54 protein-coding genes and 2 pseudogenes (2 of these 56 running past the window's edge) are annotated in these 56,311 nt (G+C 71.2%); 24 read left to right on the top strand and 32 right to left on the bottom strand.

The features are described 5' to 3' along the window. Positions 1-859, bottom strand: partial view of a tetratricopeptide repeat protein gene (locus tag ACZ619_RS18020; protein WP_469599662.1) — the start only. It extends 2,396 nt beyond the left edge of the window; the window shows 859 of its 3,255 coding nt (coding positions 1-859); it begins with the start codon at positions 857-859; its stop codon lies beyond the left edge, outside the window. Positions 860-869: 10 nt separating this feature from the next. Then, the gene (locus ACZ619_RS18015) at positions 870-1,439 is read right to left on the bottom strand and encodes a hypothetical protein (protein WP_469599660.1); all 570 of its coding nucleotides are present in this window, start codon (positions 1,437-1,439) and stop codon (positions 870-872) included. Between the two features lie 85 nt (positions 1,440-1,524). Between ACZ619_RS18015 and ACZ619_RS18010 the strand changes: the two genes are divergently transcribed. From ACZ619_RS18010 to ACZ619_RS18000, 3 genes are all read left to right on the top strand, one after another. Next, entirely contained in the window at positions 1,525-2,433 is a 909-nt protein-coding gene (locus ACZ619_RS18010; RefSeq protein ID WP_469599659.1) for a 5'-methylthioadenosine/S-adenosylhomocysteine nucleosidase family protein, read from the top strand. A gap of 33 nt (positions 2,434-2,466) precedes the next feature. After that, positions 2,467-2,925: a TIGR03618 family F420-dependent PPOX class oxidoreductase gene (locus tag ACZ619_RS18005; protein WP_469599657.1), complete on the top strand. Its 459-nt coding sequence runs from the start codon at positions 2,467-2,469 to the stop codon at positions 2,923-2,925. Positions 2,926-3,088: 163 nt separating this feature from the next. Further along, on the top strand, positions 3,089-3,802 hold the full coding sequence (locus ACZ619_RS18000; protein WP_469599655.1) for an XRE family transcriptional regulator: 714 nt from the start codon (positions 3,089-3,091) through the stop codon (positions 3,800-3,802). Positions 3,803-3,836: 34 nt separating this feature from the next. On the opposite strand, the gene ACZ619_RS17995 is transcribed toward ACZ619_RS18000, so the two are convergent. Further along, the gene (locus tag ACZ619_RS17995; RefSeq protein WP_469599653.1) at positions 3,837-4,862 is read right to left on the bottom strand and encodes an ATP-dependent 6-phosphofructokinase; all 1,026 of its coding nucleotides are present in this window, start codon (positions 4,860-4,862) and stop codon (positions 3,837-3,839) included. 178 nt (positions 4,863-5,040) lie between these two features. Between ACZ619_RS17995 and pta the strand changes: the two genes are divergently transcribed. The 3 genes from pta (at position 5,041) to pyk (ending at position 9,868) form a co-directional block, all read left to right on the top strand. Continuing rightward, positions 5,041-7,155 (top strand): phosphate acetyltransferase, encoded by a 2,115-nt coding sequence (gene pta / locus ACZ619_RS17990; RefSeq protein WP_469599651.1) that lies wholly within the window; start codon positions 5,041-5,043, stop codon positions 7,153-7,155. Further along, positions 7,152-8,363 carry an acetate kinase gene (locus ACZ619_RS17985; RefSeq protein ID WP_469599649.1) on the top strand — a complete coding sequence of 404 codons (1,212 nt, stop codon included), beginning with the start codon at positions 7,152-7,154 and terminating at the stop codon, positions 8,361-8,363. The genes pta and ACZ619_RS17985 overlap by 4 nt, the downstream gene beginning before the upstream one ends. An 80-nt stretch (positions 8,364-8,443) precedes the next feature. Beyond that, the gene (pyk, locus tag ACZ619_RS17980) at positions 8,444-9,868 is read left to right on the top strand and encodes a pyruvate kinase (protein ID WP_469599647.1); all 1,425 of its coding nucleotides are present in this window, start codon (positions 8,444-8,446) and stop codon (positions 9,866-9,868) included. Positions 9,869-9,966: 98 nt separating this feature from the next. On the opposite strand, the gene ACZ619_RS17975 is transcribed toward pyk, so the two are convergent. The 4 genes from ACZ619_RS17975 to ACZ619_RS17960 form a co-directional block, all read right to left on the bottom strand. Beyond that, a complete protein-coding gene (locus ACZ619_RS17975) occupies positions 9,967-11,310 on the bottom strand; it encodes a hypothetical protein (RefSeq protein ID WP_469599645.1) in 1,344 nt (447 codons plus the stop codon). Then, entirely contained in the window at positions 11,300-11,848 is a 549-nt protein-coding gene (locus ACZ619_RS17970; RefSeq protein WP_469599644.1) for a DUF6114 domain-containing protein, read from the bottom strand. The genes ACZ619_RS17975 and ACZ619_RS17970 overlap by 11 nt, the downstream gene beginning before the upstream one ends. Before the next feature lie 137 nt (positions 11,849-11,985). Continuing rightward, a complete protein-coding gene (locus tag ACZ619_RS17965) occupies positions 11,986-12,633 on the bottom strand; it encodes a DUF6230 family protein (RefSeq protein ID WP_469599642.1) in 648 nt (215 codons plus the stop codon). A gap of 634 nt (positions 12,634-13,267) precedes the next feature. Then, entirely contained in the window at positions 13,268-14,239 is a 972-nt protein-coding gene (locus ACZ619_RS17960) for a tetratricopeptide repeat protein (RefSeq protein ID WP_469599640.1), read from the bottom strand. Positions 14,240-14,471: 232 nt separating this feature from the next. On the opposite strand from ACZ619_RS17960, the pseudogene ACZ619_RS17955 reads away from it, so the two are divergent. After that, positions 14,472-15,101: pseudogene (locus ACZ619_RS17955) on the top strand (TetR/AcrR family transcriptional regulator); the annotation flags it as partial. 203 nt (positions 15,102-15,304) lie between these two features. On the opposite strand, the gene ACZ619_RS17950 reads toward ACZ619_RS17955, so the two are convergent. The 4 genes from ACZ619_RS17950 to ACZ619_RS17935 form a co-directional block, all read right to left on the bottom strand. Beyond that, a complete protein-coding gene (locus ACZ619_RS17950) occupies positions 15,305-17,005 on the bottom strand; it encodes an acyl-CoA mutase large subunit family protein (protein ID WP_469599638.1) in 1,701 nt (566 codons plus the stop codon). An 82-nt stretch (positions 17,006-17,087) separates the two neighbouring features. Beyond that, positions 17,088-17,426, bottom strand: a complete 339-nt coding sequence (locus tag ACZ619_RS17945; protein WP_469599636.1) for a DUF3817 domain-containing protein — start codon at positions 17,424-17,426, stop codon at positions 17,088-17,090. 43 nt (positions 17,427-17,469) lie between these two features. After that, positions 17,470-17,979, bottom strand: coding sequence for a MarR family winged helix-turn-helix transcriptional regulator (locus ACZ619_RS17940; RefSeq protein WP_469599634.1), 510 nt, complete (start codon positions 17,977-17,979; stop codon positions 17,470-17,472). A gap of 21 nt (positions 17,980-18,000) precedes the next feature. Next, entirely contained in the window at positions 18,001-19,248 is a 1,248-nt protein-coding gene (locus ACZ619_RS17935) for an MFS transporter (protein WP_469599632.1), read from the bottom strand. Positions 19,249-19,340: 92 nt separating this feature from the next. Between ACZ619_RS17935 and ACZ619_RS17930 the strand changes: the two genes are divergently transcribed. After that, positions 19,341-20,330, top strand: coding sequence for an ArsR/SmtB family transcription factor (locus tag ACZ619_RS17930; protein ID WP_469599631.1), 990 nt, complete (start codon positions 19,341-19,343; stop codon positions 20,328-20,330). Between the two features lie 95 nt (positions 20,331-20,425). On the opposite strand, the gene ACZ619_RS17925 is transcribed toward ACZ619_RS17930, so the two are convergent. From ACZ619_RS17925 to ACZ619_RS17905, 5 genes are all read right to left on the bottom strand, one after another. Beyond that, on the bottom strand, positions 20,426-21,076 hold the full coding sequence (locus tag ACZ619_RS17925) for a TetR/AcrR family transcriptional regulator (protein WP_469599629.1): 651 nt from the start codon (positions 21,074-21,076) through the stop codon (positions 20,426-20,428). Further along, positions 21,073-21,753, bottom strand: coding sequence for a DUF4166 domain-containing protein (locus ACZ619_RS17920; RefSeq protein WP_469599627.1), 681 nt, complete (start codon positions 21,751-21,753; stop codon positions 21,073-21,075). Before ACZ619_RS17920 ends, ACZ619_RS17925 begins: the two co-directional genes overlap by 4 nt. Further along, the gene (locus tag ACZ619_RS17915) at positions 21,750-22,493 is read right to left on the bottom strand and encodes a hypothetical protein (protein ID WP_469599625.1); all 744 of its coding nucleotides are present in this window, start codon (positions 22,491-22,493) and stop codon (positions 21,750-21,752) included. The genes ACZ619_RS17920 and ACZ619_RS17915 overlap by 4 nt, the downstream gene beginning before the upstream one ends. Positions 22,494-22,672: 179 nt before the next feature. Continuing rightward, the gene (locus ACZ619_RS17910; protein ID WP_469599623.1) at positions 22,673-22,966 is read right to left on the bottom strand and encodes an MTH1187 family thiamine-binding protein; all 294 of its coding nucleotides are present in this window, start codon (positions 22,964-22,966) and stop codon (positions 22,673-22,675) included. Continuing rightward, positions 22,963-23,307: a DUF3817 domain-containing protein gene (locus ACZ619_RS17905; RefSeq protein WP_469599621.1), complete on the bottom strand. Its 345-nt coding sequence runs from the start codon at positions 23,305-23,307 to the stop codon at positions 22,963-22,965. Before ACZ619_RS17905 ends, ACZ619_RS17910 begins: the two co-directional genes overlap by 4 nt. 133 nt (positions 23,308-23,440) lie before the next feature. Between ACZ619_RS17905 and ACZ619_RS17900 the strand changes: the two are divergent. The 5 genes and pseudogenes from ACZ619_RS17900 to ACZ619_RS17880 form a co-directional block, all read left to right on the top strand. Then, a pseudogene (locus ACZ619_RS17900) lies at positions 23,441-23,752 on the top strand (DUF6191 domain-containing protein); the annotation flags it as partial. A gap of 183 nt (positions 23,753-23,935) precedes the next feature. Beyond that, the gene (locus tag ACZ619_RS17895) at positions 23,936-24,568 is read left to right on the top strand and encodes an AIM24 family protein (RefSeq protein ID WP_469599709.1); all 633 of its coding nucleotides are present in this window, start codon (positions 23,936-23,938) and stop codon (positions 24,566-24,568) included. A 1-nt stretch (position 24,569) separates the two neighbouring features. After that, the gene (locus ACZ619_RS17890) at positions 24,570-25,220 is read left to right on the top strand and encodes an AIM24 family protein (RefSeq protein ID WP_469599619.1); all 651 of its coding nucleotides are present in this window, start codon (positions 24,570-24,572) and stop codon (positions 25,218-25,220) included. Beyond that, complete coding sequence (locus tag ACZ619_RS17885; protein WP_469599617.1) at positions 25,217-26,014, top strand: AIM24 family protein; 798 nt, start codon at positions 25,217-25,219, stop codon at positions 26,012-26,014. Before ACZ619_RS17890 ends, ACZ619_RS17885 begins: the two co-directional genes overlap by 4 nt. Positions 26,015-26,106: 92 nt before the next feature. Beyond that, positions 26,107-26,583 carry a MarR family winged helix-turn-helix transcriptional regulator gene (locus ACZ619_RS17880; RefSeq protein ID WP_469599615.1) on the top strand — a complete coding sequence of 159 codons (477 nt, stop codon included), beginning with the start codon at positions 26,107-26,109 and terminating at the stop codon, positions 26,581-26,583. A 140-nt stretch (positions 26,584-26,723) separates the two neighbouring features. Here ACZ619_RS17880 and meaB read toward each other — a convergent pair whose 3' ends face one another. After that, on the bottom strand, positions 26,724-27,680 hold the full coding sequence (gene meaB / locus ACZ619_RS17875) for a methylmalonyl Co-A mutase-associated GTPase MeaB (protein ID WP_469599613.1): 957 nt from the start codon (positions 27,678-27,680) through the stop codon (positions 26,724-26,726). 29 nt (positions 27,681-27,709) lie between these two features. Continuing rightward, the gene (locus ACZ619_RS17870) at positions 27,710-28,915 is read right to left on the bottom strand and encodes an acetyl-CoA C-acetyltransferase (protein WP_469599611.1); all 1,206 of its coding nucleotides are present in this window, start codon (positions 28,913-28,915) and stop codon (positions 27,710-27,712) included. Positions 28,916-29,095: 180 nt separating this feature from the next. Here ACZ619_RS17870 and mce point away from each other — a divergent pair, with 180 nt between their 5' ends. The 7 genes from mce (at position 29,096) to ACZ619_RS17835 (ending at position 39,054) form a co-directional block, all read left to right on the top strand. Next, the gene (gene mce / locus ACZ619_RS17865) at positions 29,096-29,536 is read left to right on the top strand and encodes a methylmalonyl-CoA epimerase (protein ID WP_469599610.1); all 441 of its coding nucleotides are present in this window, start codon (positions 29,096-29,098) and stop codon (positions 29,534-29,536) included. A gap of 222 nt (positions 29,537-29,758) precedes the next feature. After that, complete coding sequence (gene scy / locus ACZ619_RS17860; protein ID WP_469599608.1) at positions 29,759-33,607, top strand: polarized growth protein Scy; 3,849 nt, start codon at positions 29,759-29,761, stop codon at positions 33,605-33,607. Between the two features lie 195 nt (positions 33,608-33,802). Continuing rightward, the gene (locus ACZ619_RS17855) at positions 33,803-34,738 is read left to right on the top strand and encodes a cellulose-binding protein (RefSeq protein ID WP_469599606.1); all 936 of its coding nucleotides are present in this window, start codon (positions 33,803-33,805) and stop codon (positions 34,736-34,738) included. A gap of 292 nt (positions 34,739-35,030) precedes the next feature. Further along, entirely contained in the window at positions 35,031-35,987 is a 957-nt protein-coding gene (locus ACZ619_RS17850; protein ID WP_469599604.1) for an ATP-binding cassette domain-containing protein, read from the top strand. A gap of 1 nt (position 35,988) precedes the next feature. Beyond that, positions 35,989-36,765, top strand: coding sequence for an ABC transporter permease (locus tag ACZ619_RS17845; protein ID WP_469599602.1), 777 nt, complete (start codon positions 35,989-35,991; stop codon positions 36,763-36,765). Positions 36,766-36,874: 109 nt separating this feature from the next. Then, positions 36,875-38,179: an ABC transporter ATP-binding protein gene (locus ACZ619_RS17840; RefSeq protein ID WP_469599601.1), complete on the top strand. Its 1,305-nt coding sequence runs from the start codon at positions 36,875-36,877 to the stop codon at positions 38,177-38,179. Further along, positions 38,176-39,054, top strand: coding sequence for an ABC transporter permease (locus tag ACZ619_RS17835; RefSeq protein WP_469599599.1), 879 nt, complete (start codon positions 38,176-38,178; stop codon positions 39,052-39,054). The genes ACZ619_RS17840 and ACZ619_RS17835 overlap by 4 nt, the downstream gene beginning before the upstream one ends. A gap of 29 nt (positions 39,055-39,083) precedes the next feature. On the opposite strand, the gene ACZ619_RS17830 is transcribed toward ACZ619_RS17835, so the two are convergent. Next, complete coding sequence (locus ACZ619_RS17830; protein ID WP_469599597.1) at positions 39,084-39,425, bottom strand: ATP/GTP-binding protein; 342 nt, start codon at positions 39,423-39,425, stop codon at positions 39,084-39,086. Positions 39,426-39,647: 222 nt separating this feature from the next. Here ACZ619_RS17830 and ACZ619_RS17825 point away from each other — a divergent pair, with 222 nt between their 5' ends. Further along, complete coding sequence (locus ACZ619_RS17825; protein WP_469599595.1) at positions 39,648-40,676, top strand: LLM class flavin-dependent oxidoreductase; 1,029 nt, start codon at positions 39,648-39,650, stop codon at positions 40,674-40,676. 103 nt (positions 40,677-40,779) lie between these two features. On the opposite strand, the gene ACZ619_RS17820 is transcribed toward ACZ619_RS17825, so the two are convergent. Next, on the bottom strand, positions 40,780-41,172 hold the full coding sequence (locus tag ACZ619_RS17820) for an SCO5389 family protein (RefSeq protein ID WP_469599594.1): 393 nt from the start codon (positions 41,170-41,172) through the stop codon (positions 40,780-40,782). A gap of 312 nt (positions 41,173-41,484) precedes the next feature. Between ACZ619_RS17820 and nucS the strand changes: the two genes are divergently transcribed. Continuing rightward, entirely contained in the window at positions 41,485-42,156 is a 672-nt protein-coding gene (gene nucS, locus ACZ619_RS17815; protein WP_469599592.1) for an endonuclease NucS, read from the top strand. Positions 42,157-42,275: 119 nt separating this feature from the next. Here the strand turns inward: nucS and ACZ619_RS17810 are convergent, their stop codons facing one another. The 3 genes from ACZ619_RS17810 to ACZ619_RS17800 form a co-directional block, all read right to left on the bottom strand. Further along, positions 42,276-44,771: a P-loop NTPase family protein gene (locus tag ACZ619_RS17810; RefSeq protein ID WP_469599590.1), complete on the bottom strand. Its 2,496-nt coding sequence runs from the start codon at positions 44,769-44,771 to the stop codon at positions 42,276-42,278. A gap of 276 nt (positions 44,772-45,047) precedes the next feature. Beyond that, on the bottom strand, positions 45,048-45,371 hold the full coding sequence (locus tag ACZ619_RS17805; protein WP_031040714.1) for an STAS domain-containing protein: 324 nt from the start codon (positions 45,369-45,371) through the stop codon (positions 45,048-45,050). Positions 45,372-45,557: 186 nt separating this feature from the next. After that, positions 45,558-46,406 carry a 3-hydroxyacyl-CoA dehydrogenase family protein gene (locus ACZ619_RS17800; RefSeq protein WP_469599588.1) on the bottom strand — a complete coding sequence of 283 codons (849 nt, stop codon included), beginning with the start codon at positions 46,404-46,406 and terminating at the stop codon, positions 45,558-45,560. Positions 46,407-46,660: 254 nt separating this feature from the next. Between ACZ619_RS17800 and ACZ619_RS17795 the strand changes: the two genes are divergently transcribed. Together ACZ619_RS17795 and ACZ619_RS17790 are read left to right on the top strand one after the other, a co-directional pair. Further along, positions 46,661-47,233: a cob(I)yrinic acid a,c-diamide adenosyltransferase gene (locus ACZ619_RS17795; protein WP_469599586.1), complete on the top strand. Its 573-nt coding sequence runs from the start codon at positions 46,661-46,663 to the stop codon at positions 47,231-47,233. 155 nt (positions 47,234-47,388) lie between these two features. Then, positions 47,389-49,215: a glycosyl hydrolase family 18 protein gene (locus ACZ619_RS17790; protein WP_469599584.1), complete on the top strand. Its 1,827-nt coding sequence runs from the start codon at positions 47,389-47,391 to the stop codon at positions 49,213-49,215. A 22-nt stretch (positions 49,216-49,237) separates the two neighbouring features. On the opposite strand, the gene ACZ619_RS17785 is transcribed toward ACZ619_RS17790, so the two are convergent. The 9 genes from ACZ619_RS17785 to atpB all read right to left on the bottom strand — a co-directional run. Continuing rightward, positions 49,238-49,684 carry a DUF2550 domain-containing protein gene (locus tag ACZ619_RS17785; RefSeq protein ID WP_469599582.1) on the bottom strand — a complete coding sequence of 149 codons (447 nt, stop codon included), beginning with the start codon at positions 49,682-49,684 and terminating at the stop codon, positions 49,238-49,240. A gap of 162 nt (positions 49,685-49,846) precedes the next feature. Continuing rightward, a complete protein-coding gene (locus tag ACZ619_RS17780; protein ID WP_469599580.1) occupies positions 49,847-50,221 on the bottom strand; it encodes a F0F1 ATP synthase subunit epsilon in 375 nt (124 codons plus the stop codon). Between the two features lie 113 nt (positions 50,222-50,334). Then, the gene (atpD, locus tag ACZ619_RS17775) at positions 50,335-51,771 is read right to left on the bottom strand and encodes a F0F1 ATP synthase subunit beta (RefSeq protein WP_469599707.1); all 1,437 of its coding nucleotides are present in this window, start codon (positions 51,769-51,771) and stop codon (positions 50,335-50,337) included. Further along, on the bottom strand, positions 51,768-52,688 hold the full coding sequence (locus ACZ619_RS17770; protein WP_469599579.1) for a F0F1 ATP synthase subunit gamma: 921 nt from the start codon (positions 52,686-52,688) through the stop codon (positions 51,768-51,770). Before ACZ619_RS17770 ends, atpD begins: the two co-directional genes overlap by 4 nt. A gap of 21 nt (positions 52,689-52,709) precedes the next feature. Further along, the gene (gene atpA / locus ACZ619_RS17765) at positions 52,710-54,299 is read right to left on the bottom strand and encodes a F0F1 ATP synthase subunit alpha (RefSeq protein ID WP_469599577.1); all 1,590 of its coding nucleotides are present in this window, start codon (positions 54,297-54,299) and stop codon (positions 52,710-52,712) included. A gap of 123 nt (positions 54,300-54,422) precedes the next feature. Further along, positions 54,423-55,244, bottom strand: coding sequence for a F0F1 ATP synthase subunit delta (locus ACZ619_RS17760; protein WP_469599575.1), 822 nt, complete (start codon positions 55,242-55,244; stop codon positions 54,423-54,425). Next, on the bottom strand, positions 55,241-55,792 hold the full coding sequence (locus ACZ619_RS17755; RefSeq protein WP_469599573.1) for a F0F1 ATP synthase subunit B: 552 nt from the start codon (positions 55,790-55,792) through the stop codon (positions 55,241-55,243). Before ACZ619_RS17755 ends, ACZ619_RS17760 begins: the two co-directional genes overlap by 4 nt. 42 nt (positions 55,793-55,834) lie before the next feature. Beyond that, positions 55,835-56,071, bottom strand: coding sequence for an ATP synthase subunit c family protein (locus ACZ619_RS17750; RefSeq protein WP_015657805.1), 237 nt, complete (start codon positions 56,069-56,071; stop codon positions 55,835-55,837). Between the two features lie 73 nt (positions 56,072-56,144). Further along, on the bottom strand, positions 56,145-56,311 hold the final stretch of the coding sequence (gene atpB / locus ACZ619_RS17745) for a F0F1 ATP synthase subunit A (RefSeq protein WP_469599706.1). 604 nt of this gene lie beyond the right edge of the window; only the last 167 of its 771 coding nucleotides appear in the window; its start codon lies off the right edge, out of view; it ends in the stop codon at positions 56,145-56,147.

The following is a 56,311-nucleotide window of genomic DNA, read 5'->3' as shown; positions in this document are numbered from 1 at the left end:
AGGCGTTGTCGGCGAGGAGCAGCACGGGCCCGTGCCGTCCGGCGCGTTCGGCCAGCACCGACCGGTAGAGGGCGGCGCGGTCGTCGGCCCCCGCCGGTATGTGCTCGGGCGGCACCCCGAGGGCCCGCAGCAGGGACCGGAGCGCCCGCTCCGCGGTGACCGGTTCCCCGTCGTACCCGTGCAGGTCGACGAAGAGCGCCCCGCCCGGGAACCGGCCCCTCCCGCACGCCAGGTGCGCGGCCTCCACGGCGAGCGCGGTCTTGCCGATGCCGCCGAGCCCGGACACGGCGGTGACGAGCACCGCGGCGGAGTCGTCGAGCGCGCGCAGCAGCCGGGCGGTCTCCTCGTCCCGTCCGGTGAACCCCGGCTGCCGGGCGGGCAGCGAGGCGAGCGCCTCCGGCGGGGCGGCGGCTCCGTCCGTCCGGATCACGACCTGGACGCCGATCACCTCGCGGTGGAAGACCCCGCCCCGGAAGTCGGTGTGGTCGCCCCGGTACCAGCCGGCCGTGCTGCCCGGCGCGCAGCGCTCCATGGCCGCGACGACGGCCCCGGCGGCCTCGGGATTCCCGGCGAGCAGCTCCGCCACCCGCTCACCCCAGCCCCGCCAGACCTCCCGCTCCCGCACACCGTCCACCGCGCAGTCCGCCGCACCATCCGCCGCGCAGTCCGTCGCACCATCCGCCGCACCGTCCACCACACCATCCGCCGCGCAGTCCGCCGCGGCGGCGAGCGCCGCCACCGGCCCGCCCGGCTCCCGGCCGAGCGACCGCGCCAGCTCCGCCAGCGCCCGCCGTCCGGCGTCCCCGCCGGCTCCTTCGGCGAGGGCCGCGAGCAGCGCGGCCCTCGTACCCGTCCCCATGGCCCGGAACCTATGCCGGGGGCCCCGCGGGCGCCGCCGGCCTCGCGGGTCTCGTGTACAGCAGCACCTGCACCCCGAACCCGAGCACGGCGAGCGCCTCCAGCACCGACAGCACGACGAGCAGCCCGCCGCCGTCCCCGCTCCCCCAGAACACGACCAGCGCGGCCAGCGGCACCGCGCAGAACGCCGTCAGGTCGATCACCGCCTGGATGAGCTTGCGCGACCGCCGCCGCACGTCGGTGCGGTGATAGGCCTCCCAGCCGAAGGTGGCGAAGTCCGGTCCGGTGGAGGCGAGTTGTCCGAGCCTCGGCCCCAGCTCGTCCCGCACGTAGTGGCCGATCGCCGAGATCTTCTCGTCGTTGACGAGGTACGTCCACCCGAGCACGACGCACACCGGCGGCAGCGCCAGCAGCATCGACGCCTGCTTCGCCTGCGCCGCCGCGGCGACGACGGCGGCGACGACACCGAGCGTCACGTACAGCAGATTGTCCCGGAACCCGATCCGCGCCTTCTGCTCGTCCTTGACCGTCTGGTACTCGGCAAGCAGCAACTGCCCCACGGTGACGTCCTGTTCCGGCATACGGCTCTCCCCCGCCCGACGGCCCGGCCCACGCCGGACGACCATACCTCCGTACGGCCCGGCGGCTTGCGGCTACCGTGGACGGATGCCCGCGAAGCGACCGCGTCCCAGCGCCGCAGCCGTCCTCCTCACCGCCCTGCCGGAGGAGTACGACGCGGTACGCGCCCATCTGACCGGCGCCGAGGAGATCGTCCACCCCCGGACCGGCACCCGGGCCGAACTCGGCCGGCTCGCGGACACGCGGTGGACCGTGGCCCTCGCGGAGCTGGGCGTGGGCGCCCTGACCGCCGCCGCCCTCACCACACAGCTCGTCGACTGGCTCGGCCCCGAGGCGGTGCTGTTCATCGGGGTCGCGGGCGGCCTGGGGAGCGACGTCGAGATCGGGGACGTCGTGGTCGGCACCAAGGTGTACGCCGTCCACGGCGGCAAGCAGACCCCGGAGGGCTTCCAGGCCCGTCCCGAGGTCTGGCAGGGCTCGCACCGGCTGGTGCAGGCGGCGCGGTGCGCGCTGCGGGACATGCCGGAGATCCGGGGGCACCGCAAGCCGGTCGCGGTCGGCGACGTGGTCCTGGCCGACGACAGGTCGGCCTTCGCCGCCCACGTCCGCCACCACTACAACGACGCCTGCGCGATCGAGATGGAGGGCTCGGGCGCCGCCCACGCGGCCCACCTCGAAGGGCAGTTGGACACCCTGGTGATCCGCGGCATCAGCGACCTCGCCGACGCCGGCAAGCAGCGGGCCGACGCCTCGGGCTCGCAGCGGCTCGCGGCCCGGCGCGCGGCGCTGGTCGCGGTGGAGGTACTGCGCAGACACCGGCCCCGGGAGGTCTCCGGCCGCGAGGACGGTACCGGAGCGCGTTACGGCGGGGACCACATCGACTTCCGCGGCGGGACCTTCCACGGGCCCGTGACCGGCAAGCGCGCCTGCGGACCGGGGCGGGGTCCGTCCGGCTCGCCGGGTCCGTCGGGTCCGTCGGGTCCGTCGGGTCCGTGAAATTACTGGGCGGCCAAGGGCGTTGAGCGCTTCATGACCCGACGACCGGAACCTCGCACACTGTCCGACGAAGCCCTCTGCGACCTGCTGGGACGGCAGCGGTTCGGCACGCTCGCCACCGTCGGGCGCAGTGGCCGCCCCCACCTGACGACCATGGTCTACAGCTGGGATCCCGGGGCCCGTGTCCTGCGGTTCTCGACCACGGCCGACCGGGTCAAGGTCCAGCACCTGCGGCGCGATCCGCGTGCGGCGCTGCATGTGCCGGGCGGCGATGTGTGGTCGTTCGCCGTCGCGGAGGGCGACGCCGAGGTCTCCGGGACCACGACGGTTCCGGGCGACGCGGTCGGACGGGAGCTGCTGGGGATGGTCCCGGACGACGCGAGGCCCGACGACGAGGCCGCGTTCCTGGCCGAACTGGTCGCCGAACGCCGGCTGGTCGTCCGGCTGAAGGTGGACCGGCTGTACGGCACGGTCCTCGACGTCGACGGCTGAACGGACGCCGGTGGTCCTGCCGGCCTCCTCGTGGCGCGGCGGCCCGGCGCCGTCAAGGGATGAACAGGTAAGGACGGCACGGGAATCCGTACGTTCCCACAATCCGTGTTCCTGGCCGAACGGACCGTAGTCAGTTCGGCCGGGCACCCTTACCTTGTCGGCTGTGCGCCGACCCCCAGCTCTGCCGAACCAGCCAGGTCCCCCCTTCAACGCCCCCGCCGCCCGTCAGCTCCGTGCCGCTCTCGGCATGGGGCCCGAGCACGTGGCCCATCATCTGGCGGCTTCGTACGGAATGCCGTACGCCACGCCGGATCTCGTACTCGCCTGGGAACGCGGGGCGTTGATCCCGACGAGCCCCGAACTCACCGCGCTGGCCGGGGTGCTGTGGTGCGCCCCGGGCGATCTGATCGGCCGGCCGCGCACCCTGCGCGAACACCGGATCGCCCGCGGCCTCGCCCCGGAGGACGTGGCACCGGCCGTCGGCCTCGACCTGACGGCCTACCTGTCGATGGAGGAGGACGAGGAGTGGCGCGGCAGCGAGCGCCAGTCCACCGCCCTGGCCGAGGTGCTGCGGCTCTCCCTGCCGGACTTCGTCGCCGTCACGGGCAGGGAGGAGAAGCTGGCGGAGCTGCTGCGCGCCGCGGTCACCACCCGCTGGCAGGCCTATGTGCGCCAGGTGACCAAGGTCGTCCCCCTGGACAAGCGGCTCGTCGAGGACACCGTGCGCGCGCTGCACGAGGAGTACCAGGGCCGGATGACGGCAACGCTGTCATGGGGCGGTTCCCCCGCCGCCGAGCAGGCCCAGCAGCTGGGCGACGCCTTCCTGACCAGGATCGTCGCCCACTTCTGGAGCGCGGCGGAGAGCCGGCAGCCCTGATCCGGGGGCCGCCGGCCGGACCGGGACCGGAGGGCTAGAAGACGGACTCCGCCTCGTCCATCCGGTCCTTCGGGACCGTCTTCAGCTCGGTCACCGCCTCCGCGAGCGGCACCATGACGATGTCCGTGCCGCGCAGCGCGGTCATCCTCCCGAAGTCCCCGCGGTGCGCCGCCTCCACCGCGTGCCATCCGAACCGCGTCGCGAGGACGCGGTCGTACGCGGTCGGCGTGCCGCCCCGCTGGACGTGGCCGAGGATGACCGGCTTGGCCTCCTTGCCGAGCCGCCGCTCCAGCTCGTACGCCAGTGCCGTGCCGATGCCCTGGAAGCGCTCGTGGCCGTACTGGTCGATCTCGCCCTTGCCGTAGTCCATCGTGCCCTCGGCGGGGTGAGCGCCCTCGGCCACGCACACGACGGCGAACTTCTTGCCGCGGGAGAACCGCTCCTCGACCATCTTGACCAGGTCGGCCGGGTCGAAGGGGCGCTCGGGCAGGCAGATGCCGTGCGCGCCCGCCGCCATCCCGGACTCCAGGGCGATCCAGCCCGCGTGCCGGCCCATGACCTCGACGACCATCACCCGCTGGTGGGACTCGGCGGTGGTCTTCAGCCGGTCCATGGCCTCCGTGGCGACGCCCACCGCGGTGTCGAAGCCGAAGGTGCGGTCCGTGGAGGAGATGTCGTTGTCGATGGTCTTCGGGACACCGACGACCGGCAGGCCGGCGTCGGACAGCATGCGGGCCGCCGTCAGCGTGCCCTCGCCGCCGATCGGGATCAGCGCGTCGATGCCGAACTCCGCGACCATGTCGGTGGCCCGGTCGCAGGCCTCGCGCAGGCGGTCCCGCTCCAGTCGCGAGGAGCCCAGGATCGTGCCGCCGAGGGCCAGGATGCCGCCGACGGCGTCCAGGTCGAGGGGGCGGTAGTGGCTGTCGAGCAGACCCCGGAAGCCGTCCTCGAATCCGATGACCTCGTCGTCGTACTGCGCGACAGCCCGGTGTACCACCGATCGGATGACGGCGTTCAGGCCGGGGCAGTCGCCGCCTGCGGTGAGAACTCCGATGCGCATGGTGGTGTGTCTCCTGCTCGCTGTCGTGACCGGTGAGCCGATCCGATTGTTTCATGCCGTTTGGGGGCGATGAAATCTTGACGGGCGCCTTATCCGGCACGGGGGGTACTGTCAAGAGGGATTTTTTCGCCTGAGACGGAACCTTGAGACGGAACCCGAGAAGGAACGGAGTGCACACGTGACGCGCAGCGTGTACGTGACCGGGATCGACCGCGGCGACGGCCGCCAGGTGGTCGAGCTGGGCGTGATGGAGCTGCTGACCCGGCAGGTCGACCGGGTCGGGGTCTTCCGCCCTCTCGTCCACGACGGACCCGATCGCCTGTTCGAGCTGCTGCGTGCGCGGTACCGCCTCTCCCAGGACCCGGCGACCGTCTACGGCATGGACTACCACGAGGCGTCCGCCCTCCAGGCCGAGCGGGGCGCCGACGAACTGCTCTCCACCCTCGTCGACCGCTTCCACCTGGTCGCCCGCGACTACGACGTCGTCCTCGTCCTCGGCACCGACTTCGCCGACACCCAGTTCCCGGACGAGCTGTCCCTCAACGCCCGGCTCGCCAACGAGTTCGGCGCCTCCGTGATCCCGGTGGTCGGCGGCCGCGACCAGAACGCGGAGTCGGTGCTCGCGGAGACCCGCAACGCCTTCCGGGCGTACGACGGGCTCGGCTGCGACGTGCTGGCGATGGTCGCCAACCGGGTCGCCCGCGAGGACCGCGACGAGATAGCCGGGCGAATAGCGGACCGGCTGCCGGTGCCGACCTACGTACTGCCGGACGAACCGGCGCTGTCCGCGCCGACGGTCGCCCAGATCACCCACGCGCTCGGCGCGAAGGTGCTGCTCGGCGACGACTCGGGGCTCGCCCGGGACGCGCTGGACTTCGTCTTCGGCGGGGCGATGCTGCCGAGCTTCCTGCCCGCCCTGACCCCCGGCTGCCTGGTCGTCACCCCGGGCGACCGCGCCGACCTGGTCGTCGGCTCGCTGGCCGCGCACAGCGCCGGCTCCCCGCCGATCGCCGGGGTGCTGCTCACCCTGAACGAGCGGCCCACCGACGAGGTCCTCACCCTCGCGGCCCGGCTCGCCCCGGGCACCCCGGTCCTCTCGGTGGCCGGCAACAGCTTCCCGACCGCCGCCCAGCTGTTCTCCCTGGAGGGCAAGCTGAACGCGGCCACCCCGCGCAAGGCGGAGACCGCGCTCGGCCTGTTCGAGCGGTACGTCGACACCGCGGACCTCAACGGCCGGGTCTCGGCGCCGAGCACCGGCCGGCTCACCCCGATGATGTTCGAGCACAAGCTCCTCGAACAGGCCCGGTCCGACAAGCGCCGGGTCGTCCTGCCGGAGGGCACCGAGACCCGGGTGCTGCACGCGGCGGAGGTGCTGCTGCGCCGCGGGGTGTGCGACCTCACCCTGCTCGGTCCCGTCGACCAGATCCGCAAGAAGGCCGCCGACCTCGGCATCGACCTCGGCGACGCGCAGCTGATCGACCCGGCCACCTCCGAGCTGCGCGACACCTTCGCCGAGCAGTACGCCCTGCTGCGCGCCCACAAGGGCGTGACCGTGGAACTGGCCTACGACGTGGTCTCCGACGTGAACTACTTCGGCACCCTGATGGTGCAGGAGGGGCTCGCGGACGGCATGGTGTCCGGTTCGGTGCACTCGACGGCGGCGACCATCCGGCCCGCGTTCGAGATCATCAAGACCCGGCCCGGTGCGTCGATCGTCTCGTCGGTGTTCTTCATGTGCCTGGCCGACAAGGTGCTGGTGTACGGCGACTGCGCGGTCAACCCGGACCCCGACGCCGAGCAGCTCGCCGACATCGCCATCCAGTCCGCCGCGACCGCCGCCCAGTTCGGCGTGGAGCCGCGGATCGCGATGCTGTCGTACTCGACGGGCACGTCGGGTTCGGGGGCGGACGTGGACAAGGTGCGGGAGGCGACCGGGCTGGCGCGCTCGCGGCGGCCCGACCTGCTGATCGAGGGGCCGATCCAGTACGACGCGGCCGTGGAGCCGAGCGTGGCCGCGACCAAGCTGCCGGGTTCGCAGGTCGCCGGGCAGGCCAGTGTGCTGATCTTCCCGGACCTGAACACCGGCAACAACACCTACAAGGCCGTGCAGCGGTCGGCCGGCGCGATCGCCGTCGGGCCGGTGCTCCAGGGTCTGCGCAAGCCCGTCAACGACCTGTCCCGGGGCGCTCTCGTCCAGGACATCGTCAACACCGTCGCCATCACGGCGATCCAGGCCCAGAACCCGGACCGGAACGCGGACCGGTCCCCGAGCGCGAAGGCGTACCAGCAGTGAGCCCGACCCGTGTCCTCGTCCTCAACTCCGGCTCCTCGTCGGTGAAGTACCAGCTGCTGGACATGCGGGACAGCAGCCGGCTGGCGCTGGGCCTCGTCGAGCGGATCGGCGAGCAGACCTCGCGGCTGAAGCACACCTGCCCGCTCACCGGTGACGTGCGGGAGCAGAACGGTCCGATCGCCGACCACGAGGCCGCCCTGAAGGCGGTGGCCCAGGAGCTGGCGAAGGACGGGCTGGGGCTCGACTCGCCGGAGCTGGCCGCGATCGGGCACCGGGTGGTGCACGGCGGGATGTTCTTCACCGAGCCGACCGTCGTCGACGACGAGGTGCTCGCCGAGATCGAGCGGCTGATCCCGGTCGCCCCGCTGCACAACCCGGCCAACCTCACCGGTATCCGCACCGCGCGGGCGCTGCGCCCGGACCTGCCGCAGGTCGCCGTGTTCGACACCGCGTTCCACACGACGATGCCGGAGTCCGCGGCCCGCTACGCGATCGACCCGAGGATCGCCGACCGACACCGCATCCGCCGCTACGGCTTCCACGGCACCTCGCACGCGTACGTGTCCCGGGAGACCGCGCGGCTGCTGGGCAGGGCGCCGCAGGAGGTGAACGTGATCGTGCTGCACCTCGGCAACGGGGCGTCCGCGTCGGCGGTCGAGGGCGGCCGGTGCGTGGACACCTCCATGGGGCTGACGCCTTTGGAGGGACTCGTCATGGGGACGCGTTCCGGCGATCTGGATCCGGCCGTCATTTTCCATTTGGCGCGCGTTGGCGGAATGTCCATGGACGAGATCGACACTCTTCTCAACAAGAGGAGTGGTTTGTTCGGTCTGTGCGGTGACAACGACATGCGGGAGATCCGTCGCCGGATCGACGAGGGCGACCAGCAGGCGAAGCTGGCCTTCGACATCTACATTCACCGCCTGAAGAAGTACATCGGCGCCTACTACGCGGTTCTCGGCCGGGTGGACGCCGTGGCCTTCACCGCGGGCGTCGGGGAGAACGCGGCACCGGTACGGGAGGCCGCGGTCTCGGGTCTGGCGGGGCTGGGGCTCGCCGTGGACCCGGCGCTGAACGCCGTACGCGCCGACGAGCCGCGGCTCATATCGCCGGCGGCCGCGCGGGTCGCGGTCGCCGTGGTGCCGACCGACGAGGAACTGGAGATCGCCACCCAGACGTACGCGCTGGTCGGCGTCGGTCGGAATTAACAGCTGAGCACATTAGCGCCCATTTGTATCTTCCACCAGACGGAATATTCCGTAGCGAAACAAACCGATAGGATCGCCCCATGCGCCGTTCGAAAATCGTCTGTACTCTCGGCCCCGCGGTCGACACCCACGAGATGCTCGTCTCCATGATCGAGGCCGGCATGAACGTGGCCCGGTTCAATTTCAGCCACGGCTCGCACGCCGAGCACCAGGGGCGGTACGACCGGGTCCGGGCCGCCGCCAAGGAGACCGGCCGGGCCATCGGCGTCCTCGCCGACCTCCAGGGCCCGAAGATCCGTCTGGAGACCTTCGCCGAGGGACCGGTGGAGCTGGAGCGCGGTGACGAGTTCGTCATCACGACCGAGGACGTCCCGGGCGACAAGACCGTCTGCGGTACGACCTACAAGGGCCTGCCGGGCGACGTCTCGCGCGGCGACCAGATCCTCATCAACGACGGCAACGTCGAACTGAAGGTCCTGGACGTCGAGGGCCCGCGGGTGCGGACGATCGTCATCGAGGGCGGTGTCGTCTCCGACCACAAGGGCATCAACCTGCCCGGCGCGGCCGTCAACGTGCCCGCGCTGAGCGACAAGGACATCGAGGACCTGCGGTTCGCGCTGCGGATGGGCTGCGACATGGTCGCGCTGTCCTTCGTGCGGGACGCCAAGGACGTCAACGACGTCCACCGGGTGATGGACGAGGAGGGCCGCCGGGTCCCCGTCATCGCCAAGGTGGAGAAGCCGCAGGCGGTCGACAACATGGAGGGCGTCGTGCTGGCGTTCGACGCCGTGATGGTCGCCCGTGGCGACCTCGCCGTCGAGTACCCGCTCGAGAAGGTCCCCATGGTGCAGAAGCGCCTGATCGAGCTGTGCCGGCGCAACGCCAAGCCGGTGATCGTGGCGACCCAGATGATGGAGTCGATGATCACCAACTCCCGTCCGACCCGCGCCGAGGCCTCCGACGTGGCCAACGCGATCCTGGACGGCGCCGACGCGGTCATGCTGTCCGCCGAGTCGAGCGTGGGCGCCTACCCGGTCGAGACCGTGAAGACGATGTCGAAGATCGTCACGGCGGCCGAGCAGGAGCTGCTGAGCAAGGGCCTCCAGCCGCTGGTGCCGGGCAAGAAGCCGCGCACGCAGGGCGGTTCGGTCGCGCGCGCCGCGTGCGAGATCGCGGACTTCCTCGGCGGCCGGGGCCTGGTGGCCTTCACCCAGTCCGGTGACACCGCCCGCCGGCTGTCGCGCTACCGCGCCCAGCAGCCGATCATCGCCTTCACCACCGACGAGAACACCCGCAACCAGCTCACCCTCAGCTGGGGCGTGGAGTCGCACGTGGTCCCGTTCGTGAACACCACGGACGAGATGGTCGACATGGTCGACCAGGAGATCGCCAAGATCAACCGCTTCAACCCGGGCGACACCGTGATCATCACGGCCGGCTCGCCCCCCGGTGTCCCGGGCACCACCAACATGATCCGCGTGCACCACATCGGCGGCAGCAAGTGACCTGACCGCAAAGGGTCTTGAACGGCGCTGAGGGCGCCCCCCGGGAAGGGGGGCGCCCTCAGGTGTTGCGCGGCTCCCGAACGGGCTCGTGGTGGTGATCAGCCGGTGCCGTCGGTGGTGTAGACGTGCATCCCGGGCACGTGCAGGGTACCGCCGAACTGGGCGGCCTGGACGACCTTCACGTTGGTGAAGTAGATGAGCGGGATGTTCAGCGGCGGCGGGTTGTCCGGCGTGAAGGTGATCGGGATCAGGCCGAAGAGGTTGCCGGAGATGGACTCCGTGTACATCACCGTGTCGCCGTCGCGGATGGTCGACGTCGAACCGGAGGCGGCCTGGACGTGGTACGTCTTGTCCAGGGTGGTGTCCTTCACCGTCTGGTGCAGGTCACCGATGTCGGTGCCGCCGGAGATGACGTACTTCAGCACCTTCTTCTTCTGGCCGCCGGCCGTCTTCACCTCGACGATGCCCTGGTAGTCGGCGCTCTTGAGGAGCAGCGAGCTGGCGCTGAGGTACCAGGGGTCGTCCGCCACCGCGACCTTGTTGTCGACACCGCTCTCGTCGTCGGTGGCGGCCTCGCAGTCGTCGGCCGACGTGGTGGAGCTCGCGGAGGCGCTCGGCGAGGCGCTGGACGTCGCGTCCGCGGCGGCCTCGGTGGCGTCGTCCGCCGCCTCGGTCGCCGTGTCGGTGGCGTCCTTCGCGGTGTCCGTGACCGTCTCGGCGGCCTTGGAGACCGTGTCCTTGACGGTGTCGGAGGCGCTGGTGTCCTTGTCGGACGAGGACGCCGAGTCCGACGACGCGGAGGCCGACGGCGAGGGGGTCGCGCTCGCGGTGGAGTCCGACGAGGACGTGTCCGTCGTGGAACCGCCGCTGAGGATGCCGGTGATGGCGTCCCCGATCGAGTCCAGCAGACCGCTGCCGGTGCTGCTGCTGCTCGCGGAGGCGGACGGCGTCGCACTGGCCGCGCCGTCCGAGCCCGAATCGTCCGAGGACGAGTCCGACGAGGAGGACGACTTCGACGCGGACGGCGTCGGTGTGCTCGTGTCGTCCGAACCCGAGTCCGACGAGGAGGACTTGTCCGACGACGACGTCGAGTCCTTCGCGTCGGCGGACGCGGTGGCGGACGGTGTGGCCGACGCCGTGGAGTCGTCGCTCGCGCTCGCGGAGGGCGAGGCGGACTCCAGCGCGGAGACACAGTCCTTGTAGTCCTCGGCCAGGCTCTTCGACGACGCCGACGACGTGCTGCTGGAGTCGGCGATGGCGAGCGTCGAGGTGAAGCCCATGCCCATGATCACGGCCGTCGGCATCGCGACGGAGGCTATCGCCTTGCCCGCGGGCATGTGGAACCTGGTGAACAGCGGCTTCTTGGGTGCCGCGTGGCGGGGCCCGGATCTCGCACGGGACTCGTCCACATCAGTCCCGTGGGTCGCCTCGTCAGCCGGCACTGTGCCTCCCGTTCGCCCCGTTCGCCGGGCTCGTTCCTGACAGGTCGTTCGAATCGCCCAAGTCCGGCCCCTGGAAGTAGGGGACCTCGTCCGGGGTGTCGTCCCCGGCCGGCGGGACGTCGCCCTCCGGCTGCGGCTGCGGGGGGACGCCGGGCGCCCAGGCCACGGCCATCGCTCCGCCGATCAGCGCGAGCAGGAAGCCCATGACGAAGCCACCGAAGTTGGACACCGGCAGGGACACCAGTGCCAGCAGGATCGCGGCGACTCCCGCGAAGGTGCGGATGTGCCTCTGGTACCAGACGCTGACACCCAGCACGACGAGCAGCACGCCGATGATCAGGGATCCGGCGCCGGCCGTGGTGGCCATCGCCACCGTGAGGCTGCCGATCTGGAGATGCGCGTACGGGAAGTACATGATCGGGAAACCGGCCAGCAGGATGTACAGACCGGCCCAGAACGGCCGTGTGCCCCGCCAGGAGCGGAACTGCAGCCTCCGGCGGGTGAACTGACCGGATGCGGCAGGAGTCTCGGCGCTCATGGAAAACAGCTCCCTGGTGCGGCTTTGCTGTGGTTGCTTCGGTCGGGCGGTGATGGTGCGTTGTACCGCGAGGAAGACCGCAAGTGGAAGTGGGGGGGGCGGGGGTGCCGTCGGCTCCCCCGCCCGTCACGGGGTGCTTAGTAGCACTCCGCTCCCGACGTCGAGATCGACATGTGCAGACCGCTCAGCTTGAAGGTTCCGGCAGTGGTGGCCCACGCCGTCTGCTTCACGCCGGACAGCGAGGCGTGGTCGGCCTCCTGGGCGAACCCGTAGGGGTTCGTCTGCTGCTTGGTGACCTCGTCCGACTTGACGCCGGGACCCTTGGTCGAGTCCTTGGCGGCGACACCGATGTTGATGTTGGTGAACGTCGCGTCGGCGCTGAGGTCGTCGAGGTCGATGTACAGCTTGCTGGCCTCGACCGGCTTGCTGCTGTCGGTGCCGGCCTTCAGGATCAGGCTGACGTTCCCGAAGATCGGGACGTTCGGCGTGACCACGGACTGGCACAGGTTCGTGATCGTCGCCGTGTTGAACGCCGAGACCGCGACCGGGTGGATCGTGCTCTTACCCGCGAGGGTGTAGCCCGAGTCGACCGCGCCGTACTGGACGAAGCCGTCGCCCTCGAGCTGGTCCGCCGTGACCTTGAACTGCTGGCCCGACACGCTGAACGACGCGGCGAGAGCGCCCTGCGCGAGGGCGACACCTATACACGCCGTGGCGGCGACGCTGGGCACCATGACCACAGCGAACCGCTTCCATCTGGTCCCGCCACGCACCTGGGACTCCATATTTCCTCCTTCTCGGACGTACATCTCCTGGCCCGGACTCGCCCCCAACGGCGGCTCAGCCGGGCAGGGATGGGAGAAGTGCTACGTCCTCGGAAGGGGAGCGCCCGCACTCGGAGGCGCGAACCGCACCTCGATCACCGGCGATCACCCCCGAGCGACAACCACTGGTCGCGCCTGACACGCATCACGCACAACCTTGCTGGACAGGCTTCGCCTCAGGGCGAAGACCCCCCTGCCCAAGAGCCGGCGTCACTGCCGCCGACTCTGCTCGGTGGGGACCCAGATGAACCCGCGCACCCGACCGGCTGTCGGGGTACGGGATTGGACCGAGCGTCGCCGATCGTGGTGCATTCTCGCCGCCCGCACAAGGGGCTTCGTTACTCGGTAGTAACGGGCGGATAACCGATGGACGACCCACCGGTCTCGAAGTACGACTCTGGGTGGCATCGAAGGGGAGAACAAAGATATTGATCCCCGGACGGAATCAGACAGATCCACGTCCCTGATTTACTGCGAGTAACAGCGGCCGCGATTACCAAGATTTGGTAAAGAGCGGCCGCTGTGACACCTCGTCGGCAAATCTTTCACTGCGGCATCACAGGAAGTGACGTTTAGCGACTGGTCAGCACCGTGTTCAGAACAGCGCCCGCGCCAGCGCCCGGCGCGCTCCCACGACCCGCGGGTCGTCGGTGCCGACGACCTCGAAGAGTTCGAGGAGCCGCCGCCGTACGGCGTCCCGGTCGTCGCCGGCCGTCCGCTGCACGGTCTCGATCAACCGCCCGAAGGCGTCCTCCACATGACCGCCCACCAGATCCAGGTCGGCGGCCGCGATCTGCGCCTCGGCGTCGGCGGGCTTCTCGGCCGCCTCCCCGCGCACCCGCTGCGGGTCCAGGCCCTGCACCCGCTGGAGCAACTCGGCCTGCGCGAGGCCCAGTTTCGCCTCGCTGTTGGCGGGGTCGTCGCTCAGCACGTTCTGGTACGCCTGCACCGCACCGGCCAGGTCGCCCGCGTCCAGCGCCTGGACGGCGGCCTCCAGGAGCGCGTCGTAGGGCCCCTCCTGCTCTTCGGGTTCGGGCCGTTCACCCGGCTCGGCGTCGGGGTCGACGACCAGACCGGTCAGGCCGAACCGCTGCTCGGCGACCTGCACCAGCTGGTCCAGCGTCCCCCGGATCTGGTCCTCGCCGGCCGCGCCCTGGAAGAGCGGCAGCGCCTGTCCCGCGACGACCGCGAAGACGGCCGGGATCCCCTGGACCCCGAACTGCTGCATCAGCATCTGGTTGGCGTCGACGTCGATCTTGGCCAGCAGGATGCGGCCGCCGTACTCGATGGTGAGCCGCTCCAGGACCGGGCTCAGCTGCTTGCAGGGCTGACACCACTCGGCCCAGAAGTCGATGACGACGGGGACTTCGGCGGACCGTTGCAGGACTTCGCGCTCGAAGCCCGCTTCGTCGACGTCGATGACCAGGTCGGCCGGGGACACCGCGCCGGCACCACCCTGCCGGGCCGATTCGGCGCGCGCCTGCTCGGCCTTGGTCTTGGCCTCCTGGGCCGCCTTCACCGCGGCGAGGTCGACGACCCCGCTCATGGACATGTTCCGTGGCTGCATGCGTCTATCCTCCCTCGTTCCGGCGCGCAAGTGAAAAGCGATGTGAAAGCCGGGTCCGACGCGGGTCTCCGGGGCGCCGGGTCCCCACCCGCGCCCGCGCACTCCTCGCCCGTCCGGCCGGCCACACGTTTTCGCTACGACTCGTAGCGTAATGCCATCGGGGGGCCGCGCGACACCGCATTCCGGTGATCTCCCTCACGGCGTCGCATGAACCGCCGGTTATGGTCGTGGGATGCAGAGCCGCACCCCCGCCAGCCGTACCGGCCGTCCGCGCAGCGCCGCCGCGGACGCGGCGATCCTGGCCGCGACGCGGCAGGCGCTGGTCGAACTGGGCTGGTCCAAGCTGACGCTGGGGGACGTGGCGACCCGGGCCGGGGTCGCCAAGACGACGCTCTACCGCCGCTGGGCGGGCAAGAGCGAACTGGTCGTCGACGCGGTCGCGGAGCTCTTCGACGAACTCGAACTCCCCGACCGCGGCAGCCTCGCCGGCGACATCGAGGGCGTGGTGCTCCAGTTCGCGGCGATCCTGGACCGCCCCGAGGCCAAGAGCGGGCTGATGGCGGCGGTCGCCGAGTCCACCCGCGACGAGGCGCTGCGCGAGCGGATCCGCGCGTCCGTCGTCGACCGCCAGAAGCGGCTCGTCCTGGAGGGCCGCGCCCGCGCGCAGTGCCGCGGCGAACTCCCCGCGGAATCCGACCCCGAGGAGGCCGCCCGCACCGCCGACCTCATCTTCGACATGGTCGCGGGCGCCGTGGTCCACCGCACCCTGATGAGCGGCAAGCCCGCGGACGCCGCGTGGGTGCGCACCTTCACCCAGGTCCTGCTCCAGGGCCTGACCGCCCAGCAGGCCGGGGACCCGGGTTCCTGCGGCACGGGTTCCGGGGGCGCGGGCCCCGGCGGCACAGGTTCCGGCGGCAAGGGTTCCGGGCACACGGGTTCCGGGGGCACGGATCCCGGGGGCACAGGTCCCGAGGGCACGGGTTCCGGGGGCGCGGGCCCCGGCGGCACAGGTTCCGGCGGCACGGCGGGCTGAGCCCCGCTCCCTCTTCTCCCGGCGGGCGGCGGCTAGAAGCCGGCCGGCTCCGTGTACACCCCCCACTCGTCGCGCAGCACCCCGCAGATCTCGCCCAGGGTCGCCTCGGCCCGTACCGCCTCCAGCATCGGTGCGATCATGTTGGCCCCGCCGCGCGCGGCGGCCAGCATCGCGTCCAGCGCCGCCCGCACCGCCGGCTCGTCGCGCGCCGCCTTGCGCTCCCCGAGGACGCGCACCTGCTCCCGCTCCACCTCGTGCGAGACCCGCAGGATCTCCAGGTCCCCGGTCACCGAACCGGTGTGCGCGTTCACCCCGACGACCTGCTTCTCGCCCTTCTCCAGCGCCCGCTGGTACCGGAACGCGGACTCGGCGATCTCCCCGGTGAACCAGCCGTCCTCGATGCCCCGCAGGATGCCGGACGTGATCGGCCCGATCGGGTGCCGTCCGTCCGGGTGGGCGCGCAGCCCCCGCTCCCTGATCTGCTCGAAGACCTTCTCGGCGTCGGCCTCGATCCGGTCGGTGAGCTGCTCGACGTACCAGGAACCGCCCAGCGGATCGGCCACGTTGGCGACCCCGGTCTCCTCCATCAGCACCTGCTGGGTGCGCAGCGCGATCTCGGCGGCCTGCTCGCTCGGCAGCGCCAGCGTCTCGTCGAGGGCGTTGGTGTGCAGCGAGTTGGTCCCGCCGAGCACGGCCGCGAGCGCCTCCACCGCCGTACGGACCACGTTGTTGTACGGCTGCTGCGCGGTCAGCGAGACCCCCGCGGTCTGGGTGTGGAAGCGCAGCCACTGGGCCTTCTCGGAGCGCGCCCCGTACACGTCCCGCATCCACCGCGCCCAGATCCGGCGGGCCGCGCGGAACTTGGCGATCTCCTCGAAGAAGTCGACGTGGGCGTCGAAGAAGAAGGAGAGGCCGGGAGCGAAGACGTCGACGTCGAGGCCGCGGCTGAGGCCCAGTTCGACGTACCCGAAGCCGTCCGCGAGCGTGTACGCCAGCTCCTGCGCGGCCGTCGCCCCGGCCTCCCGGATGTGGTAGCCGGAGACGGACAGCGGCTTGTACGCGGGGATGCCGGCGGCGCAGTACTCCATCAGGTCGCCGATCAGCCTCAGGTGCGGCTCGGGCTGGAAGAGCCACTCCTTCTGGGCGATGTACTCCTTGAAGATGTCGGTCTGGAGGGTGCCGTTGAGCACGGCGGGGTCCACGCCCTGGCGCTCGGCCGCGACGAGGTACATGCAGAAGACCGGCACCGCGGGACCGCTGATCGTCATCGAGGTGGTGACGTCGCCCAGCGGGATGTCCTTGAACAGGACCTCCATGTCGGCGGCGGAGTCGACGGCGACGCCGCAGTGCCCGACCTCGCCGAGCGAGCGCGGCTCGTCGGAGTCGCGGCCCATGAGGGTCGGCATGTCGAAGGCCACGGACAGACCGCCGCCCCCGTTGCCGAGGATCATCTTGTAGCGCTCGTTGGTCTGCTCCGCGTTGCCGAACCCGGCGAACTGCCGGATGGTCCAGGTCCGCCCGCGGTAGCCGGTGGGGTACAGCCCGCGGGTGAAGGGGTACTCACCCGGCCAGCCGATCCGCTCGAATCCCTCGTACGTGTCCCCGCTCCGGGGTCCGTACACCGGCTCCACGGGATCCCCGGAGAGCGTGGTGAAGTCGGCGTCCCGGGTGCGGGCCGCGTCGTAGCGGGCCTGCCAGCGACGGCGGCCCTCCTCGATGGCGTCAGCGTCCATACCCCCGAATTTACTAGGACGTCCAAGTAAATGTCGATGGAGAACCGCCGCACGGGTGTCCGTACGGCGGCCGGGCCCGGTTCTAGGCCTTGGCGACGACGGGAGCGGCCCCGGTCACCTTGCCGTCGAGCTCCCGGCTGATCCTGCGCTCCACGAAGAAGGCGGCCGTCGGGATCGTCCCCGCCAGCAGCACCCACAGCTGCTTGCCGACCGGCCACTTCGCCTTGGAGCCCAGGTCGAAGGCGAAGACCAGGTAGACGACGTAGAGCCAGCCGTGCGCGATGGCGACGACCCGCGTGACGTCGGCCGCACCGTCGATGTCCAGCCCGTACTTGGCGATCATGCTCAGGCACAGCAGCACCAGCAGCACACCGGTGACATAGGCCAGGACGCGGTAGCGGGTCAGCACGCTCTTTTTCATGGGGACGAGCGTAACCACCCGTTCCGGGAGATCTTGCCCCGGGTCACTCCTCGTCGAAGTCGTGTGCCGAGACCCGCAGCGGCCGCAGCATGGCGAAGATCTCCGCGCACTCCTCGGCGTCGTAGGCGCCCAGGCCGAAGTCCATCGCCATCAGGTCGCGGGTGGCGGACTCGACGACCTCGCGGCCCTTCCCGGTGATCGTGGCGAGCGTGCCGCGCCCGTCGTTGGGGTTGGGCCGCTTGTCGACCAGCCCGGACCTCACCAGCCGGTCGACGGTGTTCGTCACGGACGTCGGGTGCACCATCAGACGCTCGCCGATCTTCGACATCGCCAGCTCACCGGCCTTGGAGAAGGTGAGCAGCACCAGCGCCTCGTAGCGCGCGAACGTCAGCCCGTACGGTTTGACCACCGCGTCGACCTCGGCCAGCAGGATCTGCTGCGCCCTCATGATCGAGGTGATCGCGGCCATCGACGGGACGTTTCCCCAGCGCCGCTTCCAGAGGTCGTCGGCACGGGCGATGGGGTCGAAGGGAAGACTGAGAGGCTTGGGCACGCCATCGACCCTACCGGCCGGTTACATATCGGTCAGCCGCGTCTCGGCTTTCGGTCGGCGCGGCTGCGGCGCCCACGGCCCCGCCCGCCGGGCGGCCACCGCCAGGGCGCAGCAGCACACCGCCCCCACCACCCCGGCCCCCGCCACGGCGGCCCGCACCCCGGCCACCTCCGCCACCGCCCCGGCCAGCGTCATGCCGACGCCCTGCACGGTCATCAGCCCCGCGCTCAGCACGGTCATCGCCCGGCCGCGCAGTTCCTCCGGCACGCCCCGCACGAACCACTGGTCCAGTCCCAGCGTGTACGCCGACCCGGCCCCCGCCACCAGCAGGAGCAGCAGCGACACCGCCAGCGACGGGTGCAGGGCGTAGCCCAGGTACGGCAGCAGGGTGAGGCAGACCAGCGGGAGGGCGATCCGCTCCCGGGCGGCCGGGCCGAGCCGCGCCCCCGCGAACAGCTCGCCGGCCACCGTGCCGACCGGCAGCGCGCACATCAGCAGGCCGAGCCCGGGGGAACCGGCGCCGAGCACGTCGGCGTAGGGGGCCGCGAGGGCCTCGGGGACGACGGCGAACATCGACGGGACCCAGAAGAGCAGGAGCAGCAGGCGGAGCCGGCGGTCGGCCAGGAGCCGGCGGGTGCCGGCCCGCTCCCGGGCCCGGCCGCCCCGCGCCGGACGGTGCCGGGTGCCCAGGCGCAGCAGCAGCGCCGAGGCGAGGAAGGTGGCGACGGTGATCAGCAGGGCGTGACGCGGGGTGAGGACGGTGAGCAGCAGTCCGCCGAGGCCGTAGCCGACGAGCAGCGCGCTCTGGGCGACGATCCGCAGCAGGGAGCGGCCCAGCACGAACAGGTCGCCGCCGCCGAGGACGTCGGAGAGGGTCGCCATCCGGGTGCCGGCGAACACCGGCGAGACGACGGCGAGCGCGCAGCGCAGCGCGAGCAGCACCCCGATCCCGGTGCCGGGCACCGCCATCGCGGCCACGCACGCCGCGCACACCAGGTCGCACACCACCAGCACCCGCCGGGCGGGGTGGCGGTCGCCGACCCCGGCCAGCAGGGTGCCGCCGACCAGGTACGGCAGGAAGCCGAGCGCGAAGGTCAGCGCGCTGAGCAGCGGCGACCCCGTGAGGTCGTACACCAGCACGGTCAGGGCGATCTCGCTGACGATCACGCCGAGCATGGACAGGACGTGGGCGGCGAAGACGGCGCGGAACTCGGGAACGGCGAGGACACGGCCGTAGCCGGCGGGTTTCTCCAGAACGGGCGCGGACATGGACCGCAGCGTGCCCGGGCCGCGGCCGGTCGCTTAGAGTTTCGGCACCAGCCGAATCTTCCCCCTTCCTCCCCAGGTCCCCGGGATCCGCGATGCCCTCCCATCTCCACTTCGACGAGGACGACTACCTCCGGTGCCGGTTCGCCGTGTCGCCGCTGTGGGAGACCCAGGAGGCGGTGCGCACGCTGCGGCGGCCGGACCGGCACGGCTACCACGCACCCTGGCTGCGCCGGATCAGGACGGTGGCCGCCGGTCTCGACCTGACCCCGCTGTGGCTGCTGATGCCCCGGCGCGGTCACAGCCCGGACTGGCTGGTGCCGCCGCCGTCCGGCCCGGCGGCCTCCGCCGAGGAGGAGCTGGCGGTGCTGCGGGCGGTGGACCCGCGGGTGGCGCGGGCCGACACCGCGCGCTCGCTCGCCGACACCCCGGGCGCACTGGAGTCGGCCACGGCACGGGCCTGGCTGGCCGATCCGCCGCGCATGGTGCGGGAGCTGACGGCCGCGCTCGCCGAGGCCTGGCGGGTCCTGGTGGCCCCGGACTGGCCGCGGCTGCGCGCCCTGCTGGAGGCGGACATCGCCTTCCACTCCCGGCGGCTCGCGGAGGTGGGCCTGGGCGGACTGCTGCCGGAGATCCACACGCGCTGCGGCTGGCGGAGCGGGACGCTGACCGTGCAGTCGCCCGGTGTGTACGAGCGGCGCCTCGGCGGGCAGGGGCTGGTGCTGATGCCGAGCGTGTTCGCCTGGCCGGACGTGATCAGCACCTTCGACCCGCCCGCGCGGCCCACCCTGGTCTACCCGGCCCGGGGCATCGGCGGCCTGTGGACCGACCCGGCCGAGGACACGCCGGACGCGCTGGTACGGCTCCTGGGCCGGGGCCGGGCCACCGTCCTCACCGCCCTGTCCGAACCGGCGACCACCAGCGCGCTGGCCCACCGCCTCCGCCTGGCCCCCTCCTCCGTCTCCGCGCACCTGACGCTGCTGCGCGACGCGGGCCTGCTGACCTCCCGCCGCTACGGCCACCAGGTGCTGTACGAACGGACTCCGCTGGGCATCGCCCTGGCCTCGAACATCACACCCCGGTGAGCCGGAACGCCCGCCGGGGGGCGGGGATCCGCGCGGCCGGCCACGACGGTGCCGCGGCCGGGCGGCGGCGCGGCACGGCGTCTTGCGCGGAGCGCTCAGCCGCGGCCCGTGCGGCGCAGGTGGTGGCGGACCGCGCGCTGGGCGATCGGGCCCAGTTCGTCCAGGGCGGTGGCCAGGGCGCCGAGCTGTTCCAGGGCGTCCAGGGCCGCGTGGGCGCCGATCTCGTCGACGCCCTCGTACAGCTCTATGCCGACGAAGGACGCGACGACGGCGCGGGCGAGTCCGGCGGGGTCGGTGAACTCGCCGAAGGGGGTGGCCGCGAGGACCCGGACCAGGACCCGTTCGATCTCGGCGATCCACAGGTCGAGGCCGTCCGCCGTGGCGGGGCCGAGCAGTTCGTGGGTCTGGGCGCCGGCCAGCAGCTGGCCGAGGAGGGCGACATGGCCGCCCGCGCGCTCCTCCTCGTGCACCTGCCGTCCCACCGCGAGGAGTTCGGAGAGCGAGCCGACCTCGGCCAGGCGGGGACGGAAGCGGGCGACGGCCTGTTCGGCGCCGTACCGGCAGGCCGCGGCGAGCAGTTCGTCCACGGATCCGAAGTGGTAGAAGACGAGCGCCTGGTTGACACCGGCCGCCGCCGCCACCGTCCGGGCCGACGTCCCGGCGATCCCCTGCTCGGTGAGCGTCCGCAGCGCGCCCTCCAGCAGCTTGGTCTTCGTCTCCGCCGACCTGGCCGTCTCCGGGCTCACGCGCGCGACTCCTCACGCACCGGGCGCAGCCCGGGCCGCACCCCGCGGTCGCGGATGTCGCCGTACGACACCCGGAAGGAGCCCTGGTAGCCGAAGAGCGGCCCGAAGTACCGGTTGACGACCCGCACCCGGATCCGGAACCGGCCGGCCCGGTCGTCGTAGGACTCGCGCACCTCGGCCTGCGCGCCGACGAGCCCGGGGACGCGGACGTCCACCGGCCCCTCCCTGAAGCGGTGTTCGCCGGAGCGGATCAGCAGCGAGCCATCGGGCTCGACCCGCAGGTGCAGCTCGCTGGCGAGGTGCTGGTGGGTGCCGAGATAGTCGAGGATGCGGTCGCCCTTGGGACTGAGCACCATCTGGGCGTCGAAGCGGCGGGCACGGCCCGGCAGGTCGAAGGTGCGCACGAAGCTCACCGTCTCACGGCCGAAGGTGTCCGTGTACGGCACATTCTCGATCTTGAAGGGGATGTTCCGGCCCTGGTCCGGCACCAGGATGTTGCGGGTGGCGCCGAGGGCCAGGAAAGGCCTCACGAAGGCCCCGCCGTGCCAGATCCGTTCCATCACGCCCCGGCCGGTGCAGGCCTCCCCGCTCGCCGTGCCGACCGAGAACCGCCGCTGGAGCCGCGGGTGCAGACGCGCGAAGTCGGCGCCCAGCACGGCCCGGAACATCGACGTCACGACTGTTCCTCCAGCGTGCGCAGGACCCCGGGCGCGGTCACCCGGGCGGGCGCGGTGCGCAGACAGCGGCGGGCGGCGGGGGTGGTGGCGAGGGGCGACTTGAAGAGCACGAGGAAGAGGGTGACGACGAGGAGCAGCGGCAGCGGGAACGCGACGGCGGGCGAGAGCGTGCCGAGGACCGGGCCCCGGCTCAGGCCGGTCACGCAGACGCCGGCCAGCAGCGCCCGGGCCGCCAGCTCGGCCAGCCAGTTGCGCCGGGCCCGCTCGGGGGTGATCCCGTGTTCCAGCCACAGCCGCAGCCGGTCGAAGGACCAGGCGGTGGCCCAGCCCATCAGGGGGCGCAGGAGCAGCCGGTCGGCGAGCGCGCCGAGGACGCCCCAGCGGGGGCGGTAGTCGTAGCCGGTGAGGAAGCGGACGCCGTCGGCCACCGGGACGTAGCGCCAGTAGCCGCTGCCCTCGGCGAGCAGCGAGAGCGGGTGCGGGGCGGCGAAGCGCAGGGCCGAGGTGCGGGTGCCGTCGGGGCGTTCCTTCTCGCCGGCCAGGACGCCGGTGCCGGCGACGGTGAGGAAGGGCAGCAGCCGGGTGGCGTAACGGAACCGCTGCGGCTCGCCCGTCGCGCGCGGAAGGTGGTGGATCTCGGTGAACCGCAGGTCCCAGCGCTGGTGCCGGGCCGGGTCCTGGGTACGCGCCCAGATCTCGTCGAGGTCGGCGCGGATGTGCGCCTCTATGTAGAGCCCCATCTGGTCTCCTACCCCCGTCACCTGGTTCTTCGAGCGGCTGCGGAGCGGCAGTCGAGCGCCTTTTGAGCGACTGCTCAAATCCTGTGGAGGCGAAGCTACCTGTTTTTGAGCAACCGCTCAATCGGCGGGCGGAAAAAACCCCGGCCCTGGGACAGGACCGGGGTCGCGCGCGGGAACGGCTAGCCGGCGAGGTGCCGTTCGACGGTCTCCACCTTGCTGGTGAGTCCGTCGGTGACACCGGGCCGGATGTCCGCCTTGAGGACCAGGGAGACCCGCGGGGCGCGCTCCTCGACGGCGGCGACGGCGCGCCGGACGACGTCCATGACCTGGTCCCAGTCGCCTTCGATCGAGGTGAACATGGCGTCGGTGCGGTTGGGCAGCCCGGACTCGCGGACCACCCGGACGGCGTCGGCGACGTACTCCCCCACGTCCTCGCCCACGCCCAGCGGCGTCACGGAGAAGGCGACGATCATGCGTTCACGACCCCTTCCTTGCGGGCCCGGGCGGCGATGACCGCGGCCTCGGCCTCGCGGCGCAGCCGGCGCTCGGCGAAGAAGCCGCCGGTCGGCAGGACGGAGAGCACGAAGTAGAGGAGGCCGGTCCCCAGCGGCCACTTGGCGCGGTTCCAGGCGTCGGCCCAGAAGATCACGTAGAGGATGAACAGGACACCGTGGACCGCGCCCATCACGGGCACCGCGTTGAAGTCCGTGGTCCGCTTGAGCACCGAGCAGACGAGGAGGATCAGGAAGGACACGGCCTCCGGGGCTGAGACCAGACGGAGGCGGCGGATGGCGGTGGCGGTCTTGATGTCCACGGGTCACCTTCGGTGGGAGTGACGTCCACTCTTTGTGAACGCGAGCACAAACGTTCAACCATTGTGGCAAAGAGGCGTCGCGGGCACGGCGCGGGGGTGGGAGGCCGGCCCCCTCGTCGAAGGGGTTGGGGTTATGCAGGCCGTCTTCTTCATGACGCCGCCGGGGCCGGTGGTGGTGCTCACCGCGATGGCCTTCGTGGACCAGTTGCTGCTGCGGGCCGGGCGGGCCGGGGTGCTGGCCTGGCGGAACGCGGGACGGCAGGGGCAGATCTCCGCGACCGGCTTCGAACAGCTGCACGCGGCCCTCTCCCCCGGCAGGCAGAACGAGCTCAAGGAACGGCAGAGCGCGCTGGTCCTGCGCGACGACGAGGAGGACGGCGCACCCCCGGGATCCACCGTCGGCCTGACGGCCGGCACGGCGGTGATACGCCTCCGGGCGGACGGCACGCCGAACCCCCGAGACCGCGGGGGTGACGTGCCGGCGGACCGGCGGACCGGCGGGCCTGCGGATCGACTGCGCGGCTGCTCGGCGGGCCGGCGAGTCGGCCCCTAGGGGTCGGTTCCGGGGAAGGTCCGTCCGGGGGAGCTTTTGCCGGTGTCCGGCTGCGGCTACCTTCGCTGCGTGGCGATGTTCCGACTGCAGGGAAGCAAGGTGCTCGCCGTCGAGATGACCGGGGACGCCGTGAAGGCGAAGAACGGCTCGATGGTCGCGTACGACGGACAGATGGCGTTCAAGAAGCTGAGCGGCGGCGGTGAGGGGCTGCGCGGGATGGTGACCCGGCGGCTCACCGGCGAGCAGATGACCGTGATGGAGGTGAAGGGGCACGGGACGTGCTGGTTCGCGGACCGGGCGTCCGAGATCAACCTGGTCGGCCTGCGGGGCGACAAGCTGTACGTCGAGTCGAGCAACCTGCTCGCGACCGACGCCGGGCTGCGCACCGGCACGACCTTCACCGGGCTGCGCGGCGCCTCCCAGGGCAACGGCCTGTTCACCACCACGGTCGAGGGCCACGGCCAGGCCGCGATCATGTCCGACGGCCCCGCGGTGGTGCTGCGGGTGAGCCGCCAGTACCCGCTGACCGTCGACCCGGGGGCGTACATCGCCCACCAGGGCGACCTGCGCCAGTCCTTCCAGGCGGGTGTGACGTTCCGCACGTTGTTCGGGGAGGGCGGCGGCGAGGCCTTCCAGATCCGGTTCGAGGGGGACGGCCTGGTGTACGTACAGCCGAGCGAGCGGAACACGATCGCGGGGGATCTGTGAGATGACCCTGCGCGAGGTGAACTCCAAGATGGTCGAGGCGACCGTCGTACCCGGGCAGCGGCTGTACAGCCAGCGCGGGGCGATGCTCGCCTACAAGGGCGAGGTGTCCTTCACACCCAACATCCAGGGCGGTCAAGGCGGGCTGATGTCGATGCTCGGCCGCCGGGTCGCCGGGGAGGCGACCCCCCTCATGACCGTGGAGGGCAGCGGCACGGTCTTCTTCGGGCACGGCGGCCACCACGTCCAGGTCATCAACCTCTCCGGCGACACGCTGTACGTCGAGGCGGACCGGCTGCTCGCCTTCGACGGCACCCTCCAGCAGGGCACGATGTTCATGGGCTCGCAGGGCGGGGTCATGGGCATGGTGCGCGGCCAGGTCACCGGCCAGGGGCTGTTCACGACCACCCTCAAGGGCCACGGCGCGGTCGCGGTGATGGCCCACGGCGGGGTCTTCGAGATCCCCGTCACCCCGCAGCGCCCGGTCCATGTCGACCCGCAGGCCTACGTCGCCCACCACGGCGACGTACGGAACAGGCTGTCGTCCGCGCTGGGCTGGCGGGACATGGTGGGGCGCGGCTCCGGCGAGGCGTTCCAGCTGGAGCTCAGCGGCCACGGCACGGTGTACGTCCAGGCGTCGGAGGAGAAGCTGTGAGCGCGTACGGAGCGGCCGGCCCGGTCGTCCACGACCCGATGACCCTCCCCGTCGACGACAACGTGAACAAGTACACCTTCTGCGTGGAGCTCAAGGGGAGCCAGTGGTTCCTGCAGAAGGGGAAGATGATCGCCTACTACGGGGCGATCGACTTCAACGGTGTCGGACACGGCCGGCTGGACCGTCTGGTGCGCACTTCCTTCCATTCGCCTCTGCACGCGAGCGACTGGGTGGTGGCGGAGGGCTCGGGCAAGATGCTCCTCGCCGACCGGGCCTTCGACGTGAACTCGTACGACCTGGACGACGGCAACCTGACCATTCGCTCCGGCAACCTGCTCGCTTTTCAGCCAAGTCTCGCGCTGAAGCAGTCGATCGTTCCCGGTTTTCTGACCCTTATCGGAACCGGAAAGTTTGTGGCGGCGTCCAACGGTCCGGTGGTGTTCATGGAACCCCCGATCCGGGTGGACCCGCAGGCACTGGTGGGATGGGCCGACTGCCCCTCCCCGTGCCACCACTACGACCACGGCTACCTGACGGGCGTGATGGGCGGTCTACGTGCGATGACGGGGCTCGGAGGGGCCTCCGGGGAGGAGCACCAGTTCGAGTTCGTGGGGGCCGGCACGGTCCTGCTCCAGTCCACCGAGACACTCATGGCCGAGCAGGCCACGGGAGCGGTCCCGCACGAGCCCGGAGTGCCTGGTGGAGGCACTCCCTCCACAGCCTCCTCACAGCAATCGGGCGCACCGCGCCTTCCCGGACAGCTGGGCGACCTCCAGCGTCGCTTCGGGCTGTGAGCGGTAGTCTGCGGAGTGTGACATCGAACGCGTGCGCACAGTCACACCACCGTCACTAGTTCGCCTTTCAACATTTTAGGTAGACTTCATTCATGGAGACCGAGACGGCCACGCGCTGGCTGACCGATGCGGAGCAGTGCGCCTGGCGCACCCACCTGGAGGTCAACAGGCTGTTGACGTACCAGCTCGAAAAGGATCTGCAGCCGTTCGGCCTGACGATGAACGACTACGAGATCCTGGTGAACCTGTCCGAGTCGGAGGACTACCGGATGCGGATGAGCGACCTCGCCGCCGCGACGCTCCAGTCCAAGAGCCGGCTCTCCCACCAGATCACCCGGATGGAGAACGCGAACCTCGTCCGCCGCGAGAACTGCGAGTCGGACCGCCGCGGACTGTACGCCGTCCTCACCGAGCACGGCATGGAGACCATGAAGAAGGTGGCGCCACATCATGTCGCCTCCGTGCGACGGCACTTCATCGACCTGCTGTCGCCGGAGACCCTCACCGAACTCGACAAGGGCCTGAAGCCCATCGCGGAACACCTGCGGGGACAGCGCGGGCGCCCGTGACGACGAACGGCACCTGAGCAACGGCGGACGAGGCTCCAGACCCCGTCCGCCGTTCGGCTGAGAACCGGCGGCCGGGCCCGCGGACCGGCCACGGGTCGGGCCTCCGTCGGGCCTCCGTCAGAGCTCCGACGGGCTCTTCGTCACGAGTCCGTCAGGCTTGCCACCAGTTCGTCGGCCGCTCGGTAGGGGTCGAGTTCGCCGGCCACGATGCGCTGGGCGAGGGCGTCGAGGTGGCGGTCTCCGTGGAGGTCGCCGATGCGTTCGCGCAGGGCGGTGACCGCGATCGTCTCGACCTCGCGGGCGGCGCGGGACAGGCGGCGTTCGGCCAGGACGCCCCGTTCCTCCATCCAGGCGCGGTGCTTCTCCAGGGCCTCGACCAGTTCGTCGATGCCCTCGGCGCGGGACGCGACCGTCCTGACGATCGGCGGGCGCCAGTCGCCGGGGCCGCGGGACTCGCCGAGGCCGAGCATGTGGTTCAGTTCGCGGGCGGTGGCGTCGGCGCCGTCCCGGTCGGCCTTGTTGACGACGTAGACGTCGCCGATCTCCAGGATTCCGGCCTTGGCGGCCTGGATGCCGTCACCCATGCCGGGGGCGAGGAGGACGACGGAGGTGTCGGCCTGGGAGGCGATCTCGACCTCGGACTGGCCGACGCCGACCGTCTCCACCAGGATCACGTCGCAGCCCGCCGCGTCCAGCACCCGGATGGCCTGCGGGGCGGACCAGGCGAGGCCGCCGAGGTGCCCGCGGGTGGCCATCGAGCGGATGTAGACGCCGGGGTCGGAGGCGTGGTCGGACATGCGGACGCGGTCGCCCAGCAGGGCGCCGCCGGAGAACGGGGAGGACGGGTCGACGGCCAGGACACCGACCCGCTTCCCCTGTTTGCGGTAGGCACTGACGAGCGCGGAGGTCGAGGTCGACTTGCCGACCCCCGGAGACCCCGTCAGGCCCACCACGTACGCGTTGCCGGTGAGCGGAGCGAGTGCCGCCATGACCTCCCTGAGCTGCGGGGACGCCCCCTCCACCAGGGAGATCAGCCGGGCCACCGCACGCGGTCGGCCCTCCCTGGCCCGGGCCACCAGCGAGGAGACGTCCTGCATCACAGCTCCGTTCGCTCAAAGAAACGTACTCAGGCCTTCGGTACCCGCACGATCAGTGCGTCACCCTGGCCGCCGCCACCGCACAGGGCGGCCGCGCCGACCCCACCGCCACGCCGCTTGAGCTCCAGGGCGAGGTGCAGGACGAGCCGGGCGCCGGACATGCCGATGGGGTGGCCGAGGGCGATGGCGCCGCCGTTGACGTTCACCTTTTCCGTGGACACCCCGAGGTCCTTCATTGACTGGACGGCGACCGCGGCGAAGGCCTCGTTGATCTCGATGAGGTCGAGGTCGGAGACGTCCAGACCGTCCTTCTTCAGGGCGTGCCGGATGGCGTTGGACGGCTGGGACTGGAGCGAGGTGTCCGGGCCGGCCACGTTGCCGTGCGCGCCGATCTCGGCCAGCCAGGTGAGGCCGAGCTCCTCGGCCTTGGCCTTGCTCATCACGACCACGGCCGCCGCGCCGTCGGAGATCTGCGAGGAGGTGCCGGCGGTGATGGTGCCGTCGCGGGTGAACGCGGGCCGCAGCCTGCCGAGCGACTCGGCCGTGGTGTCGCCGCGGATGCCCTCGTCCTTGCTGAACACGACGGCCTCGCCCTTGCGCTGCGGGATCTCGACCGGGGTGATCTCGGCCTCGAAGACGCCGTTCTTCTGGGCGGCGGCGGCCCGCTGGTGGGACAGCGCGGCGATCTCGTCCTGCTCGGGGCGCAGGATGCCCAGGCGGGTGTTGTGCTTCTCGGTCGACTCGCCCATCGGGATGTTCTCCCAGGCGTCGGTCAGGCCGTCGTGGGCCATCGCGTCGAGCATCTCGACGGCGCCGTACTTGAAGCCCTCACGGGACTTGGGGAGCAGGTGAGGGGCGTTGGTCATGGACTCCTGGCCGCCCGCGACGACGATGTCGAACTCGCCCGCGCGGATCAGCTGGTCGGCCAGGGCGATGGCGTCGAGGCCGGACAGGCACACCTTGTTGACGGTGAGCGCCGGGACGTTCATCGGGATGCCGGCCTTGACGGCGGCCTGGCGGGCCGGGATCTGGCCGGCGCCGGCCTGGAGCACCTGGCCCATGATCACGTACTGCACCTGGTCGCCGCCGATGCCCGCGCGGTCGAGGGCGGCCTTGATCGCGAAGCCGCCGAGGTCGGCTCCGGAGAAGGACTTCAGCGAGCCCAGCAGTCGTCCCATGGGCGTCCGCGCGCCCGCGACGATCACCGAGGTGGTTCCAGAAGTTCCAGAGGTCATGAGCTGCGAATCCCCTTACCGGCTGCACTGCCGAGGAGTGAACGAGTGGGGGGGTCTGGGGGATCCCCCCAGATGAGGGTGTACTTCGAATGTACTGAGTGGCACTCCGTGCCGTCATCGGGCCGTCAGTGTGATCGCTGGCACGTTGCGTAACCATCGTCATGGCGCTGCACTGAATCCATGCTGACGCGAATCGACCACATCGGGATCGCCTGCCACGACCTCGACGCGACCGTCGAGTTCTACCGGGCCACGTACGGCTTCGAGGTGTTCCACACCGAGGTCAACGAGGAGCAGGGCGTGCGCGAGGCCATGCTCAAGATCAACGAGACGTCCGACGGAGGCGCCTCCTACCTGCAGCTTCTGGAACCGACCCGGGAGGACTCGGCGGTCGGCAAGTGGCTCGCGAAGAACGGCGAGGGCGTCCACCACATCGCCTTCGGTACGGCGGATGTGGACGGCGACGCAGCCGGTATCCGCTCCAAGGGCGTACGCGTTCTGTACGACGAGCCACGGACCGGCTCCATGGGGTCGCGGATCACCTTCCTGCACCCAAAGGATTGCCACGGCGTACTGACAGAACTGGTCACTTCGGCGGCTGTTGAGTCACCTGAGCACTGACCCTCGTACATATGGGCCGGTAGGGTTGGGGCCGGCCGTCCCTTCGCAGGTTCGCAGGGCCGGGGCGGCCGCATGCCGGGGTCCGGGTTTCGGGGGACGAGCGTCGGGGCGGCAGCCCGTGCTCCGCCGTTGATCTGACACCATTCCCCGGGGGCCCCGTTCGGCGGATGGACGGAGCTCGTTCGGAGAAGGTTGCGACCAGGGGACGGATGGGACCGCGCAGTGCGGGGCTACGAGAGCCAGGAGCGAGAGCCGGCGGCTGACGTCGACCACCTCTCTCGGTTCGAGGCCGAGATGAAACGGCTGAAGACCGAGCGGGAAAAGGCGATCCAGCATGCCGAGGACCTCGGCTACCAGGTCGAGGTGCTGCGCGCCAAGCTGCATGAGGCGCGGCGCACCATCATGTCCCGGCCCGCGTTCGACGGCGGTGACATCGGCTACCAGGCCGAACAGATGCTGCGGAACGCGCAGATGCAGGCCGACCAGATCCGCCAGGAGGCGGAGCGGGTCGCAGCGGAGGCGCGGGCGCAGACCCAGCGGATCCTCCAGGAGCACGCCGAGCAGGCCGCGCGGCTCCAGTCGGAGCTGCACCAGGAGGCGGTGACCCGCCGCCAGCAGCTCGACCAGGAGCTGGCCGAGCGTCGGCAGACCGTCGAGTCGCACGTCAACGAGAACGTGGCGTGGGCCGAGCAGTTGCGGGCGCGCACCGAGTCGCAGGCCCGGCGGCTGCTCGACGAGTCGCGGGCCGAGGCCGACCAGGCCATGGCCGCCGCCCGCACGGAGGCCGAGCGGCTGACCGGCGAGGCCCGGCAGCGGCTGACCGGTGACGTGGAGGCGGCGCGCGGCGAGGCCGAGCAGATCCTGCTGCGGGCCCGCCGGGACGCCGAGCGGCTGCTGAACGCCGCGTCGACGCAGGCCCAGGAGGCCACCGACCACGCGGAGCAGCTGCGCAGCTCCACCGCGACGGAGTCGGACACGGCCCGCCGTCAGGCCGGCGAGCTGAGCCGGGCCGCCGAGTCGCGGATGGCGGAGGCCGAGGAGGCGCTGCGCAAGGCGCAGTCCGAGGCGGAGAAGCTGGTCACCGAGGCCGAGGCGACCGCCGCCAAGGCCCTGGCGAGCGCCGAGGCCACCAACGAGCAGCGCACCCGTACGGCCAAGGAGCAGGTCGCCCGGCTGGTCACCGAGGCCACCAAGGACGCCGAGGTCACCAAGGCGGACGCCGAGCAGGTCGTCAAGGACGCCGAGGCCGAGGCCGAGAAGATCATCGCGGAGGCCTCCGAGAAGGCTCGCACGCTCACCGCGGAGGAGAGCGCCTCCCAGCTGTCCAAGGCCGCCAAGACCGCCGAGGACGTCCTGAACCGGGCGGCCGAGGAGGCCAGGCAGACCACCAGGGCCGCGGCCGAGGAGGCCGAGCGGATCCGCACCGAGGCGGAGACCGAGGCGGACCGGCTGCGGGCCGAGGCGCACGACATCGCCGAGGGGCTCAAGGGCGCGGCGAAGGACGACACCAAGGAGTACCGGGCCAAGACGGTCGAGCTGCAGGAGGAGGCGCGCCGACTGCGCGGCGAGGCCGAGCAGCTGCGCGCCGACGCGGTCGCCGAGGGCGAGTCGATCCGCGCCGAGGCCCGGCGCGAGGCCGTGCAGCAGATCGAGGAGGCGGCCAGGTCCGCCGAGGAACTGCTGGCCAAGGCCAAGGCCGACGCGGACGAGCTGCGGCAGACGGCCGCCACGGACAGCGAGAAGGTCCGCACCGAGGCCATCGAGCGGGCGACCGCGCTGCGCCGGCAGGCCGAGGAGACCCTGGAGCGCACCCGGCAGGAGGCCGACCGGCTCCGTGCCGAGGCCCAGGAGCAGGCCGAGGGGCTCCAGGCGGACGCCGAGCGGGCCGCGGCCGAGCTGCGCGAGGAGACCGAGCGGGGCGTCGAGGCCCGGCGCGCGGAGGCCGCCGACGAGCTGACCCGGCTGCACACCGAGGCCGAGGACCGGCTGACGGGTGCCGAGCGGTCGCTGTCCGAGGCGCGCGAGGAGGCCGGCCGGATCCGCCGGGAGGCCGCCGAGGAGACCGACCGGCTGCGGGCCGAGGCCGCCGAGCGTATCCGTACGCTCCAGCAGCAGGCCGAGACCGAGGCCGAGCGGCTGCGCAACGAGGCCGCCGCGGACGCGTCCGCCTCCCGCGCGGAGGGCGAGACCATCGCCGTACGGCTGCGGTCCGAGGCCGCGGCCGAGGCGGAGCGGCTCAAGCAGGAGGCCCAGGACACCGCCGACCGGGTGCGGGCCGAGGCGCAGGCGGCCGCCGAGCGGCTGTCCACCGAGGCGTCCGAGACGCTGGCCGCCGCCCAGGAGGAGGCCGCCCGTCGGCGCCGCGAGGCCGAGGACCTGCTCGGTTCCGCCCGTCAGGAGGCCGACCAGGAGCGGGAGCGGGCCCGCGAGCAGAGCGAGGACCTGCTCGCCTCCGCCCGCAACCGGGTCGAGGAGGCGCAGGCCGAGGCGGTACGGCTGGTCGAGGAGGCGGAGCGGCGGGCCACCGAGATGGTGTCGGCCGCCGAGCAGCACGCCCAGCAGGTGCGGGACTCGGTCTCCGGGCTGCACGAGCAGGCGCAGGATGAGATCTCCGGGCTGCGTTCGGCCGCCGAGCACGCGGCGGACCGTACCCGCCGGGAGGCGGAGGAGGAGTCGGACCGGGTCCGCTCCGACGCCTACGCCGAGCGGGAGCGGGCCAGCGAGGACGCGACCCGGATCCGGCGTGAGTCCGGCGAGGCGTCCGAGGCGGCGAAGGCGCTCGCCGAGCGGACGGTCGCGGACGCCATGGCCGAGTCCGAGCGGGTGCGTACCGAGGCGTCGGCGCACGCCCAGCGGGTGCGCACCGAGGCCTCGGACACGATCGCCCAGGCCGAGCAGGACGCGGGCCGTTCCCGGGCCGAGGCCCGGGAGGACGCCAACCGCATCCGTTCGGACGCGGCGACGCAGGCCGACACCCTGATCACGGAGGCCCGCAACGAGGCGGAGCTCCTCCAGAACGAGACCATCACCGAGGCGGACCGCGTCCGCGCCGACGCCATCGCCAAGGCGGAGAAGCTGATCTCGGACGCCACCGGGGACGCGGAGCGGCTGCGTGCCGAGGCCGCGGAGACGGTCGGTTCGGCGCAGCTGCACGCCGACCGGACCCGGGCGGACAGCGAGCGGCTCAAGGCGGACGCGGAGGCGGCGGTCGAGCGGCTGCTCAACTCCGCGCGCACGGAGGCCGAGCGGACCCTCGACGAAGCCCGCAGGGACGCCAACAAGCGGCGCCAGGACGTGGCCGAGCAGGTCGACACGCTCATCAACGAGACGACCGCCGAGGCCGACAAGCTGCTCACCGAGGCGCAGCAGCAGGCCCACAAGACCACCGCGGACGCCGAGTCGCAGGCCGACACCATGGTGGGCGCGGCCCGCAAGGAGGCCGACCGGCTGGTCGCCGAGTCCACGGTCGAGGGCAACTCGCTGGTGGAGAAGGCCCGTACGGACGCGGACGAGCTGCTCGTCGGCGCCCGCCGGGACGCCACGGCCATAAGGGAGCGGGCCGAGGAGCTGCACGACCGCATCACGGGGGAGATCGAGGAACTCCACGAGCGGGCCCGCCGCGAGGCCGCCGAGACCATGAAGTCCACCGGCGACCGCTGCGACGCGCTCATCAAGGCCGCCGAGGAGCAGCTCGCCAAGGCCCAGGCCAGGGCGAAGGACCTGGTCTCGGAGGCCAACTCCGAGGCGGGCAAGGTCCGGATCGCCGCCGTCAAGAAGGCGGAGGGGCTGCTCAAGGAGGCCGAGCAGAAGAAGGCCACGCTGGTGCGGGAGGCCGAGGAGCTCAAGGCCGAGGCGATCCGCGAGGCCCGCCGCACGGTCGAGGAGGGCCGGCGCGAGCTGGAGATCCTGGAGCGCCGGCGGGAGAACATCAACGGCGAGATCTCCCGTGTCCAGGACGTCCTGGAGGCGTTGGAATCCTTCGAGGCCCCGTCGGGCGGCAAGGACGGCGGCGTCAGGGCGGGCAGTTCGGTGGGGGCTCCCCGGTCGGGTGGCAAGTCGTCGGAGGGCTAGCGGCCGAGGCCGGTTCTGGCATCTTCTGAGGCTTTTATGTGAATCTTTGACAGAGCCTTTGGCAAGCGATCTCACAGCCAGCCACCCAAAAGGGGTGTCATTCTCCAGATCAAACACGTATCCGCTCGATGACACACCGCTTCGGCCCCTAGGATTCCACCTATCACCTCACCGGTCTCACTCGACAGGAAACCCATGAGCGACACTTCCCCCTACGGCTTCGAGCTTGTGCGGCGTGGGTACGACCGCGCTCAGGTGGACGAACGGATCTCCAAGCTCGTCTCCGACCGTGACAGCGCTCTCGCCCGCATCACCGCTCTGGAAAAGCGCATCGAGGAACTGCACCTCGAGACGCAGAACGCCGCGGCCGCCGTCACCGACGCCGAGCCGTCGTACGCCGGTCTCGGCGCCCGCGTCGAGAAGATCCTCCGCCTCGCCGAGGAGGAGGCGAAGGACCTGCGCGAGGAGGCTCGCCGGGCCGCCGAGCAGCACCGCGAGCTCGCCGAGTCGGCGGCCCAGCAGGTGCGCAACGACGCAGAATCGTTCGCTGCGGAGCGCAAGTCCAAGGCCGAGGACGAGGGCGTCCGGATCGTCGAGAAGGCCAAGAGCGACGCGTCGCAGCTGCGCGCCGAGGCCCAGAAGGACGCGCAGTCCAAGCGCGAGGAGGCGGACGCGCTCTTCGAGGAGACCCGCGCGAAGGCCGCGCAGGCCGCCGCCGACTTCGAGACGAACCTGGCGAAGCGCCGCGAGCAGTCCGAGCGCGACCTGGCCTCGCGTCAGCAGAAGGCCGAGAAGCGTCTGGCGGAGATCGAGCACCGCGCGGAGCAGCTGCGGCTGGAGGCCGAGAAGCTGCGCACCGACGCGGAGCGCCGTGCGCGTCAGACCGTCGAGACGGCTCAGCGCCAGGCCGAGGACATCGTGGCCGACGCGAACGCCAAGGCCGACCGGATCCGTTCGGAATCCGAGCGTGAGCTGGCCGCGCTGACCAACCGTCGCGACTCGATCAACGCCCAGCTGACGAACGTCCGCGAGATGCTGGCGACGCTGACGGGTGCGGCGGTCGCCGCCGCGAGCGCCCCGGCCGAGGACGAGCCGATCTCCCGTGGGGTTCCGGCCCAGCAGTCCCGGTGAGCAGGACCGGTAATAAGCGGTAAGCAGTAGCGACGACGGAGGCCCGTATCCCCTCGGGGGTGCGGGCCTCCGTCGTCGGCCGCGGGTCCGGTGGGGGCCGGGGGGGGGGGGGGGGGGGCGGGGGGGGGGGGGGGGGGGGGGGGGGGGGGGGGGCCGGCGGGCCCCCCCCCCCGGGGGGGGGGGGGGGGCACCCCCGCGACCTGGCCACGACGGCGCCGCTGCCGCCCACCGTGGCCGCCCCCGTCGGCCTCGTCAGGTGGCAGGCCCCGGGAGCCGGTCATAGCGTGGCCGCATGATCGAGCTGGAGGGCCTGACCAAGCGCTACGGCGACAGGACGGCGGTCGACGACCTCACCTTCACCGTCAGACCCGGCATCGTGACCGGGTTCCTCGGGCCCAACGGCGCCGGGAAGTCCACCACCATGCGCATGATCCTCGGGCTCGACCACCCCACGGCCGGCCGGGTACGGATCGACGGCAGTCGCTACGAGCAGCTCCGGGACCCGCTGACGTACATCGGGGCGCTGCTCGACGCGAAGGCCGTGCACGGCGGACGGAGCGCCTTCAACCACCTGCTCTGCCTCGCGCAGAGCAACGGGATCCCGAAGGGGCGCGTGGCCGAGGTGCTGGACACCGTCGGGCTCACGGCCGTGGCGCGGAAGAAGGCGAAGGGGTTCTCGCTCGGGATGGGCCAGCGGCTGGGAATCGCCGGGGCGCTGCTCGGGGACCCGCGCATCCTGATGTTCGACGAGCCGGTGAACGGACTCGATCCCGAGGGCATCCACTGGATCCGGAACCTGATGAAGTCGCTGGCCGCGCAGGGCCGGACCGTCTTCGTGTCGAGCCACCTCATGAGCGAGATGGCGCTGACCGCCGAGCACCTGGTCGTCATCGGGCAGGGACGGCTGCTCGCCGACACCTCCATGGCCGAGTTCATCCGGACGAACTCGCGGTCGTACGTCCGGATCCGCTCGCCCCAGCGGGAGCGGCTGCTCGACGTGCTGCACGCGGCCGGGATCACCGTGGTGGAGACGGGGACCGGGGCGCTGGAGGTGGAGGGCCAGAAGGCCGAGCCGATCGGAGAGCTGGCCGCGCAGAACGGGATCGTGCTGCACGAGCTGAGCCCCCAGCAGGCCTCGCTGGAGGAGGCGTTCATGCAACTGACCGCGGAGTCCGTGGAGTACCACGCGCACACCGACCCGCCCCCGGCGCCGCAGGCCTGGGGCTCCGACTGGGACAAGGGGGCCTGACATGGCGGTCGTCGCCCAGGTCGTGCGGTCCGAGTGGACCAAGATCCGCTCCGTCGCCTCCACGCTGTGGACGCTGTCCCTGTCCGTGGTGGTCACGGTGGCCCTCGGCATGCTGCTCTCGGCGCTGGCGAACAGCCAGTTCGGCAACATGCCGGCGCGGGAGCGGCTCTCCTTCGACGCGACGAACATCAGCTTCGCCGGGATGACCCTCGGTCAGCTCGCGATGATCGTGTTCGGGGTGCTCGTCGTCTCCAACGAGTACAGCACCGGAATGATCCGCACCTCGCTGGCCGCCGTGCCGCGGCGGGCCACCTTCCTGTTCAGCAAGATCGCGGTGGCGGCGGGGCTCGCGCTGGCGGTCGGCATGGTGACCGGCTTCGCCTCCTTCTTCCTCGGGCAGGCGATGCTCGGTTCGCACCGGGCCCACCTCGGCGACGCCGGGGTGCTGCGGGCGGTCGTCGGCGGCGGGCTCTACATGACGCTCATCGCGGTGTTCTCCATGGGCGTGGCCGCGATGCTGCGCTCACCGATGCTGTCGCTGGGCATCCTGATGCCGTTCTTCTTCCTGGTCTCCAACATCCTCGGCAACGTCGACGCCACCAAGAAGATCGGCCGGTTCCTGCCGGACCAGGCGGGCGGCCACATCATGCAGGTGGTGCCGAGAGCGGGCGACGACGTCCCCTACGGGCCCTGGGGCGGGCTCGGGATCATGGGGCTGTGGACGGTCGCGGCCCTCGCCGGCGGGTACGTCCTCCTGCGCCGGCGCGACGCCCAGTGAGCCTCCGGCTTTGCCAGCTCTTGGTGGGAACCGTCAGCGCCCGGATATCCTCCTAACCCTTACGGGGGCGTCTGCCCTGCTGTCCTGATCCTTTCGATGGGTGCGGAGCATGATCGAGGCTGTCGGCCTGACCAAGCGCTACGGCGACAAGACCGCCGTGTACAACCTTTCCTTCCAGGTGCGTCCCGGAGCCGTCACCGGCTTCCTCGGGCCCAACGGCTCGGGCAAGTCGACGACCATGCGGATGATCCTGGGCCTGGACAACCCGACCGCGGGTTCGGTGACGATCGGCGGCTACCCGTTCCGCAAACTGCCCAACGCGGCCCGTCAGGTCGGCGCGCTCATCGACGCCAAGGCGGTGCACGGCGGCCGGTCCGCCCGCAACCACCTGCTCTGCCTGGCCCAGCTGTCCGGCATCCCGGCCCGCCGGGTGGACGAGGTGCTCGGGGTGGTGGGCCTCCAGGACGTGGCCGGCAAGCGCTCCAAGGGCTTCTCGCTCGGCATGGGCCAGCGCCTCGGCATCGCCGCGGCCCTGCTCGGCGACCCCCAGGTGCTGCTCTTCGACGAACCGGTCAACGGCCTGGACCCCGAGGGCATCCTCTGGGTCCGCAACCTGATGAAGTCGCTCGCCGCCGAGGGCCGTACGGTCTTCGTCTCCTCGCACCTGATGAGCGAGATGGCGCTGACCGCCGACCACCTCATCGTCATCGGGCGGGGCCAGCTGCTCTCCGACATGAGCGTGACCGACTTCATCTCGGCCAACTCCGCCGACTTCGCCCGGGTGCGCACCCCGGACACCGAGCCGCAGCTGCGCGAGAAGCTCACCTCCGCGCTGACCGAGGCCGGCGGCCATGTGCTGCCCGAGCAGGACGGCGCGCTGCGGGTGACGGGCCTGCCGCTGCCCCGCATCAGCGACCTCGCGCACGAGGCGGACGTACGGCTGTGGGAGCTCTCCCCGCACCAGGCCTCGCTGGAGGAGGCGTACATGCGGATGACGCAGGGCGCCGTCGACTACCGGTCCAGCGCCGACCAGAAGGCCGGGCTCCAGCAGCCGCTGCCGCCCGGCGCGCCGCCGCAGATGCCGGTGCCCGGGCAGGGCCAGCCGGGCTGGTACGCCCCGCCGCCGCCCCAGCACGGCGGCCAGCCGTTCAGCGGGGCGTACGGCGCGCCAGGCGCACCGGGGGCGCCCGTCGGGGCGTACGGCGCGTCAGGGGCGCCCGCGGGGGCGTACGGCGCCCCACAGGGGCCCTACGGCCCTCCGCAGGCCGCGCCGAACCCCTACGCGCAGCCCGGCCCCGCGGCGGCGCCCGCGCCCGCGCCCGCCGCCGAACCGTCGCGGCCGGCCGCCGCACCGAGCGCCCCGGCTCCCGCCGCCGCCCCCGCCGACCCGACCAAGCCCGAGGACGCCCGATGAGCACCCATCAGCCCCCGATGCCGCAGGCGGCCCCGGCCGCGCCCGACCGGCAGGCGTCGCCCGGCGGTCCGTACCCCGGCTACACCTCGCCGATCCCGGTGGTGCGCACGCACCTCGGGCAGGCGATCTCCTCCGAGTGGACGAAGATCCGGTCGGTGCGGTCGACGATGTGGACGCTCGGGGTGTTCGTCCTCCTCGTCGCCGGCATCGGTCTGCTCGCCGGCGCGATCGTCGGCGACTCGTCCTCGGACATGTCCGGCGAGAACCCGCTGTCGCTGGGCTTCTTCGGCCTGCTGCTCGGCAGCATGTGCGTGATCACGCTGGGCGTGCTGACCACGGCCTCGGAGTACGGCACCGGCATGATCCGCACGACGATGGTGGCCTGCCCCTCGCGGGTGCGGGTGCTCGCGGCGAAGGCGATCGTCTTCTTCGCGGTCGCCTTCGTGATCACCCTCGCGACCAGCTCGTTCGTCGCCATGACCCAGGTCTCGATGCTGGAGGGGTCGGGCGCGCGGACGCCGACGGGCGAGGACTGGCTGAAGGGGACCGTGGGCGTCAGCCTCTACATCGCCCTGCTCGGCCTGCTCTCGCTGATCATCGGCTCGATCATCCGGCACTCCGCGGGCGCCATCACGGTCATGATCGGCGCGGTGCTCGCCCCGCTGGTGATCGCCCTGTTCATGTTCTCCTCGTCGCTGGAGAAGCTGCGCACGGCCCTGTTCGAGTACTCGATCCCGAACCAGATGAGCATCTTCTACTCCAACTCGCTCAGCCAGGAAGGCCCTTCGGGCTGGGACCCGCTGTGGATCATCCTGGGCGTGACGGCCGTCGCGTTCGCGGGCGCCTGCGCGCTGCTGGAGAAGCGGGACGTCTGAGGACGCCCCCGGAAGCCCTCGGAGGCCCCCTAGAACTTCGGCGAGTTACGGGACCGCTGCACCCGCGTGGTGCGGCGGTCCTTCGCGTTCCAGCAGGCCTTGTGCCAGTGCCGGCGCTCGTCCACGCCGGAGTGCTCGGGCCAGGCCACCACGTGCGGGACACCGGAGGCGATCACCTGGTCGCAGCCCGGGCAGCGGTACGTCTTGCCGACCGCGCTGGCGCCGGCCACATGCCGTACGCTCCACTCCTCGCCCTGCCAGCTCTCCGTCGACTGCCAGCCGCCGTAACGGTCCGCGCGGTCGTCCTCGGCGCTCCGGCCGGACGAGGCCGCTGCGTTCGGGCCCTTGGGTCGGTTGCGACGCGGGGACACGGGACACCTCTCGGGGCTATACAGGAAGCACGGGCTGTGTCCAGCCTACGACGCGCGCACGGGGGTACGCGTAGGGGACCAACCCCCGCAAGTCCCCCTCCAGGGCGACCCATTCTCCAGACAATCCGCAAATCTCTCCGCCAGGCCGTGTCCTCGGCACGTGTCAGACGGTTATGCCCGTTGGGGGAGCTCCGAGCCGGAGCCAGGAAAGCAGGAAACGCAATGCACGTAGGAAGTTTTGTGCTGGCCGCCCAGTTCCCGGGCCAGGGCCAGGGGGAGGCCCTGCACCGGGCGGTGCGCACGGCGGAGGTCTCCGAAGAGGCCGGTCTGGACGCGGTCTGGCTGGCCGAGCACCACTTCGTGCCGTACGGCACCTGTCCGTCGGCGGTCACCCTGGCGGCCCTGCTGCTGGGCCGCACCAGCAGGCTGCGGGTCGGTACGGCGGTGAGCGTGCTGCCCACCGTCCACCCGGTCGCGCTCGGCGAACAGGCCGCGCTGCTGCACGTGGTGAGCGGCGGCCGCTTCACGCTGGGCGTGGGGCGGGGCGGGCCCTGGGTGGATCTGGAGGTGTTCGGATCGGGCCTGGAGGCATACGAACACGGCTTCCCGGAATCACTCGATCTGCTGGTCCGCTGGCTGCGCGAACCGCGCGTGTCGGCCGACGGCCCGCGCTACTCGTTCCGCGAGGTCGACGTCGTACCGCGGCCGTCGGAGGCGCTGTCGGAGGCGCCCGGGCCGGAGGTCGTGGTGGCCTGCACCTCGCCGGCGAGCGTGCGGCTGGCCGCCGAGCGGGGGCTGCCGATGCTGCTCGGCATGCACGTCGGCGACGAGGAGAAGGCCGAGATGGTCGCCCTGTGGCGGCAGTACGCGCTGGCCGCCGGACGGCCGGGCGACGAGGTCGCCGGGGCGGCCCATGTCTCGGCCGGCGTCTGCCAGATCGCGGACAGCCGCACCGACGCCGCGGAGACGCTGACGAAGGCGATGCCGGGCTGGCTGCGGCAGGGCCTGGAGGCCCATGTGACCGTGGACGGCCGGTTCCGCTCCATGCGCGACCCGCTCGCGTACACCGAACTGCTCTGCGGACTGCACCCGGTGGGCACCCCGCGGCTGTGCGCGGACCGGCTCGCCGCGACCTCGGAGCGGACCGGCATCTCCCGGTTCGCCCTGCTGACCGAGGGCTCCGGAGACCTCGCGGCCACGGAGGAGAACGTACGACGGCTGGGTGCCGAGGTACTGCCGCACCTCCGGTGACCGCGGCGCCGCGGGGAGCTTGCCGCCCCAGTGACTGATGCACCTCCCGCGTGTGGAGCGGCAAGCAAACGGCTCACTGCGTCAGCAGCGGCGGACGGCCGTGTCAGCAGTCCCGCAGTTCCGGGGACTGGTTCAGCAGCTGGTTGCGTATCGAGGTGAAGCGGGCCAGCGTCTCGTCGACCGAGGCGTCCAGCGGGAACACCGCAACCCGGTGGCAGTTCTGGAAGGCCAGCCGCACACCGAAGTGCCGCTGCAGGGCGCCGCGTATGGCGTCACTCGCGAGCGCACGCAACAGCTGACCGCGCGCCTGCTCGTCCGGCGGGGGCGTCTGGTTGTCGGCGAAGTCTCCGCCGTCCACCTTCAGCTGGGCCACCAGGGAGCTGATCATCTCCCACGCGTAGGGCAGGGAGGTCCGGACGCAGTCGACGAATTCCGCTTCGTCGACCTCGCCTCGCTCGGCCTGTTCGAGTAGGGCCGGTGAGACGTCGAGCGACATGGGTTCTCCTCTCGCACCCCCGAACAACAGGGGTTGCCGGACAGATAAGGGAGTTCGCGATACCGAACACGCTGAGTACACACATCGCGACCTCCCGTTCACTACGGTAGGCAACGGACGGTGACCCCACCAGGAGATTGCGTATATGCGACGGTCCTTTTAGGCACACAATCGGCCAGTGTCGAACAGCGGTGCCCAGGCGACCCGTCAGAACCGGTCGCGGGGGCGGAACGGCCGCGGGGTGGTCGGAAAAGGGCGGCCCGCAGTGGGCGAATCGCGTGGAGGGCGGGGCGTCGAGTAGCGTTGCCGACCATGCGTCTCGTCATCGCCCGGTGCTCCGTCGACTACGCCGGCCGGCTCACCGCCCACCTTCCCTCGGCCCCCCGTCTGATCCTGGTCAAGGCGGACGGCAGCGTCTCCATCCACGCGGACGACCGGGCCTACAAGCCCCTCAACTGGATGTCGCCGCCCTGCACGCTCAAGGAGGGGGCGGGCGAGGAGGAGGGCGTCTGGACCGTCGTCAACAAGGCGGGCGAGAAGCTCATCATCACGATGGAGGAGGTCCTCCACGACTCCTCGCACGAGCTGGGCGTCGACCCGGGCCTGATCAAGGACGGCGTGGAAGCGCACCTCCAGGAGCTGCTGGCCGACCGCATCGAGACCCTCGGCGAGGGCTACACGCTGATCCGGCGCGAGTACATGACCGCGATCGGCCCCGTGGACATCCTGTGCCGGGACGCCGAGGGCCGGACCGTCGCGATCGAGATCAAGCGGCGCGGTGAGATCGACGGGGTGGAGCAGCTCACGCGCTACCTGGAGCTGCTGAACCGCGATCCCCATCTCGCGCCCGTCCGCGGCATCTTCGCGGCCCAGGAGATCAAGCCCCAGGCCAAGGTCCTCGCGACCGACCGCGGCATCGGCTGCACGATCCTCGACTACAACGCCCTCAGAGGCATCGAGGACGACAAACTCCGCCTCTTCTGACAACCCCGCCCCCCGCCTGCGCCACCCGCCCTGCACCGCCGGCTGCGCCGCCCCGTCGCCTGCCCGACAGCGAGGCGGCGCAGCCTGCGGGGCAGGGCAGACGGAGATGCGGGGGTGGGTCAGATCACCGTGGCGGCCGAGGGGGCGGTGCTGCCGGTCTCCGAGGCGCTCGACGTCGTGACGCTCGGCGAGGCGGGGCCGCTGGCCGAGTTGGTCGTGGTGGGGGTGTCGGTCGGCTCCGTCGGCTCCGAGGACGACTCCGAAGGCGTCGGGTCCGCCGACGACGACGGCGACGACGACGGCTTCGAGGTCGGGCTGGACGACGACCTGGACGGGGTCGGCCTGGGAGTGGTCGTCGTCTTCCCGCTCCCCGACGAGGTCTTCGTTCCCGTAGGGGTGTCCGACGGGGTCGGGTCGTCCGTGGGCGGGGTCGGGTCGTCCGACGTGCCCAGTGTGCCGTCGGGGCCGGGATCCTTCGGGGTGCTCGTGGCCGTGCCGGTGTCCCCGGCGCCGGAGGACTCCTCGGGATCGGCGCCCGCGCCGCCGTCCCCCGTGTCCTCGCTCGCCGACGGGTTGACGCTGACGTTGTTGGACGGGTTGTCGGCGTTGTCGTGGGACGTCATGCCGAGGGTGACCACGGTGCCGAGGACCGCCGTGAGGAGGACGCCCGCGCCGACCGCGACCAGGTTGCGGCGGGCCATGCGGACCAGGCCGCCGCCGCTCTCCTGGGCCGGCGTGTGCTGCTCCGGGACGCGCTGGGTGACCAGGGTGTCCGAGACCGACGAGTGGACGGCCGGGAAGGGCGTCGTGGCGCCTCCGGCCTGGGATATGGACTCCTCGTGGCGCGCGTCGGGGACCTCGTCGCCGGTCATCGCGGCGAGCCCGGGCAGCACCTCGCCCGAGCGGTCGGCGACCAGGGCCAGCGCGCGGCGGCCGGCCGTCGTACCCCGCTTGTCGGCGAGCGCGCCCCGCAGGCCGATCGAGGCCTCCAGTTCCGCACGGGCCCGGTCCAGCTGGCCGCCGCAGAGCGCGAGGACGCCCAACTCGTGGTGGAAGTAGGCCTGTTCCCCCACCTCGCCGGCGAGCCGGGACGCCTCCGCGCCCGCTCGCAGCGCGCGTTCCCAGGCGCTCCAGTGCAGCCCGGCGGCGAACGCGGGCGCCGCCGTACGGGCCAGCCCCACCGACTTGCTCTCCCCGTCCTCGTCCTCGGCGGGCGGCACGGTGGCGGGGACGAGGACCGCGAGGGCGGCGAGGACGGCGTCGGCCTCGGCGCAGACCCGCTCGGGGGTCACGGAGGGGTGGCCGGCCCACCAGGTGTAGTGCCGGGCGGCGGTGAGGGCCTGCTCGGCGGCGTCGTCGGCGTACCCGGCGGCCTCCAGTTGTTGCAGGACGCCCGCGGCGAGCCGGTAGCGGGAGCCGACCGGGGAGACCAGTCCGCAGCCCGCGAGTTCGCCGAGGGCCGCGTCCGCGTGGGTGTCGCCGACGAGCGCGGGCAGGTGGGCCTGGTGCGGCACCTCGCCGCTGAGGGCGACCGCGAAGCGCAGGGTGGCGCGGGCGGAGGCGCTGAGGCGGGCGGCGAGCAGTGGGGCGGGGGCCGCGGCCTCGCCGAGGGACGGGAGCGGGCTCTGGTCGGTGTCCTCGGCGTCGAAGGGCGCGTCGGCCGGCAGCTCGGACTCGAAGACACCGAACTCGTCGACCGCACCGGCGCTGGCCCGCGCCTGGTCGCGCTGGTGGAGCAGGGCGCCGGCCTGCACGAACCGCAGCGGCAGGCCCTCGGACTCGAACCAGAGGTCACCGGCCCAGTTGGCCTCCTCCTCGGTGAGCACCCGGCCGACCGCGCGCTCCAGGATGTCCACTCCCCCGGCGCGTTCCAGGCCGCTGAGGAAGACCTCCTCCACGGCGGACTCGGCGGAGGGCGCCGGCACGTCCGGGGTGGCGCCGATCAGGAACGCGCACTCGGGGGTGGCGTCGATCAGCTCGTCGAGCCCGGCGCCGCCGAACTCGATGTCGTCGAGGACGACGACCGCGCCGATGTCACCGATCAGCTCGATGAGTTCGGCGTGATCGGGACGGTGCCCGGGCGCCTTGTAGACGGCGGCGAAGAGGTCGTGGAGGAGGTCGGCGGGTGTGCGGTGGAAGCCGTTGAGGCGGACCACGCCGTCGGGGGCGAGGTCGGAGCAGTCGTCGGCGACCAGGTCGAGCAGCGCGGTGCGGCCGGAGCCGGCGGGGCCGGTGAGGCGGACGGAGCGGCCGCGGGCGAGGAGCCGTACGAGACGCTCGCGCTCGTCCTGGCGCTCCAGGAGCGGCAGCTCGGGCCGGGCGGGGCCGGGTGGCACGGGAGGCCGGCCGGCGCGCTCGTGCTCGGCGCGCTCCTCCACCGTGCGCCTCTGTGGCGCGGCGGGCCGCTCGGTGGGCGGGCAGGCCTCCATCTCGCTGCCGTCGACGGGGTTGACGGTCAGCAGGAAGTCGCCGGTGACCAGCCGCACCGTGCGGGCCGCAGCCGGCGTGCTCTGCCCGAAGTCGTTGGTGAGGGATTCCCTGGGCGGGCGCTGGCGCGACGTGCCGCCGTCGCCGTCGTGGCCGTACTCCTCGGGTCCCGGGTTGATCGGGTCCATGGGTTCCTAGCCCCCCAAAAGCGTCGTGTGCCGTGGATTCCGGCCCCTCCCGGCCTGTTGCACACCGCGCTGTCGCCTCTGGTCCGGGCCCGCGCTCGAAGGGTGACAAGGGCGGCGGGCGACCGAACCTTAAACCTTGGCACAGTATCTACGACAGTCCGGGGTACCGTGCCGTCCGAGACATCACGGTCTCGTGAGGATTGCGTCTGACATGCGCTTGTGTGCCGTCGGTCCGTCCGGACACCCCCGTCGCCCGGTCCGCACCGGTCGACCTTGTCACACCCGGGGCAGTGACTCCACCCCGATGCCCCCCTCGATGGCCAGGATCCGATGCAGCCGGGTGGCCACCAGCAGGCGCTGCATCTGCGGCGGTACGTCGCGCAGCACCAGGCGGCGGCCGCAGCGGCCGGCCCGCCGGTGGGCACCCATGATGACCCCGAGTCCGGTGGCGTCCCAGGAGTCCAGCTCGGACAGGTCCAGCACCAGGTCACCGACTCCGTCGTCGACGGCCGAGTGCAGGACCGTACGGGCGTCCGCCGCGCTGCGGACGTCGAGGCGGCCCCCGACGACCAGCTCGGCGTGGTCGCCCCTGATGTACATATGCGCTCCCCGAGAGTGCGTGTCCTACTCCGTGAAAGTAATGTCAGGTGATGCAACTTCTGACTGCGTTCGACGGTCGGAGGTTGCCATCTGTAAGCGAACCGATACCGAATTCACCCTCAGGAGGGACGCTCCCGGGGCTTGTACGTTTTCAGAGGTGGTTCAGAGGCTCCCCGCACTGATGTCTCAGTACGTGTAGAAGCCCTGCCCGCTCTTGCGTCCGATGTCACCGGCGTCAACCATCCGGCGCATCAGCTCCGGCGGTGCGAACTTCTCGTCCTGCGACTCGGTGTAGATGTTGCCGGTGGCGTGCAGCAGAATGTCGACGCCGGTGAGGTCCGCCGTGGCCAGCGGGCCCATGGCGTGGCCGAAGCCCAGCTTGCAGGCCAGGTCGATGTCCTCGGCGGTGGCGACGCCCGACTCGTACAGCTTGGTGGCCTCGACGACGAGCGCCGAGATCAGACGGGTCGTCACGAAGCCGGCGACGTCCCGGTTGACGACGATGCAGGTCTTGCCGGTGGACTCGGCGAACTCCCGTGCGGTGGCGAGGGTTTCGTCGCTCGTCTTGTAGCCGCGGACCAGCTCGACGAGCTGCATCATCGGCACCGGCGAGAAGAAGTGCACACCGACGACCCGTTCGGGACGTTCGGTGACCGCCGCGATCTTGGTGATCGGGATCGCGGAGGTGTTGGAGGCGAGTACGGCCTCCGGACGCACGATCTTGTCGAGCGCGCGGAAGATCTCGTGCTTGACCTCGAGCTTCTCGAAGACGGCCTCGACGACGATGTCGGCGTCGGCGACCGCGTCCAGGTCGGTGGTGGTGGTGATGCGGGCCAGGGCTGTGTCGGCGTCGTGCGCCTCCAGCCTCCCCTTGCTCACGAACTTGTCGTACGAAGCCTGGATGCCGCCCACGGCACGGTCCAGCGCCTCGTCGGTGACGTCACGCAGGACCACGTCCCAGCCCGCCTGTGCGGAGACCTGGGCGATGCCGGAACCCATGAGTCCGGCCCCGATGACGGCGAGCTTCCCTGCCACTCCGACTCCCCTTACGCACTGTTTAGGTATGCCTCTTGGGCGGACCCTAGCGCTCGTGAGGGGCACGGAAACCGGTAAGTAACGCGTGTCACGGTCTCAGGACGTGAGACAACCGTCACGTCTCGTCAGATCGGCCGACACGCACGGTGCGGTCGGCCGCCTCCCCGGCCCGGCTGACCGGCCCTCAGGACGCCCCGGGCGGGCCGCGAGGCGGCGCGCGCGTGCGATCCTCGGGTGCGGCTTACGCTGGTCGCATGGTCAATCTGACGCGTATCTACACCAGGACCGGCGACCAGGGCAGCACCGCCCTCGGGGACATGAGCCGGGTCGCCAAGACGGATCTGCGGATCTCGGCGTACGCCGACGCCAACGAGGCCAACGCGGCGATCGGGACGGCGATCGCGCTGGGCGGGCTGGCCGAGGAGGTCGTCAAGGTGCTCACCCGGGTGCAGAACGACCTGTTCGACGTCGGCGCGGACCTGTCCACCCCCGTGGTGGAGAACCCGCAGTTCCCGCCGCTCCGGGTGGAGCAGTTCTACGTCGACAGGCTGGAGGCGGACTGCGACCGCTTCAACGAGCGGCTGGACAAGCTCCGTTCCTTCATCCTGCCGGGCGGCACCCCGGGCGCGGCCCTGCTGCACCAGGCCTGCACGGTCGTCCGGCGGGCCGAGCGGTCCACCTGGGCCGCGCTGGAGGTGCACGGCGAGGTGATGAACCCGCTGACCGCGACCTACCTCAACCGCCTGTCGGACCTGCTCTTCATCCTGGCCCGGACGGCCAACAAGGACGTCGGCGACGTGCTGTGGGTGCCCGGCGGGGAGCGCTAGCGGCCCCGGCCCGAGGGGAGTTGGGGACACGACAGCCGTATACAGGATGGTCCAGACCTATTGACCGGTGGTCCAGACCTTTCTATTCTCGCGGCACCATGGGCATGAAGGCTCAGTCATGCCCACGTCATCCCCGATCGAGAGGGAGGCGCAGCATGCGCTTCAGACACCGAGCCGTGGCAGGGTTCGCGACCCTGTTGCTCCCCCTGGCCGGCCTGGTCGGCCTCGCGAGCCCCGCCCAGGCCGCGACGACGGCCACCGCCGCCTACGCCAAGACCCAGGACTGGGGCACCGGCTTCGAAGGCAAGTGGACCGTCACCAACACCGGGAGCACCGCGCTCAGTTCATGGACCGTCGAGTGGGACTTCCCCTCCGGGACCTCGGTCACCTCCGCCTGGGACGCGGACGTCACCTCCTCCGGCACCCACTGGACCGCCAAGAACAAGTCCTACAACGGCTCACTCGCCCCCGGCGCCTCCGTCTCCTTCGGCTTCAACGGCGCCGGCTCGGGCTCGCCCAGCAACTGTCTCCTCAACGGCGCCAGTTGTGACGGCGGGACCACGGTCCCCGGGGACTCGGCGCCCTCCGCGCCCGGCACCCCGACGGCCTCCGGCATCACCGACACCTCCGTCCAGCTGAGCTGGTCCGCGGCCACCGACGACAACGGCGTCAAGAACTACGACGTGCTGCGCGACGGCAAGGTCGTCTCCACGGTCACCTCCACGTCGTACACCGACACGGGCCTGACCGCCGGCACCGACTACTCGTACACCGTGCAGGCCCGCGACACCGCCGACCAGACCGGCCCGGTCAGCGGCTCGGTCGCCGTGCACACCACGGGCGGTACGACCACTCCCCCGGCCACCGGTGACAAGGTCAAGCTCGGCTACTTCACCGAGTGGGGCATCTACGGCCGGAACTACAACGTCAAGAACCTGGTGACGTCCGGCTCGGCCGCGAAGATCACGCACATCAACTACGCCTTCGGCAACGTGACCAACGGCCAGTGCGCGATCGGCGACTCCTACGCCGACTACGACAAGGCGTTCACCGCCGACCAGTCGGTGAGCGGCGTCGCGGACACCTGGGACCAGCCGCTGCGCGGCAACTTCAACCAGCTGCGCGAGCTGAAGGCCAAGTACCCGAACATCAAGGTGCTGTGGTCCTTCGGCGGCTGGACCTGGTCCGGCGGCTTCGCCCAGGCGGCGGCCGACCCGGCCGCGTTCGCCGACTCCTGCTACAACCTGGTCAAGGACTCCCGCTGGGCCGACGTCTTCGACGGCATCGACATCGACTGGGAGTACCCGAACGCCTGCGGGCTGAGCTGCGACACCAGCGGCTCGGCGGCCTTCAAGAACGTGATGGCCGCGCTGCGCGCCAAGTTCGGCTCCTCCGCGCTGGTCACCGCGGCCACCACCGCCGACGCCTCGTCCGGCGGCAAGATCGAGGCCGCCGACTACGCGGGCGCCGCACAGTACGTCGACTGGTACAACGTGATGACGTACGACTTCTTCGGCGCCTGGGACGCCACCGGCCCGACCGCCCCGCACTCGCCGCTCACCTCGTACACCGGCATCCCGAAGGCGGGCTTCACCACCGCCGACGCGATGGCCAAGTTCAAGGCGATCGGGGTACCGGCGAGCAAGCTGCTGATCGGCATCGGGTTCTACGGCCGCGGCTGGACCGGTGTCACCCAGGACGCCCCCGGCGGCACCGCGACCGGACCGGCCACGGGCACCTACGAGCAGGGCATCGAGGACTACAAGGTCCTCAAGACGTCCTGCCCGGCCACCGGCACCGTCGCGGGCACCGCGTACGCGCACTGCGGCAGCAACTGGTGGTCGTACGACACTCCCTCGACCATCGCCGGGAAGATGAGCTGGGCCAAGACCCAGGGTCTGGGCGGCGCGTTCTTCTGGGAGTTCAGCGGCGACACCAGTGACGGCGAACTGGTGGGCGCCATCAGCTCCGGCCTGTCGTAGGCCGCACGGAGGAGAAAATCAACTAGGCGACGTTGACGCGCTGACCGGGCGGGGCTGCTTCCAGCCACGCGAGGAATCCGGTCAGCGCGTCTTCGCTCATGGCGAGTTCGAGCCGGGTGCCGCGATGGGCGCAGGCGAGGATCACCGCGTCGGAGAGCAGCGCCAGCTCCTCCTCGCCCTCGGGGAGCCGGCGGCCGGCCACCTCGATCTGGGCGCGCTCCAGCACCCGGCGGGGGCGGTAGGCGTAGGAGAAGACGCGGTACCACTCGACGCTGTCGCCGTTGTAGCGGGCGACGCCGTAGCTCCAGCCCTTGCCGCTCGTGTCCGATTTCTCGGGGACGTCCCAGCGCAGGGAACAGTCGAAGGTGCCCCCGGAGCGCTGGATGAGTCTGCGGCGCAGGCCGAACAGGAAGAGTCCCACCACCACGAGCGCGACCACGATTCCGCACACAGTCAGAGCGAGGAACATCGACACCGACCTCCTCGTCTCCTAGGTAATGGAACGTAAAAAACACCCGGATCTACTTCAGCCGCGGCTGGGACCGGATGGCTCCGGTCCCAGCCGCGGCTGAGTCACATCATCGCGCAGGGCTCCCCCAGAGCCTGAACGGCCTGGGAGGTGCCCCCGTCGTCAACGCGCCGTCGCGGCCCGCAGCCGGACGTCCGCGCGCCGCTCGGCGGTGGCGTCGCCCTCCGCCTTCGCGCGCTCCAGCTCCCGCTCCACGCGCTGGACGTCGATCTCGTCCGAAAGCTCGGCGATCTCGGCCAGCAGCGACAGCTTGTTGTCCGCGAACGAGACGAAACCGCCGTGCACGGCGGCGACGACCGTTCCACCATCACTCGTACGGATGGTCACCGGGCCCGACTCCAGCACACCGAGCAGCGGCTGGTGACCGGGCATGACGCCGATGTCGCCGGACGTGGTGCGCGCGACGACCAGGGTGGCCTCGCCGGACCAGACCTGGCGGTCCGCGGCGACGAGCTCGACATGCAGCTCAGCAGCCAAGGGTGCTCCTCGGGTCACCACCCGGCGGGTCCGCCGGGTGTTGGGGTCAATTCTAATGGGCGTGAATGAGGGGGCGGGACGCGCCCGCCCCCTCACGCGAACTCATACCGAGTTCAGGAGACGCCGAGCTCCTTGGCGTTGGCCTTGAGGTCCTCGATGCCACCGCACAGGAAGAACGCCTGCTCCGGGAAGTGGTCGTACTCGCCGTCGATGATCGCGTTGAACGCGGCGATCGACTCGTCCAGCGGGACGTCCGACCCGTCGACGCCGGTGAACTGCTTGGCGACGTGGGTGTTCTGGGACAGGAAGCGCTCCACGCGACGGGCGCGGTGGACGACGAGCTTGTCCTCTTCGCCCAGCTCGTCGATACCGAGGATCGCGATGATGTCCTGGAGGTCCTTGTACTTCTGCAGCACCGTCTTGACGCGCATGGCGGTGTTGTAGTGGTCCGCCGCGATGTAGCGGGGGTCCAGGATCCGGGACGTGGAGTCCAGCGGGTCCACGGCCGGGTAGATGCCCTTCTCGGAGATCGGACGGGAGAGCACCGTCGTCGCGTCGAGGTGGGCGAAGGTGGTGGCCGGGGCCGGGTCGGTCAGGTCGTCCGCGGGGACGTAGATCGCCTGCATCGAGGTGATCGAGTGACCACGGGTCGAGGTGATGCGCTCCTGGAGGAGACCCATCTCGTCGGCCAGGTTCGGCTGGTAGCCCACCGCGGAGGGCATACGGCCGAGCAGGGTCGAGACCTCGGAACCGGCCTGCGTGAAGCGGAAGATGTTGTCGATGAAGAACAGCACGTCCTGCTTCTGCACATCGCGGAAGTACTCCGCCATGGTCAGACCGGCCAGGGCCACGCGCAGACGGGTGCCCGGGGGCTCGTCCATCTGGCCGAAGACCAGCGCGGTCTTGTCGATGACGCCCGAGTCGGCCATCTCCTCGATGAGGTCGTTGCCCTCACGGGTGCGCTCGCCGACACCGGCGAACACGGAGACACCGTCGTGGTTGTTGGCGACGCGGTAGATCATCTCCTGGATGAGCACCGTCTTGCCGACGCCGGCGCCGCCGAACAGACCGATCTTGCCGCCCTTGACGTACGGGGTCAGCAGGTCGATGACCTTGACGCCGGTCTCGAACATCTCGGTCTTCGACTCGAGCTCGTCGAAGTTGGGGGCCTTGCGGTGGATGGACCAGCGCTCGCCCTCGTACTGCTCGTCGACGTTCAGCACGTCACCGAGGGTGTTGAACACCTTGCCCTTGGTGAAGTCGCCGACCGGGACGGTGATGCCGTCGCCGGTGTCGGTGACCGCGGCCTGGCGGACCAGACCGTCGGTGGGCTGCATGGAGATGGTGCGGACCAGGCCGTCACCCAGGTGCTGGGCGACCTCCAGGGTCAGCGTCTTCTTCTCGCCGGCGTTGGCCGGGTCGGCCACCTCGACGTGAAGGGCGTTGTAGATGTCCGGCATCGCGTCGACGGGGAACTCCACGTCGACGACCGGGCCGATGACCCGGGCGACGCGGCCCGTGGCCGTCGCGGTCTCAACAGTGGTCATTATCGGTCACTCCCCGCGGTCGCGTCGGCCAGGGCGCTGGCGCCACCGACGATCTCGCTGATTTCCTGGGTGATTTCGGCCTGGCGGGCCGCGTTGGCAAGACGGGAGAGCGTGTTGATCAGCTCGCCCGCGTTGTCGGTGGCCGACTTCATCGCGCGCCGCGTGGCAGCGTGCTTCGAAGCCGCCGACTGGAGCAGCGCGTTGTAGATCCGGCTCTCCACGTAGCGCGGCAGCAGGGCGTCGAGGACGTCCTCCGCCGAGGGCTCGAAGTCGTACAGCGGGAGGATCTCGTCGCCCTTGGCGGCGCCCTCCTCCGCGACCTCTTCGAGGCTGAGCGGCAGCAGCCGGTCGCCGAGCGCCGTCTGCGTCATCATCGACACGAACTCGGTGAAGACGATGTGGAGTTCGTCCACGCCACCGTCCGCCGTCTCGGTCTCGATGGCCTCGATCAGCGGCGCCGCGACCTTCTTGGCGTCCGCGTACGAGGGCTCGTCGGTGAAGCCCGACCACGACTCCGCGACCTTGCGCTCGCGGAAGTTGTAGTGGGCCAGACCGCGGCGGCCGACGATGTAGGTGTCGACCTCCTTGCCCTCCGCCTCAAGACGCGCCGTCAGCTGCTCGGCGGCCTTGATGGCGTTGGAGTTGAAGGCACCGGCCAGACCGCGGTCGCTCGTGAGGAGCAGCACCGCGGAACGCGTCGGCGTCTGAGCCTCGGTGGTCAGCGGGTGCTTGGTGTTCGAGCCGGTACCGACCGCGGTGACCGCGCGGGTGAGCTCGGTCGCGTACGGCGCGGAGGCCCGCACCTTGCGCTGCGCCTTGACGACACGCGAGGCGGCGATCATCTCCATCGCCTTGGTGATCTTCTTGGTCGCGGTGACGGATCGGATGCGACGCTTGTAGACCCGGAGCTGGGCTCCCATGAGTCAGGTCCCTTCCTTACGTCACTTGGCCGCGGCCGGGGCGTCCTCGCCGAGAAGCTTGCCGTCCGAGGTCTCGAACTGCTTCTTGAAGTCGGCGATGGCGTCGGCAACAGCGGTGAGGGTGTCGTCCGACATCTTGCCGCCCTCCTTGATGGAGGTCATGAGGCCCTGCTCCTTGCGGTGCAGGTACTCCAGCAGCTCCTTCTCGAAGCGGCGGATGTCGGCGACCGGGACGTCGTCCATCTTGCCGGTGGTACCGGCCCACACGGAGACGACCTGGTCCTCGGTCGGCATCGGCTGGTACTGAGCCTGCTTGAGCAGCTCGACCAGACGCTGGCCACGCTCCAGCTGCGACTTCGACGCGGCGTCCAGGTCGGAACCGAAGGCGGCGAACGCCTCCAGCTCGCGGTACTGGGCCAGGTCCAGACGCAGACGGCCGGAGACCTGCTTCATCGCCTTGTGCTGCGCGGAACCACCGACTCGGGAGACGGAGATACCGACGTTCAGCGCGGGGCGCTGACCGGCGTTGAAGAGGTCCGACTCCAGGAAGCACTGGCCGTCGGTGATGGAGATGACGTTGGTCGGGATGAACGCCGAGACGTCGTTGGCCTTCGTCTCGACGATCGGCAGACCCGTCATGGAACCGGCGCCCAGCTCGTCGGAGAGCTTCGCGCAGCGCTCCAGCAGACGGGAGTGCAGGTAGAAGACGTCACCGGGGTAGGCCTCGCGGCCCGGCGGGCGACGCAGCAGCAGGGACACGGCGCGGTAGGCGTCGGCCTGCTTCGAGAGGTCGTCGAAGATGATGAGGACGTGCTTGCCCTCGTACATCCACTGCTGGCCGATGGCCGAACCGGTGTACGGCGCCAGGTACTTGAAGCCGGCCGGGTCGGACGCCGGGGCGGCGACGATGGTCGTGTACTCCAGCGCGCCGGCCTCTTCCAGGGCGCCACGCACGGAGGCGATGGTCGAGCCCTTCTGGCCGATGGCGACGTAGACGCAGCGGACCTGCTTCTTCGGGTCGCCCGAGCGCCAGTTGTCGCGCTGGTTGATGATCGTGTCGACGGCCAGGGCGGTCTTGCCGGTCTGGCGGTCGCCGATGATCAGCTGACGCTGGCCGCGGCCGACCGGGGTCATCGCGTCGACGGCCTTGTAGCCGGTCTCCATCGGCTCGTGCACCGACTTACGGGCCATGACGCCGGGAGCCTGAAGCTCCAGCGCACGGCGGCCGGACGTCTCGATCTCGCCGAGGCCGTCGATCGGGTTGCCGAGCGGGTCGACGACGCGGCCGAGGTAGCCCTCGCCGACCGCGACGGAGAGGACCTCACCGGTGCGCTGCACCGGCTGACCCTCCTCGATGCCGCTGAACTCGCCGAGGACGATGGCGCCGATCTCGCGCTCTTCCAGGTTGAGCGCGAGGCCGAGGGTGCCGTCCTCGAACTTCAGCAGTTCGTTGGCCATGGCCGAGGGAAGACCCTCGACCTTCGCGATGCCGTCGCCGGCAAGGGTGACCGTACCGACCTCCTCGCGCGAGGCCGCGTCCGGCTGGTACGACTGGACGAAGTTCTCCAGCGCGTCCCGGATCTCCTCCGGCCGGATCGTGAGCTCCGCCATCTGGGTTCCCTGCTCTCCTTGTTGGGCCCGAAGTTTCACTTGGGGGGTCTGGGGGCGACCCCCAGGATTCTTCTTGTACGGCCCAACCGGGCCGTCGTAAGTACGTACTGCTCTTGAGTTGGGTCAGCTCGCCATGCGGCGGGCCGCGTCCTCGAGCCGGTCCGCGATGGAACCGTTGATGACCTCGTCACCGACCTGCACCCGGATCCCGCCGACGACCTCGGGGTCGACGTCGAGGTTGAGGTGCATCGTGCGGCCGTAGAGCTTCGCGAGGGCGGCGCCCAGGCGCTGCTTCTGCGGCTCGCTCAGCACGACCGCCGAGGTGACGACGGCGACGACGCGGTTGCGGCGCTCCGCGGCGAGCTTGGAGAGGGCTTCGAGGCCCGCTTCCAGGCTACGTCCTCGCGGGACCGTCACAAGGCGCGTGACCAGACGCTCGGTGGCCGGCTTGGCACGGCCGCCGAGCAGCCGGTGCAGCAGCTCGACCTTGGCGGCGAGGGTGGCCTTGCGGTCGGTGAGCGCGGCGCGCAGCTCGGTGTTGGAGGAGACGATCCGGCCGAACCGGAACAGCTCGTCCTCGACGTCGTCCAGCGCACCGGACTTCTGCGCGGCCGTGAGGTCGGCGATGTCCGCCAGCTCCTCCAGCGCGTCCACCAGGTCACGGGGCTGCGACCAGCGCGAGCGGACCGTGCCGGAGACCAGGTCGGCGGCGGTCTCGGAGACCTGGCCGCCGATCAGCCGCCGGACCAGCTCCGCCTTCGCCTCGGCGGACTGCGCCGGGTCGGTGAGGACCCGGCGCAGGCCCGCCTCGCGGTCGAGCAGCGCGGTGACGGCCGCCAGTTCGTCGGCGAGCCGCGTCGCGTCCACGGACGTCGCGTCCGTCAGCGCGTCGAGACGCTCACGTGCGGCTGCCAGGGCCTCCCGGCTCGCTCCGTGGGCTGTCATCGAGCCGCCTCGGCCTTCTCCTCGAGCTCGTCGAGGAAACGGTCGATCACACGGCTCTGGCGGGCGTGGTCCTCCAGGGACTCGCCGACGAGCTTGCCGGCCAGGTCGGTGGCCAGGTGGCCCACGTCCTGACGGAGCGACTGCGCCGCGGCCTTGCGGTCGGCCTCGATCTGGGCGTGGCCGGCGGCGACGATCTCCTCGCGCTGACGCTGGCCCTCGGCCCGCATCTCCGCGATGAGCGTGGCGCCCTGCTCCTGAGCCTCCTGGCGCAGGCGGGCGGCCTCGTGGCGGGCCTCGGCCAGCTGCGCCTTGTACTGCTCAAGGACGCTCTGGGCCTCGACCTTCATGGCGTCGGCCTCTTCGATACCGCCTTCGATCGCCGCGCGGCGCTCCTCCAGAACCTTGTTGATGTTCGGAAGCAGCTTCTTCCAGAAGAAGAAGAACACGATGGCGAAGGCGATGGTGCCGATGAGCAGCTCGGGACCGGCGGGAAGGAGCGGGTTCTGCTCCGTCTCCTCGGCCGCCAGCTGCGCCAGGTTGGCGATCACATCAGTGCCTTTCGTCGATGCGTGTCAGTAAGGAAGGGGGACTTACTTACCGAACACGAACGGCATAACGATGCCGATGAGGGCGAGCGCCTCACAGAACGCGAAGCCGAGGATCTGGTTGGCGCGGATCAGGCCGGCGGCCTCGGGCTGACGGGCCAGGGCCTGGGTGCCGTTACCGAAGATGATGCCGACGCCGACGCCGGGGCCGATCGCGGCGAGGCCGTAGCCGATGGAACCGAGCGAACCGCTGACAGCAGCAAGGGTCTCAGTGGCAGCCATGCTGATTCTTCCTTCTCTTTCATGGACCGGCGGGGGTTGGCCACCGGACGTTCAAGGGGTGTGGAGGTGAGGCTCAGTGGTGCTCGGCGAGAGCGCCCTGAATGTACGAGCAGGCGAGGAGCACGAAGACGTACGCCTGGACCGCCTGGACGAAAAGCTCGAAGAGGATCATGACGATGGTCATGACGAAGGAGACGCCCGCTGCCGGGATCATCCAGCTGTTCAGCAGGTACCAGGAGG

The organism is Streptomyces sp. NPDC104367 (genome assembly GCF_055583825.1).
Note: the sequence above shows the minus strand (reverse complement) of the source record. Positions and strands in the feature narration are given on the sequence as shown.

Bases quoted from the DNA above. Each gene is read 5' to 3' on its own strand.
- ACZ619_RS18015 (WP_469599660.1), bottom strand. From the start codon at position 1,439: ATGCCGGAACAGGACGTCACCGTGGGGCAGTTGCTGCTTGCCGAGTAC.
- ACZ619_RS18010 (WP_469599659.1), top strand. From the start codon at position 1,525: ATGCCCGCGAAGCGACCGCGTCCCAGCGCCGCAGCCGTCCTCCTCACC.
- ACZ619_RS18005 (WP_469599657.1), top strand. From the start codon at position 2,467: ATGACCCGACGACCGGAACCTCGCACACTGTCCGACGAAGCCCTCTGC.
- ACZ619_RS17995 (WP_469599653.1), bottom strand. From the start codon at position 4,862: ATGCGCATCGGAGTTCTCACCGCAGGCGGCGACTGCCCCGGCCTGAAC.
- pyk (WP_469599647.1), top strand. From the start codon at position 8,444: ATGCGCCGTTCGAAAATCGTCTGTACTCTCGGCCCCGCGGTCGACACC.
- ACZ619_RS17970 (WP_469599644.1), bottom strand. From the start codon at position 11,848: ATGAGCGCCGAGACTCCTGCCGCATCCGGTCAGTTCACCCGCCGGAGG.
- ACZ619_RS17965 (WP_469599642.1), bottom strand. From the start codon at position 12,633: ATGGAGTCCCAGGTGCGTGGCGGGACCAGATGGAAGCGGTTCGCTGTG.
- ACZ619_RS17960 (WP_469599640.1), bottom strand. From the start codon at position 14,239: ATGCAGCCACGGAACATGTCCATGAGCGGGGTCGTCGACCTCGCCGCG.
- ACZ619_RS17950 (WP_469599638.1), bottom strand. From the start codon at position 17,005: ATGGACGCTGACGCCATCGAGGAGGGCCGCCGTCGCTGGCAGGCCCGC.
- ACZ619_RS17945 (WP_469599636.1), bottom strand. From the start codon at position 17,426: ATGAAAAAGAGCGTGCTGACCCGCTACCGCGTCCTGGCCTATGTCACC.
- ACZ619_RS17935 (WP_469599632.1), bottom strand. From the start codon at position 19,248: ATGTCCGCGCCCGTTCTGGAGAAACCCGCCGGCTACGGCCGTGTCCTC.
- ACZ619_RS17930 (WP_469599631.1), top strand. From the start codon at position 19,341: ATGCCCTCCCATCTCCACTTCGACGAGGACGACTACCTCCGGTGCCGG.
- ACZ619_RS17915 (WP_469599625.1), bottom strand. From the start codon at position 22,493: ATGGGGCTCTACATAGAGGCGCACATCCGCGCCGACCTCGACGAGATC.
- ACZ619_RS17910 (WP_469599623.1), bottom strand. From the start codon at position 22,966: ATGATCGTCGCCTTCTCCGTGACGCCGCTGGGCGTGGGCGAGGACGTG.
- ACZ619_RS17895 (WP_469599709.1), top strand. From the start codon at position 23,936: ATGTTCCGACTGCAGGGAAGCAAGGTGCTCGCCGTCGAGATGACCGGG.
- ACZ619_RS17890 (WP_469599619.1), top strand. From the start codon at position 24,570: ATGACCCTGCGCGAGGTGAACTCCAAGATGGTCGAGGCGACCGTCGTA.
- ACZ619_RS17880 (WP_469599615.1), top strand. From the start codon at position 26,107: ATGGAGACCGAGACGGCCACGCGCTGGCTGACCGATGCGGAGCAGTGC.
- meaB (WP_469599613.1), bottom strand. From the start codon at position 27,680: ATGCAGGACGTCTCCTCGCTGGTGGCCCGGGCCAGGGAGGGCCGACCG.
- ACZ619_RS17870 (WP_469599611.1), bottom strand. From the start codon at position 28,915: ATGACCTCTGGAACTTCTGGAACCACCTCGGTGATCGTCGCGGGCGCG.
- mce (WP_469599610.1), top strand. From the start codon at position 29,096: ATGCTGACGCGAATCGACCACATCGGGATCGCCTGCCACGACCTCGAC.
- ACZ619_RS17855 (WP_469599606.1), top strand. From the start codon at position 33,803: ATGAGCGACACTTCCCCCTACGGCTTCGAGCTTGTGCGGCGTGGGTAC.
- ACZ619_RS17850 (WP_469599604.1), top strand. From the start codon at position 35,031: ATGATCGAGCTGGAGGGCCTGACCAAGCGCTACGGCGACAGGACGGCG.
- ACZ619_RS17845 (WP_469599602.1), top strand. From the start codon at position 35,989: ATGGCGGTCGTCGCCCAGGTCGTGCGGTCCGAGTGGACCAAGATCCGC.
- ACZ619_RS17840 (WP_469599601.1), top strand. From the start codon at position 36,875: ATGATCGAGGCTGTCGGCCTGACCAAGCGCTACGGCGACAAGACCGCC.
- ACZ619_RS17835 (WP_469599599.1), top strand. From the start codon at position 38,176: ATGAGCACCCATCAGCCCCCGATGCCGCAGGCGGCCCCGGCCGCGCCC.
- ACZ619_RS17825 (WP_469599595.1), top strand. From the start codon at position 39,648: ATGCACGTAGGAAGTTTTGTGCTGGCCGCCCAGTTCCCGGGCCAGGGC.
- ACZ619_RS17820 (WP_469599594.1), bottom strand. From the start codon at position 41,172: ATGTCGCTCGACGTCTCACCGGCCCTACTCGAACAGGCCGAGCGAGGC.
- nucS (WP_469599592.1), top strand. From the start codon at position 41,485: ATGCGTCTCGTCATCGCCCGGTGCTCCGTCGACTACGCCGGCCGGCTC.
- ACZ619_RS17810 (WP_469599590.1), bottom strand. From the start codon at position 44,771: ATGGACCCGATCAACCCGGGACCCGAGGAGTACGGCCACGACGGCGAC.
- ACZ619_RS17805 (WP_031040714.1), bottom strand. From the start codon at position 45,371: ATGTACATCAGGGGCGACCACGCCGAGCTGGTCGTCGGGGGCCGCCTC.
- ACZ619_RS17795 (WP_469599586.1), top strand. From the start codon at position 46,661: ATGGTCAATCTGACGCGTATCTACACCAGGACCGGCGACCAGGGCAGC.
- ACZ619_RS17790 (WP_469599584.1), top strand. From the start codon at position 47,389: ATGCGCTTCAGACACCGAGCCGTGGCAGGGTTCGCGACCCTGTTGCTC.
- ACZ619_RS17785 (WP_469599582.1), bottom strand. From the start codon at position 49,684: ATGTTCCTCGCTCTGACTGTGTGCGGAATCGTGGTCGCGCTCGTGGTG.
- ACZ619_RS17770 (WP_469599579.1), bottom strand. From the start codon at position 52,688: ATGGGAGCCCAGCTCCGGGTCTACAAGCGTCGCATCCGATCCGTCACC.
- atpA (WP_469599577.1), bottom strand. From the start codon at position 54,299: ATGGCGGAGCTCACGATCCGGCCGGAGGAGATCCGGGACGCGCTGGAG.
- ACZ619_RS17760 (WP_469599575.1), bottom strand. From the start codon at position 55,244: ATGACAGCCCACGGAGCGAGCCGGGAGGCCCTGGCAGCCGCACGTGAG.
- ACZ619_RS17750 (WP_015657805.1), bottom strand. From the start codon at position 56,071: ATGGCTGCCACTGAGACCCTTGCTGCTGTCAGCGGTTCGCTCGGTTCC.